The organism is Acinetobacter tandoii DSM 14970 = CIP 107469, from assembly GCF_000400735.1.
GTDB classification, from domain to species: Bacteria; Pseudomonadota; Gammaproteobacteria; order Pseudomonadales; family Moraxellaceae; genus Acinetobacter; species Acinetobacter tandoii.
On sequence record NZ_KE007366.1, the window covers coordinates 461,373 to 519,043 of the forward strand.

Sequence of the window (57,671 nt, forward strand, 5' to 3'; positions counted from 1 at the left end):
CTGTTATCATGGTGCCACAGGTCAAGAGGCTGAAATTGCTGGAGCACTGGCCGCTGCATTGGCTGACTCTAACGACCCGGCTGTGCCATTCAACGGGGGAAATTTGGGTGGGGTTGAGCCAGTTGAAGACCGCTATAAACTCACTTTTGAACGCCAGGAACGTGCTCTTAAAGCAGGTGTCTGTGTGATTGCTACTGGTGCTGATGGTAAACCTGAAATTGTTCGTGCCGTATCAACCTATCGGAAAAATCCGGACACCGGTTTAGCTGATGATTTAATGCTGGACATCAACGGTGCTTTAACCATTGATTACGTGCGTAAAGTCATGCGTACAGCGGCTTCTAAAGAACGTCGTCGTAAAAATACCGCAGCCCAGCGTCGTAACTTGCGTTCAATCTTCCTGGCTGAGGCATTAAAACTAGACCATGCTGAAATTCTGCAGAATGTGAAAGAAACAGCTGATGAACTTATAGTTACTGAAGATGCAACGGATCGCTATCGTGTGAATGCTTCGATTCCAGCGGACTGGGTGCGTGGTATGCATGTGGTTGCTGCAACATTAAATGTTTATTGATCACTACGTTTATCGACCTAAAAAACCACCTTCACGGGTGGTTTTTTTATGGAAATATTTCCGCATCAAATACATATCAAAGTCTGCAAAAGTAGGTCATCTTTAATAAGAGGCTTTAAAAATGGCTGAAGAAGCTGTTGGATCAATCGTCCTGATTGTGGATGGCAAAGAATATGACTGCGCCTCATGTGAAACACAAAAACAAACAGGCCGTCGTCCAGTACCCACAATGAACCGTGAACGTCGTAATAAGTATCGTACTAGCGGCGTTAAATCATATACTTTAAATGCTGCAGTGATTATCCCGGATGGTAAAGACACCGTGGATTGGGACAACATTGTAGATGCACGTATCTCTATTGAATCCCCTTCTGGTGGATTCCGTGAAACTTACATCGACTGTTCTACAAGTGAAGTCAGCGAGTCTTACAGTGTTGAAGGTGAAACCCGTCGTAACCTGTCTATGTTTGCTCTCGATATGCTTAAGGAGAGCATGTAATGGATCAGCTCAAAATTGAAGGCACCTTGCCTGTCGCATTAAAAAAGTTGGTGGGTCAAACTACAATTGAAAGTAAGCAAATTGTCATGAAACAGCTTACGGCAATTGAATACTATGATGCTCAAGCGAAGCTATTGCCAGGGCAATATATTGGCATTGGTGATCTGGTTGCCATGACTAAAATGGTCGATAAGGACGGCCAAGAGCATGAGATTACTTATGACATGCTTGGGCATTCGTCTAAGTCCAACCTGGACTATTTGAATAGAAAAAAAGAAGAGCTTGAAGCAAAGGAGCAAGCCGAGAGCTAAAACTTAGGGCACGGTTAATTCGTGCCCTTTTCGTTATAGGCATACCTTATGTAGAGGCCAAAAATATGCCTCTACATTTGGCCATGGCACTACTTAGTGATGAGCGGCTAGACAATACTCATCAGAATAAACCTCGTGAATCTAACGCTGTTCCACAACAATCTAATGTGCCTAAATCATCTGGCAATACCACCTATGTTTCAACTGTTCGCAAGCATTCAAAACCAAAGGCATAAACTATGAGCGGAAAAAATACTACGGTCTCGTTAACGCTGCAGATTAAAGGCAATGCGGGTCAGGAAATGAAAAAAATTTCCGATCAGCAAATTCAAGCGACAACTAAAATTAATCAGCAATGGACACAGATCGGTTCCGCTAATGCCAAGTTTGTACAAACAGCGAAAGCTGGAACTCAAGCCACTGTCAATACGGCACGCGCAGGTGAAAATTTATTACGCACCAACCGGATGCTTGAAGGGGTGCTTCGCCAGCAATCAATTCAGACCAAGTTGCAAAGCCAACAACTAAAACAACAACAAGCCAGTGCTCAGCAAATGGCGAACTGGATGAAACAGGTTGCGCAGTCGAGTCGGCAAACCAAGCAAGAAGCCCAGCAAACCGTTTCATTCTGGCAAAAAGGTGTAGCGCTTGGTGGTGCTGCTGTTGCTGGTGGTGCTGTTATTTCCAGTGCATTACAGAAGCCACGTGATTACGAAAAACAACTGACATACATAACAGCTACTGCAACAGGTGGACAAGGGCTCTCTACTGCTGAACGATTAAAAAGCAGAGAGACTCTTAATAGTTATATTAAAACGGCTGTTCGCAATGGAGGTGGAACACGTGAAGATGCCGCGGAGGCAGCAAATGCACTTATTGCTTCAGGGAAGTATGACTTGAATACTGTAGGACCAGCATTAGAGGCGGCAGTAAAAACAGCTTTCTCTGCTGATGCTGATGCTAAAGATGCTGCAACCCTTACTGTCCGCATGCAGGATTTTGGTTTAACTGACTTGCAAAAAGGACATGATATTGCTGTTCGTGGTGCGCAACTAGGTAGCTTCGAATATAAAGATCAGGCGAAATGGTTGGCACAGCAAATGGCTGCTGCAAAAGCAGCAGGTTATTCTGGTGAAAAAGGATTTGTAGAATTGGTTGCAATGAACCAAGTCGCAATGTCTACAGCAGCTACAACCGATGAAGGTGGTAATAACCTTGTTAACCTTTTGGGTAAATTAAGCAGTACTGATTTTTCAACTGCTGTTGCTAAAGCAGTAGATAATACGGATGGTTTACCCACCAAAGCAATTAAAAATAAAAAAGGTAAAGTGGTTGGTCAGGAATTTGATTGGACAACCTATTCAATGGCAGAACGTGAAAAAGGTGTTTATGGTGTCGATGCTTTTGTGAAGTTGTTAGAGCGTCAACTTCAAGGTAATTCTCAATATCAGGATTTACAAAAAAAAATAGCGAACACAACCGATAATGAACAACGTAAATCCATACTTGAAGATATGAGTAATATTGCTTCAGGCAGTCAATTAGGCGAGTTTCTAGCAGATCGGCAAGCACTTATGGCTGCTCTGGCCGTATATTACAAAAAAGATGATTTAAGTAAAATGAAGGAGATTTTACCTAATGCAGGTGGCACTGTTGCCAGTGAATATGACTTGATTAGTCAAGGTGGTTTCGCAAAAAAAATAGCTATGGATCAAGAAAAACTTTTTTCTCAATCAAAAGCTTATGATGCAGTATCTGGACCACTAGGCACTTTTCAAGAAAAAATCACAGATGTAGCTAGAGAAAATGAAACATTAGCTGCTTCTGCTTATGCAGCGTCAGTTGCATTGGCTGCCGTGGCAGCAGCAGGAGCTGTAGGTACTGTTTTAGGTGGTGGTAAAGGTGGTGCAGGTAAAGTCATTGGCGGTGCTGCATCGGCTGCAAGAGCTGGTGGTGGTTTACTTACAGCAGGTGCTATGAGTACTGCTGGACAGGTTGCTATTGCTGGTGGTGTTGGTTATGGCATAGGAACAGGTGTTCGTGGTGCATATATGACCACTGAAACGGGCCAAAAATTTGATGACAAGCTTGGGGAAACCATCACCAAAACACTTGCTCTTTTTGGCAACGATAATGCTAAAGCTGCATTAGATGCACAAGCAAAGTATGATCAAATGATTGCTGAGCAACAAACAAATAACCAGTACAGCAAAGAGTTAATTGGCAGCATCAAAACATTGATCAATGTTACCAGCCAGAATAAACCTGTCATTAATATGCCTGGTAGTCCACTCATGCAATCCATGTCTTCAAACTCTGCAAATGAAGAGAAACGGCATGGTGCACCACCCGCTTATTTGATGAGGAAATAAGGAAATCATTCCAGCTTTCAGATAATCGAGTTGCTTACAGAATGTATTTTTAACCTATTAAGAAGTAATCTAATGTCAAAGAATACTCGTTTAATCATTGAAATTGATGGTGATACACAGTTCTCGCGCTGCAATTTTGAAGGTGAAAAAATTGGTCTTACTCCATTAGACCCTGAAGTATTAAAAGCCGTAAAAGCGCAGTTACAAGATGCGCTTTTACAAGTTGAAGACTTACTTAACCACACGTAAGTTCTTTATTCAGATTTCTTAAAACATCATTCCAAGTTAATGATTTAAAAAATGGATGCCATGGTCGTGGTGCAATAAATTTCATCTGACGACCATGCAGCCACACTGGAACAACCGTACCAGCTAAACCAGCACTTCTTGCATAGACCTGTAAAGAATCTACAATTTCAAATTGTTCATTGTCGGTCTTATATTCAAAATTATCATCTAAAGGAATAATAATCATATTTTGCCCCTGCTCTCGCAGATGGGCAATTTTGTATTTACTCATTTTTGCTGCCTTTTTTTAGTGAAATTTATGCCAGTTGGCTTTTAATTTATTACCATTTTTTCTGTTTTAATCAAGGTATTTAAGGAAATTCTTCCACGCTTAAAAATATCAACTATCATTAAAAATAACCTCACAATAAGTGGGGTTTTTTATGGGTTGGGCTACAGATTTACATGATGCAAGTTTTCGCGGAGTACAGTTCGAATGTACGACGGTTAGCGATTCTTGGTCTAAAACTATTGCTACACATCAAGCCCCCTACTCTAATGCCGCATCTGTGGAAGATATGGGCAATGATCCTCGTCGGATTTCTATCCAGGCAGTCTATGCAGGTGAAGACTATTTAACCTGGCTAAATGCCCTTTTAGCCGCTCTACAGGAAAATGGTCCAGGTGAACTCATCCACCCAATTTTTGGTATTTGCTATGCTCAAGTCACAAATCATAATGTGAATCATGATGTTGATAATTATGATGCTTGTTCATTTTCAATTGATTTTGTCATTGCAAAAAGTCAAAAAACTAAACGCTTTATTCCATTAAAAACCCAAAGTTTTATTCAGCCGACTTACATCATTGCTAACCCTGCAGCTGCACTTAAGCAAGCGTTAGAAAAGTTAAAGCTGAATGATAAGAATGCCTTTTTTAATGTCGTTAATAAAATTCGAACTGGCTTACAAACAGTCCGTAATGTTATGGGCATTGCCAAAAATGCTATAGAAAATATCTTGTCTCCAGAAACTTGGGCGACTGGCTTAATTGATGACATTACTGGTCTTGTCACTTTTGATATGAGCATTTCAGCCGTTTCAAAATGGCGCGATGTGATTAAGCGTATTCAGCGATTTGATAAGCTATTTGATACTGATGATGCTCAAAATGAACCTGTTGAATTAAAGCAATTATGGCGTGCTACACAAGTTGCATCTGTCGTTGCGATTTCACAAAGTGTCGTTGCAACTGTACGCAATGAAATGGCACAAAATCAAGAAACGAGTTTTACCCCAGTTGAACTTGCAGTCATTCGTCAGCAGAACCGTCAAACCTTGCAACAGGTTATTAATATTGAAAGAGAACAGGTCTCTTTAGGTATTGATGCTGTTAGCCAGATTCAAGTTTATAAAGAAATTGCCGACCAGATTCATTTACAGATTCAAGAACTGATTGAAGTTCACCCCCCAATTACAACTGCAAGCATTCAAGTACCTTGTACCCTACATTGGTTGGCCCACTTTTTATATGAAGATATGGAGCGTGCCCATGAAATTCGTCGCTTAAATCCTGATTTGGTCAACCCTGCTGTATTGCAGCCTGGCATGGAGATTACTGTCTATGCTCGATAATCAGGATAAGGTGATTCGTTTGATCATTGGCGGTTTTGAAATCAATACCTGGGATGATGCATCTATTGATTCAGCTATAGATACTCCTGCAGAACAATGGAGTTTTAGCCTGTTCAGTGATGATGACTTAGAACTCCCCGCCTCAGTGAAATCAGGTGCCAAGGTACAAGCTTATTATGGTAATGAACTGATTCTGACCAGTACTGCTGATGCTGTGGATGAAGGCTGTGATCGTTCTGGCTATGCCCTTAAAATTTCTGGTCGTGATCTGGTAGGTCAGCTGATTGATTGTTCAGTACCCATCTTTAATGGTCGTCAAATGAATCTTGAAGAACTCATTAATAAATTTGTTCTTTCTGGTGACATGGGGCCTTTATTCAATAATTTTAAAATTCAAAACAATTCCTGGCTAAAAAATAAAATTTCTGTTGAGCCTGGCGAATCGCTTTGGGATGCAATTGTAAAAGCTGCTCAAGTGACAGGTCAGCATGTTTGGCTTGAACCTGATGCAACGCTGGTTATCGGTGATCCTTTCAAAAATGCGTATCAGGCTGAAACCAGTCTGCAATTAATCCGGTACAGCGATGCAAATAATGTACTTGATGCACGTTATACCGAAGATGTTTCCAATGTATTTACTGACATAAAAATTTTAAGCCAGGATGCGAAAGGTCAACATATTTTGGCAATTGGATCTGCTGAGACACAGCTTAACCATAAGCGTTTAAAAATCGTTTCTTTAAGTGATGTCGAAACTAAGGCTGAAGCTGATGCAGCGTTAGAAAAGATTAAAAAAGACAATAATCTTCAAGCCTATTCCATGCTTGCAACAGTGCCAGACTGGACACTTGATGGCAAAGTCTGGTCAACAGGTTGGTATATCAATTTTGAGACCAACCGTTTAAGTCGTGCAACAGCGAAATGGGCTGTCGTTGGACGCACCCTCACCCTGTCCAGGGACAATGGTAAAAAGACTTCTCTTAAATTGCACCGTCAAGGCGATTGGGCACAACCGCTGCTTTATAAAGATCCTCAAAAGTCCACATCAAAAAAATCCAAGAAGACCAAAACGGCCAAATCAGATAAGGAAGAAAAGAAATGATTGAAGCTGTTCAGCGTCAAATACAAAAAGGCTTGGGACAAATTAGACAAAGTTTCTTGGGCATTGTGGCACGTGGTGGATCAAAAATGCTGCAGTTTACTGGTTTTGCAGATGAAGTACTGGATGAAGTTGAACTGATTCAGCAGGTCGGATTTAGCTCATTTGTTCCAAAAGATGCACGTGTAGTCGTAATCCCTCTGCAGGGCAAGACCTCCAAGTCCGTTGTTATTGCTACTTCAGGCGGTGCAATTGTTGTTGATGTTAATGAAGGTGAAACCTGTATTTATGACCAATTCGGGCACTCTGTCTGGTTAAAGGAAGACGGTACGCATATTGAGGGTGATTTGTTCGTCAATGGCAAAGTTCAAGCGACGGATGATGTGATCGATAAGAAAAGTTCTATGCAGGATATGCGTGAAATTTATAACGGCCATACCAATGGCAATACACCTCAGCCAAGCCAGAAAATGTAGGTGATCACATGGCGAATATCAATTTAGAAACGAAAGATTATGTGTTGCTCAGTCTTGATGCTACGTTCAGCAATGATGATGTGCAGTGTGTCTGCCAACGTCTTGGCATTCACCGTGGTAAGTATTGGGCGAATCCATATTTAGGCAGCCGTTTATATACCTTAAAGCAATCTAAGGACCTCAGCCGAAATGTTTTATTGGCTAAACAATATGCAGAAGAAGCGCTTGAAGATTTAGTTCCCGATCGCTTTGACTCTATCGTTGTAAGTGCATCTCAGTCAGAAAGAAGCCGAGTTGATTTAGTTATTGATGTAACACGCTTAACTGGTGAAAGCCAAAAAATTCCTTATTTCGTACCAGTGGGAGGCTAAGCATGTATTCCATTCCTACTTTTTCAAAACTACATCAAATTATTGTTCAAGAGATCCGTAACCAGACTGGACTCACCATTACACCAGACTCCGATGCTTCCATCCGTGCAGATGGTACAGCTGCTGTTGTTGAAGGCCTATATCATCACCAAGCTTATATTCAACGTCAGCTTTTTGTACAAACTGCTGATGAGCCTTATCTCTACATTCATGCTGAAGAACTCAATGTTCCGCGTCTGGGTGGTACGCGTGCTGCCGGTACTGTTAAAGCAAAATCTAACGCTGAAATTACCATTGAAGCCGGGACAAAACTCACTGATGGAAAAGGCCATTTTTGGAGTGTCATTTCTACAACAGTGGTTCAGCCGAATATCACAACTGAAATCAGTGTAACTGCAGATCAAATCGGTGCTTCCTGGAACTTCACAGGTGCCTCATTGCTTTGGGTCAGTCCAATTGCCGGCCTAAATGGTACTGCTGAAGTGGTTTCTATTGCTGGTGGTTCAGATCAAGAAGAACTGGAGGCATGGCGTGCTCGTATGCTTGCAAGCAAACAACTTGGCCAGGCGCGTGACCGTGAATCTGACCTTGAACGGGCTATGAAAAGTGTTCCTGGCATCGGCAAAATTTATATTTATAAAAAGCGTCGGGGGCTGGGTTCCATGGATGTTGCCATTACTGCTGTTGGCAATCCACCCACATTACCAAATCAAGCACTAAAAGATGCAGCCCAACTTGTATTAGATGAAGAAGCAGGATTCTGGGCAGATTGCCGTGTTTATTCACCTACAGAGCAGTTATTAAATATTAGTGCTGTAGTAAAGGGTGATGGTGTGAATTACACCGATGTTGAAACCACGATCCGAAGTTATATTGCTGAGCTTGCACCAGTGGAAGAATACCAGGCCAATGTCCTTGTTTCGCGCATTATGGCTTTGGCGAATGTTGAAGATGTCACACTGTCACCAAATGCCAATATTCAGCCGATTGTGAACTGGATGCATACCTACTGGCTTCGCGCAGGCACTGTGACAGTGAGCGCAGCATTATGAACTTAGAACAAACAACTGACCTTTATGCATCAATATTACGTCAATTATTGCCTGTGGGCGGTTATGACCCATCTCCTAGTACTGAGGCACTATCTGTAGATGTTTATGCTCATGCAAAGCTGTTTGCTCAAGCTGATTTAGATGCAAAACGCATACTCAGTGTTTTGGAAGCAATTCCACAAGAGCTGATCAACGAATATGAACTAGAGTATGGCTTACCGCTGAAATGTACTGTGAATGCCAGCAGAACAGTTGAAGAACGTTTGCAGATTTTAAACTGGGTTCGTACAAGTCGAAATGTATTGAACCGGGCTTATTTAGAGCAGCTTTTGGCTATCTTTGGCGTTGTTCTAATAGATATTGTGAAGTTTAAGCCTTTGTTATGTACTGCGGCCTGCGACTCTCCAGTCAATACAGAGCAACTACGCTATAAGGTCTTTTTAAGACTTCAATATCCTATGAATGCGGATATGAGCTGTATTGTTGAAAACTATTTGCCAGGTTACTTGCGTATTGAGTGGATGATTGATATGCCTTGGGGCGACTGGATTCTTAATCCTGGTGTAACTGTAAATGCAAACGGTATTGCGCATTACACAGCATATAAAACCAATCAGCGTGAATATTATGATAGTTATGCTAATTTTGATTTAACAGCAGCAATTGTTCGATCATTGCATGATAGTGATATGCAGCAATGGCAAGCGGTAATTGATGCTTGTAATGAATTAACTAAGGTTGATACCTGGTTTTTTGATAATGTAAATGAGCGCGTAATATATATATTTGATTTAAACACTGTTTCAAAATACCTATATAGATCACCAGACAACGGGCAATACTATAACGCGACCATTGATGCAGTAAATGCTGTTGTATGTTCAAGATGGTATAATCAATGCTATATCGAAAAAGAAACAATTAGGAATCAATACCTTGATCTTGACTGGTGTGGGTATGATATTTCAAGTGGGATGAAACTATGCTCTCAAATACAAGTCGAGAGTATACCCAATACTAATTATGATCCAAATTTAGTAGAAAATAGATACATTTCATACGAAGCTATTGCTCAAAAAATCATCTCAAACGCTTCATCATCAAATGAAGCCATTTCTTTACTTGCTGAAACATATCTTGAAGCCGTTGCAAACAGTATTTTTTACGCAGATGAATCAAAACAGTTTGTAAAACCATCAGACCTTATTGGTCAATTTGAACCCAATAAAACGTTAAGAATTTAAGGAACTATCATGAAAAGAATTGATAGCATAAACGCACGTCCAGACGTAAACGGTACTGGCAAAAAAGGTTTTCATGACAACGCGGATTTAGCTGGCCAGGATGCGACTTATTTAAGTCCTGATTGGTTGAATGCGATTCAGGAAGAGCTAGCAAATTTGCTTGAGCGTAATGGCAAAGTCCTTGATCCAAATAATAATGCCCAACTTTATGACCTCCTTGCAACTGAAGAAGGTTTATTGGCACTCAGTGCTGCTGTTGAGGATCGCCTGCAGCAGCTGAAACAGCAACAGGAAACCTCAGATGATGCTCTGCAAACCCAGCTCTATGATGCAATTGAATCATTACAGCAACAGATTTCTAACTTATCCAATGGCCTCGCTTCTCTGTATCCGAAAGTCATTCTGGCTGGTGTCATTAAACCAGGTCAAACTTGGGAAATTAAAAAACCAGCCGGTAGCAATATTAGCTTTCTGGATACGCGCTATGCAGTCCAAATCACGCCAGAAGGTGGACATGAAGCCTGGAGCATCTCACGTCAAGATGCCAAAATTGACGTGAATGTCTGGAACCGTTCCGGCACAAACCGAATCGGCTATTCAGGCAATATCAACTGGTCAGTTGTGCAAACGGAAGGTCTGACATCATCTGCAGGTAATGGTGATTATGTATATACAGGAACGCCTGTAGTCTTCCCAATTCTAGCGGGTGAATCTAAATCCTTCTTATTGATTGGTGCAGGCGGTGGTGGTGGCTCATCCCGTTATGAAGATCTGGTGGCGAACTCTAACCCACCTGTATTAAAAGGCATCGATGGTGAAGCCACATATTTATCTATTGATGGCACTAACATTATCTTTACTGCTGGCGGTGGTAAAGCTGGTGCAGGCGGTGTAGACGGTGGTAATGGACAATATATTAACGGTGTTGCAGGTGATGGTGGTCAATGGTCCATTTCTGGTGAGTATACGTCTGCCACCCGAACCAATGGTCAGGGTGGTAATGCAACAAGTGCTAATCATACTGGCGCTGCAACCGATTCTAACGGTCGTGGTGCTGGCGGTAATGGTGCGGATGGTTATCTTATTGCAACTCAAGGCTTTGGTGGTGGTGCTGGTGAAGGTTCTCGAATTTCAATCATTTATACCAACAATACCGCCAATACTCAGTATGCACGTTTATATATTGGTCAAGCTGGTAAGGGTGAACAGTCGCTGCTAACTACGGATGAGGCTGGTAATATCGTTACACCGGCTAACTATATTGCAGGTACAAACGGTTCTAACGGCTTTGCCCGTGTATCCAGTGCAGTGTGAGGAAGTTTATGATTCAGCACCTAGAAGGTTATATTTTATTGGCTTCTATCTCCAAGCGTGTTATGCAATCAATCGATCAGATTCATAATGTGCTGAATAAACCGATTTTAGGCCAATCATTGAATATTGTAGGGACTTCTCATCCTTATAATGGCGTGCAGCTTTATGGTTGGAAATCACCTATTGCAGAACATAAGGATAGTACTGGCATGATCTTCTTTATGCCTTTATCCATAACAGCTGGAACAGACCAGGTAGTTTGCCAGGACAAGTCAGTTCAGCTTGAGATTGGCCATTTATATTTGTTAGATGATACAAAACCTCACCACACTATTGGCTGCGGTAATGTAGTGGCATTGTTCTTTGGTTCATTCCAGGCAAGGGAATTGAATGAGCAACTATATAAGGATGTATTAGATCGGTTCAGCAGTTTTGTGCATTAACCGAAGGGTATATTTATTTAGAATAATGGATTGAGAATTAGATCTTTCTTTAGTGCAGAATAACTACAAAATATTAAGTGCAAAATAAAAACCAAATTAGTGCAAAAAAAGCCGAAAACTTACACAGAAAGCATGCAGGTGTTATACCCGTATAACAAAGGTATAACATATTAGTTTGATAGACCGTGATTTTCAATGATTAGTCATGATGGTTAATGACAGAAAATGAGCAAGAAAAAAACCTTGAAATCGTTAAATTTCAAGGCTTTTTTGAGGTTTCATGATCAATTCTGATAACTCGTGATTGACCATGATTTTGTCATCTGGTGGGGTGGCGTCAATTGAACAAATTTGCTAAATAACTGTTTTATATAATTTAATATTTATACAAAAATCCCAGTGTACACCACAGTGTACAAATTATCTGTTGCTAGGCTATTTTACTGAGTTTAGTTGTCATGCTGGGTGACGAACTCAGGAGTTAAAAACACTCCCCTCGCGCGCGCGCGTTTTCTTGATTATTGTCTGATGGTATAGCGGTTTGCTGTGTTTTTTCGCTCCCATCATTTAATTGAAGCGAAATAGAGTATTTAAAGCTGCTCACTTTACTGGTGGCTCAGGTGGGATTGGATTTAGAATCTTATCCATTGTGAGTAGCTTTAAACTACTCGCAAAATCTTTAAGCATTTCCACTATCGTTTCGGTGATTGCCGAAAGGCACTTGGTCGGTTTTGAAATGTGAGCAAGTTATAAAAATCACAAAATACTTTTGATTTCAGATACGTGCATCCAGTCGCGTGTGCTTGGTCGCGGTTGGAGATTTTGAACGATGGGGGGAGATTCTATCTTCAAGACATTCATGGCCGTGAACCGCTGCCATAATCACGCTGTAATTCTATTGGGATTTTAAGCGTTGCGCGCGCGCGTACGTGAATACATTAAGGTGAAGCTATGGTCAAGATGACCACAACTGATTATTTTCAACGGTGAACGCAATTTTGCACCGTCCTACTATAGAAAACTTTAGTTTCAAAAATACAAAACCTAATAAAACCTAATATTCAAAGATGCCATGCTGTTATCAATTGTTATGGTCTGGACTTAGTAAAACTTAGTATTGCAGACGGCGTAAATCCTAAGTAATCCTAAGGTCATAACCTGACAAAACCTGACATTTAGAACGCCGTAGCTGTAAGCAATAGTAAGTACCTTTAACATCATTTTAACTTTTGAAAATCGGCTTATAACTAGATAAATCCTTTATATATAAGTCTTTGCAGTGATTTTTTAGCTTTAACATTATTTTAACTTTTAACTCAAACAGGATTTTTTTTGCTGGTGCGGTTTGGAGTGGTCTCCGCTTTGGGTCAATCCATAAGTTATGAACTCCCCCCACTGGTTAGCCGTCACTGATAGATTGAACCTCGCAAAACCTAACCTTTGAGCCTGATAAAACCTGAAATTAGAACCCAGCAAAACCCAAGGATTAAACCTGATAAAACCTGAAATTAAGACGACAACATCACGGCGCTGTTTGGCTCAACTTGCACCCCTATAAAAAGGCCGTTTTGCTTTACGTAGCTATACAGAATCAAAGTTATTAAATCGCTGTATGCCTTGCTGTGATTGGCATAGGTGGCATTTCTTACAAGTACCTTGTAAAACAAAATTTAGCATGACGTAGCATGACAAAACCGCCTTTCTTGTTGGACGTAGTTTGACGAACTGCATATCTACTTAAAACGGCGTATGCCTTGTATGGCTTGGTTTTGAGTGCATTTTTATAGGTGCTTTTATCAGTATCTTGTCAAACAAATATACAAGGCTTGTCATGCAAGATTTAAGGCCATTTACTGATACGTACTGATACGGATTTTGCTAGACGTACCTAGACAGAATAGGGATGAAATCACTCCATTTATGATTTTGAGAAACAAACCCTATGAAAGAGATATTTTATCTAATTAGACTGCACTGATCTAAGCCGATCTAAAGCTCGTTTCTGGTATAAAAGCAGCATTTGCGAAACAATCCTATGAAAGAAATACTTTTTGCAAAACTCACCCTATGAAAGAAGTGTTTTATCCAATAAAAAAGCTCCCCATTTTTAGGGAGCTTCGATTAAAGCAATTGCAGCTCATCGGCTCGAATCTCTGTTATTTCCTTTTCCGATCCGCTTTTATCCTTGTACTTCCTAGTTCGCAAGCTGCCCTCAATATAAACCTTTCCGCCTTTCTTGAGGTACTTACTAGCAATCTCGGCTAAACGGTTGCTGGTGCTGATTCTGTGCCATTCTGTAGCCTCTTTGCGCTCTCCAGTGGTCTTGTCTTTCCAAAACTCAGTAGTTGCAACGCTGAATGTCGTAACACTGCCACCGTTGGGAAATTGTTTTGTTTCAGGGTCACGGCCTAATACACCCATCACAGTTACTCTATTTAAATTTGCCATTGTTCAATTCTCAATTTATATATTTTTCTTAAAAAGTCTGACTAAGTGACTAAATAGCCCTGTAACTATTGATATATAAGGCTCTCTGTTTAGCAGTCACCTAAAACCGCTATGACTAAATGACTAAACGAAAAAATTAAATGATTAATTCCACTTAGTCACTTAGTCACTTAGTCAAACCATGACTGCTAAATGAAAGCCCTTTAGCTGTAAGGCTTTCAGGCTCATTTAGTCACTTAGTCACTATTTTACTAAACAAGGGTGAATTACAACGTACCTTGTACGCCCTATGGATTCGATCTTGATATGATTTGAATCAATCAACTGCTCTACAACCATTTCCAAAAGGTTTTTATTCTTTTGCATTGGTCTAGGGCATGAAGTTTGAACATTTGAGTACGCTATGCGGTCGGTCTTTTGGTCATTGCACTTTTTGGCAATCCATTTAATAAGGCGTTCCGCTTCCGTTTCGGTTTTAACCTCAATATCTGCATACATTGCCCATTCATTCAAAGAATGCTTAACGACCTCACAAGCTCCTTTAAGGGTTTTAGCATCAATCCACTGCAAGCCCTCAAAATAAGCGAATACAGTAGCTAAACGGCGCGCTAATTGACTGGCACGACTGGCGAACGCTTGTAGGTACTCGTAGCGTTTTCCCTTGCCCTGTAATTCTTCAAACATATTGTAGAACGCTGCATCTATCTCCCTTGCCTCGTCATTCATAGGCAGAACATAACGCCCATTATGTAACTCATGATCGGCTTTTACTTGAGGGCAGTCATCAAGTAGGTATTCACATCGCGTCCAGTAGGCTATAAGCCTATGGTCAGTGCTTGCATTCTTATTTCGATAGATTGCATCTTGTAGGCGTGTGCCTGCTAGGTTTTCGGGAATGGTTAGAATGAATCTAGGCAAAAAACCTTGTCCCCTTAACACTGGGTCTTTTAATGCTTCTGCTAGAACTTCGTGCTGTCCCTGCAAATTAAACGTCAATCGAACGTCATAAGCTCGTCCACTGCCGTTCAAATTAGACTTGGATCGGGTACGCTCCACAAAACCATCATCAAATAACTTTGCATAGCCTCCTAGTGCTTGGTTACGTGTATCGGCTTTCATGCTATGGCCACCAAAAAATTGACCTGCTTCATCACTGGCAATGGATGCATTATTTAAAACACCATCAATGAAAAGCCCTGCAATAGATTCAAGGGTTATATCGCTGTATAGGGTGCTAGGGTCGTTAGGTGGTGGATTCTCTGCACAATATGCCTCACGGTCTTTTTTAGGTAATCCAGCCTGTCCGCTTTTCCATTGCTCCAGCTCTTGCCTGTATGCCTCGTACTGTTTCCGCTCATGCTTAATAATTGCCTGATCTGCTAGATTTCTACTGGTACTCTTACGGCTTCCGCTTTGTCCCTCAGTCAGTAAAAATAAACTGCATGGCTCGCCGTGTGCATTAAACGGATGAGGTGCATTTACTTTAGCCTGGGCAATATGTGATATTGCACCAATAACACATTGGGCAGTCATGGCAATTGGTGACTGTACGTGTTCAGATATGGCTATCACTGCCTCTTGTGCCAGTGGTGGCAACGCATGTATCGGATAAGGATTTAAAACGGTTTCTGATTGAGATAACGGCAATAAATCACCCCATTCAGTAGGCTTATTTAATAGCTCAATAGCCTCATCCAGGAATGCCAGTACTTCACTTACACTTTCATCCTGGCTTAATTCAATCTGGAACTCGCTTACACCGATTTTTAAATACTGGCATAGCAGTCTAACTGCCGTACTCTGCTCCAGCTTTTTAAATGGCTCAAGGTGCATTTGTTCAATTCTGACAGGTAGGTAAAGCTGTTTATAACCTGCCTGTGACAGCTGGTTAATCACAAACTCAATTTGTTTAAAATCATACGGCTTGAGTTCTGTTTTATGGTTGCTACATAGGGTAGGCAGTAGTACCAATACAACGGCGTAGCCAGTCTGGGCAATCTTAAAGAATGCCTCTAGGCTGTATGTGATAATGACAGGCTGGGCATGGTCAAAATCGCCATACCTTGCAAAGCCTCTAGCCAGTCCATCAGGTATGACGGCCACACGCTGCCCATCTTGCATGACAGCACATTGAACAAGCTCCATTTGCCCATCATAGATAGGCATAATTAAAGGCTGTGCATAGGTAACGCCGTTTATATCCACATTGCCATCATCAACATAAATCGGCTGCTCAGGACTGCCAAAACGCTGTATTAATGGATGTGATGAATAAGCATCATTAAACGATACAAGCTGCTCACATTCAGCTAAAATAGCTTCGGGTGTTATTAGTTCTTTGGGGTGGTCATAATCAAGCATTGTGGCTACCCCCTTTCATTTTTTCCCATTCCGCTTGATACGCTTCAGTTTCATCAGAATAATGATGTAAACGGTTGTCAGCGATGTACTGGTACATATCCACGACGTGCTCTAAATCATAAAAACCAAGCACATTGTTATTACCTAATTCGGTTTTAATTTCTTTTAGGCGTTTTCTAATATCTTTGATTGCTACACTCATCCATTGCATATCAGATTCAGCGAGTGAGTAAACATCTGCCATTTCACCAGCATCATAAGTTTTAGGCATATTTTGAGGATTATTTTTAGTAAGCATGATTACGCCTCCTCACTTTCGAAAGCTAAAGGCAGGATCCGCTCGATCATTTCCAATTTTGTTTGAATTTCAATAATAAGATTAGCGACGATTTCCGCTTTAATCATTAATTTATTGCCACCCTCAAAACATTGAAAAGTAGCAATTGAAATATCTTTTGCACTTGCTACCAATTCATAAGCAACGTCTTGAGCATTCAAATGATTTGCTTCGGCATCGGGTACGAAAAAAGCACTGGTACTACCTAAAGATGGGTTGTAGGTTTTTTTGATTTGAGTAGGCATGATTAAACTCCCCATACTTTTTTAAGCATTGAGGAAATGCGCTTAACCAATCCCTGCTTTTGTGCAAAGTCTGCTGACTGGATACGCTGGCGTGTAATTTGATGGATATTTTTAGGCATGAGAATGCGCTCCTAGAGAATTAATAGAAGCTCTGCCAATTACGACCAAGTAATTATGGTGGCAAAGCTGAAAGGGGTTGGTCGACTGGCTCTCTAGGTCACCAGCACACTCGAAAGTGTCCCCCTCCAACTTCGCCATAAAGATATGCGAACGCATAGAGGTATTACACATACAAAAAAAGCCCATTAAGCGGACTGTATGCGCTAGAGAATAATAGCCGACCAAAGCTAACTTTGAGATTTTGCTCAAAGCTTGATTAATATAACCATACTTTGGCATGTTGGCAATATTGAATAACTTGTTTTTCATGCTTCCGCCCCTTTCAAGTAAGCATCAATGAGCTGTTGTAAGCTCTCCCCATGCAGCACCATAACGCCAGTAGCTTGAGGGTTTCGCATAAGTTGCTTCATGCCGTCATCAATGGCCTGAACTCCACTGCCTACGGTGATTAGTTCAATAAAACTACAAGCCTCATTGTTTACGATTAAATCTGCCTCAATATCTGCCTCGGTGTTAGTGCGATATGAAGCTAGTACAATATCTTTCATGCTTTCACCTCACTGCACACGGTTGATATGGATATTTGAATTAATCAAAACGCCGTCATTTGATAATCCGACTTGCTGGCGGTTATCCATCATCTGCAATAAACGCTGTTCTGCTTCTTCAAAGCTAATACCGAAATGCTTTGCAATATCCTCTAACTGGTACATAGGTTCGCCATCATCCGTATAACCGCTTGGTGGTGGCAGTAGGTTTAATTCCTTCGCCTTTTGGTGCATCTCTGCTTTGATATGCTCAGGCGTGTAGTGCATTGTCAGCATAAGTGCCTGCTCAGTGATGGGGTGGTGTTCTCCGTACTGGGCAAGCATTGCTTTGTAATGGTCAAACGCTTTGAAAAATTCAGGGTCTACATGCTTAATCATTGTGTATACCCTCAAAAGTAAGCTGTAAATTTGCTTTGCATGTTGTAATTCTTAGGTTTAAATCTCGCATTGAATAGCGGTGGTTTGCCAAGCCAGTGCCATGAAATGAACCTTTAGCCTTTTGGGTCTTTGCCTGCATACATAGGCGGTTTAATTCTTCATAGGCTGTCTGTCTTGCTGAATAGCTCCCAGTCTTTCGAATGCTTGGCAGTACCTCAGCAAATACCCAGTTTTGGAAATTCAACGCTTCGGGTTTAGTCGATCTGAATACAATGCGGTACAAGTTTTCTTCACTGATAAAAGTTAGCTTTTGAGTACCGCCATTTGTAAGGGTATACATTTCATGTACCCCCTTTGGATTTAGCTTAAAACGGCTTGCAGTCGCGTTTTTAATATCTAAGGCTTGACCAACATCAGGCAGACAAAACAAAGGCTGTCCGTTTACATCAAGGGCAACACGAACGCCGTGTTCATTGAAATTAAAAATAGATGGGTTCATGTTCATGCTGCCACCTCTTTCATAAGCTCATATCGTGCATGTCGGCCAATGCCTGACTTATTGCGCTCGTTATGGGTCACAATGTCATAGCCTGCATTGCGTAAACGCTGAATAATTGCGCTCAGGCGGTAGCAGTTGAAAAGGTCGATAGCCTCGGCCTGTGAAATGGTTTTACCTTGCTTGAGGTGTGCTAGGACTTGCTTTAATTGGGTGTTATTCATTGATTAAGCCTCCATCGTTGCAAGGCTTAAACGCTGCTTGTTGTGCCACTCTACAAGCTCGGTATAGTCGAAATAGACTGGTGCTTGTTTGGTGTCGCCAGTCTTAATAGGTCGGGGAAATGTGGTATCTGTACGCACGATATGGCGCAATGATTCACGGCTTATGTCCAGTAGTTCACAAGCTGTTTTAAATTGGACGCGGATTGGTTTGATAGTCATTTATGCACCTACATGGCTAAATATTGTTAGGGCATAAAAGCAAAAATATGGATAGGTGGGGTAACTGGGGTAATGAAAGAAAATACCCTAGCTTGGGTAGGCAGGGTATATATAAATCAATTATTTAGGTGATATTTATTTTTTATAATTTTTATCTCTTAGATTGCCCCAGCTTACAAAAGGAGTTGTGATTTCCCGTATTTTTGAAGCTGATCCAGCTTTTTTACTTACCTCATAGCCTGTATTGTTCTTTAGCCATTTAATGGCTTTATTGGTATGACTATCACTCTTTGGATTAGTAATATAAATATGCTCCCATAACTTAATTGATAGAGCTAAATCAGGTGCATATCTTTCTGTAGCGGATTCGTCAAAAATTTGGCTTAAAAGACAATCTTGCTGTACGGCTTGTGATGCTTCCCATTTAGCTATTTCGGCTTTTAGGTGGTCTATTTCTTCATTTAATTTTTCTACTTTGGTTTTTTCAATAGCCAAGTCCAGCTCAAGACTTGCATTTATCTTTTCAAATTCTGCATGTGCTTGTGTTGGTTCCGTATATAGTGGTTCAGTTATTTGGTCATTAAATTCAGCAATAATTATATTTTCACTTGCTAAATATTCCCTAAAATCATCAGCATTCACCTTATAATTAAATACATTTAACTTATTTGCTTCTATTGCTGAACTAATAAAGCTATAAGCCCTTGAGTAATCAGGCGCAATTTCATCAATATCATTATGAGGATATTTTTGTACTTCTAATGGATCGTAATCCGAAATTATGCAGGCACATTCATCAATACTGAATAGGGGTTGTTTGTATAGGAAAAATTTATATTTATCAGGTCTTGATTCTTGTACAGATTGGAGGGTAACGACTTGGGTTTGAGGCTTCTCAATAATCCCTAAATCCATAATAGGTTTAAAATTAAAAATTTCATGTTTAGCCCAGTAGTAACAAATCATATCCAGCTTAATCCGCTGTATTGACTCCTCACCCTCTAACCACGCCATATTCAACCCATCAATGAGCTTTCTAATAGGTAAATAATTATTGTGTACTTCATTAATACGACAATATGCATCTTGCTTATATAGTGTTAGCTCTGTATCAAAATCATAATGTCCTAAAAACTGCCCCACTTCATCCCATGAGTGGCAGCCCTCTTTACTAAGCATTTCAACAATATCCCATACTCGGAAATAATCATTTTGAATTAAAGCTTTTTCTTTAGATAATAACCCCATCTATGCCTCCCACAGCATCCCCCAAAAGCTGCTAAGCCAATCGGATTGGGTGTCCGACTTTCGGGAGCTAACCTAGACTTAGCAATCTGAATATAAACGATATTAAGCTATATTTGTGCATTTATTGGCTAGTAGCGCGACATATATTGTCATTTAGCCTTTTTAAATTGAATAATGCTCTGATCCGCAATTTCTTCTAAATGGTTCGCATACCATTGCATCATGCTTGCCCTGTCATCTAAATATTGAGCCTTGTTATATACGCCCGCCACACCGTCCTTTACGTGTGCCAGTGCTGCCTCAATATGTCGTTCATCAAAGCCACGATTGTTTAATAAGGTGCTGGCAATGTGCCTAAAGCCATGCGGTGTCTGTCTGCCCTCATACCCCATACGGCGCAAGGCCATAATAAAAACAGTGTCCGACTTTGGCTTACTCTTGTCCGATCTGCTCGGAAATAAATACTCTGAATTGGTTTGGTAGGTCTGCAACTCTTTTAATATTGCTAATGCTTGAGTAGATAAAGGAACGACATGCTCACGGCGTTTCTTCATACGCTCGGCTGGGATATTCCACACCCCTTGATCTAGGTCGAACTCTTGCCACTTGGCTTCTCTTAGCTCGGTAGGTCGGCAGAACAACATAGCTAAAAGCTGCAATCCCATCCGAACGTCCATGGTCGGATAATTATTGATTGCCCTAAGTAGTGCTGGGAACTCCTGTTCACTCACATGGGACATATTTTGTTTTACGCCTTGCTGTAGGAACTTTTGCAGCCCCTCTAATGGGTTGTAATCAATACGGCCTGTCACCTTTGCAAAATCGTATATATCACGACACATGGCACGAACTCGGTTTACTTGTTCATAGATTCCTTGCTTTTGTTGAATACCTTTTAAATGATTCATCCATTCAATCGGTTTTATGGTGGTGTACAAGCGTTTGCCAAAAATGGGAAATATATGTTTTTCTAATGCGCCTTTATTTCGGGTCATGGTGTCTTGCACCCAAGTATTCGCTTTTGTGTCCAGCCATTCACGTGCTAAAACTTCAAAAGTAGCACTGTGCTGTTCTATTTCCTGTCGCTTGCGTTCTTGTTTGGTAATGATTGGATTATCGCCGTGCGAAATGTCTTGAACTATCTCAGATGCTTTTTTTCTTGCGCCTTTGCCTGATAATTCAGGATAAGTACCGATACCCAGCCATGACCATTTACCATCAGCTTTTTTATATCTGAATAACCATGCTTTTTTACCATCGGGCTTTACACGGAAATATAAGCCGTCACCGTCCAGCTCCCGATATTCTTTTGATTCAGGTTCTAGATTGGCTAAGGTGGTATCAGATAAAGGACGGCGTTTTATATCTGTTCTTTTCATGGCTTGTACACCAGCGGATTCAATAAATCTTACAATGTACAAGGCAGTGTACACGGTGCATGTACACTATGGCTAGTTATATTTAGTTATGTTCAGGCAAGAAAAAAGGCTTAATCCCTTTAGAATCAAGCCTTTTCGCTACTATTTAAAACATATTTTGCTATGTTTTGTTAGGTATTTGGTGGAGGTGGCGGGAGTTGAACCCGCGTCCGCCAGCACTACGCTCGAGAATACTACATGCTTAGATATCGTCTACTGTTTTAACTCTTTGTGACCCGACGAACAGGGTACAAATCGCGATCCTTTTAATTTAGTACGAAACCCCAAGGCTTGATTTCATACGGACTTGTGTGCGTGCGCTTCAGTCGGACTCTCTAACCACAAGTATTCGGAGAGGCGGACAAGCTGCCCTTAGGCAGCTAGAGCGTATGATTCGTCGTTTGCGACTATTAAAATGCAAATTTTATTTACGAGAGAAAATGCGCTCTCGGCATGCATCTATGAGTTTCATCACCAGCGTCGAAGCCAGAAACACCCCCAAAGTACACCACAATCATAACATAAATATCGAAAATTACGAGGTAATTTCACAGTATTTACAGGAGTGACTGCGTTCTATTACATTATTGCGGTAATCTTTCATATTTCAAGAGTTAAAAAATAAAAACATGAGCTATTTACTTGCACTTGATCAAGGAACAACCTCGAGTAGGGCCATTATTTTTAATGAACAAGGAAAAATCTACGCAACAGCTCAACGTGAAACCCAAATTCGTACCCCTCATTCAGGTTGGGTCGAACAAGATGCCCAAGAAATCTGGAGTACCCAAATTGCCGTCGTGCAACAAGCCATTGCCTCTGCACATCTCTTAGCAAAAGATATTAAAGCCATTGGGGTAACCAACCAACGTGAAACAACGGTAGTGTGGGACAAACGCAGTGGTATTCCACTTGCACCTGCCATTGTTTGGCAAGACCGCCGTGCAACTGAATGGTGTGAGCAACTTACTAAACGCAACTTATTAGCCACTATTCACAAAAAAACAGGCTTAAGGATTGATCCGTATTTTAGTGCAGGCAAACTGGTTTGGTTACTTGAAAATGTCCAAGGTTTAAGAACGCTGGCAAATCAAGGACATGTTGCTTTTGGCACCATTGATAGTTGGCTAGTTTGGAATCTGACACGTGGCGCTGAACATGTCATTGAAGCCAGTAATGCCTCTCGCACCATGCTCATGAATTTAGCAAGCCAACAATGGGATGAAGAATTATTAGAATTATTCAACATCCCTGTTTCTGTGCTTCCAACCATCATTTCTTCAGATCAGTACATTGCCAATACCGCCTCAGGATTATTGGGTGCAGAAATTCCAATTGCAGGAATTCTGGGCGATCAACAATCTGCTCTATTCGGACAATCTTGTTTTGAGGCAGGCACTGCAAAGAATACCTATGGTACAGGCTGCTTCATGCTGTTTAATACGGGTAACCAAATTCAATATAGCCAAAATCAATTGCTCACCACACTGGCTTGGCAATGTCACCAACAAAATACCTTTGCACTGGAAGGTAGTGTATTTATGGCAGGCGCAATTGTGCAATGGCTCAGAGATGGGCTCGGGATTATTCAGCACAGTTCAGAAGTTGAAAAACTTGCCTGCCAAGTACAAGATTCTGACGGCGTGGTTTTGGTTCCTGCATTCACAGGCTTAGGTGCACCGCATTGGGACAGTAATGCGCGTGCATTACTCTGTGGCATGTCACGAGGAACCTCAAAGGCACATATTGCCCGAGCTGCATTAGAGTCGATTGCCTTTCAGGTTTCAGATGTTCTGAGTGCAATGCAAGCTGATATTAGCCAACCACTCAAAGAGTTAAGGGTTGATGGTGGTGCCAGTCAAAATGACATGTTGATGCAATTCCAAGCCGACATGCTGAATGTACCAGTACTGCGCCCCAAAATGCTGGAATCTACGGCATGGGGTGCGGCTGCAATGGCAGGATTGAAGATGGGGATTTTTTCTAATGTTTCTGAGGTTGCTGCATCTTGGCAATTAGATCGAATGTTCGAGCCTAAAATGTCGGAAGATCAACGTCAGCAACATCTACACCAATGGCGTACGGCTTTAAAACGCGCTAAATCTGAAATTTAGAGATATGAGCACCGCGAATATTCTATTGCGGTGCTCAAGCGAATCCTTAATGGCTTGGTCCTGTGACTTTAGTTTTCGGTTTGGGTGCAAGCCAAATCAATAAACTTGCCACAATAAACACCAAGGTTAAGATAAAGAAAACATGATCGACCGACATGGTCATGGCTTCTTTATCGACCAAGTTGGAAATCACGCCCAAAGCCGTTTCATTAGTCATACCATTTTGCACTAAAGTATTTTGGACTTCACTGGTGTGCAAACTCGATACCATTTCAGTCCGCGCCACTTTGGCATGATCATCCCAAATGGTCACGGCAATGGAAGCACCTATTGCCCCTGCCATAGTTCTTAAGAAATTCATCAAGCCTGCTGCTGAAGCCATTTCAGAGGTCATCACGGAACCAAGCGCAATATTTGACAAAGGGATGAAAAAGAATGGTACAGCAAAACCCTGCAAGATCTGTGGCATTGCCAAAGTCATAAAGTCAGCATCGGTCACCCAAAAGGCACGCATCAAGGTTACAATCCCCATCAGTAGCAGGCCAAAACTGGCCAAAGCACGAGGGTCGTGCTTGTTTGCCAGTTTTGCCACAATTGGTGACATGGTCAAACTACCAAAGCCCATGGTAGCAGTCAGATAACCCGCCCATGTCGCAGTGTAGCCCAAGTTAACCTGCACCCACTGCGGAATTAAAACAATACTGGCAAAAAAGCCACCAAATGCAAAAGCCAGAGATAACACCGAGATGCTAAAGCCGCGATAACGGAAAATTGCAATATTCACAATGGGGTGCTCTTCGGTCAGCTCCCAAATGATAAATGCAATTAAACCAATGACCGTGATGACCGCAAGGAAGCAAATAAAGGTACTGTTAAACCAGTCATTTTCATGCCCCAAATCGAGCATGAGCTGTAAAGCTCCAATCCAGAGCACCAATAAACCTAAACCTATGGCGTCAATTGGTAAGCGGAATTTATCTGTTTCTGCAGGTTTTAATAAACGTATTGCCGCTAAGGCACAAATAATCCCTACTGGAATATTGATAAAGAAAATCCAGTGCCATGACCAATTATCACTAATCGAACCACCCAGAATTGGACCTAAAATTGGACCAACAACCGTGGTCATGGCCCACATGCCCATCGCCTGAGATTGTTTTTCAGGTGGGAAAATACGCATCAGCAAGGTCTGACTGAGTGGCATAATTGGACCACCAAATAGACCCTGACCAATACGGCAAAACACCAGCATTTCTAAACTGGTAGAAAGTCCGCACAATACCGAAAAAGTGGTGAAGCCAATTAGGCTAATCACAAATAATCGTACTGTTCCGAAACGCCCAGCCAACCAGCCAGTCAAAGGCACACAGATTGCTTCTGCAACTGCATAAGAGGTAATTACCCAAGTACCCTGCGAGCTTGAAACGGCCAAACTCCCAGTAATATGCGGAACTGAGACATTGGCGATGGTCATGTCGAGCACCACCATAAAGTTCGCCAATGCCAGTACAAAGGCAGCGAGCATTAAGCGGCTACCTTGTAAATCACCAAAAGGACGATACTGGTTCATGAGCAATTACTTCGAACGTAAATCGATTTTGGCTTCCATTGAAAGTCCAACACGTAGTGGATGTTTCGCCAACTCTTGAGGATCAAGGGTAATTCGAACAGGTAATCGCTGTACCACTTTAATCCAGTTACCCGTCGCATTTTGCGCAGGAATGAGGGCAAAAGCAGCACCCGTTCCTCCAGAGAATCCCTGAACCGTACCGTGAAACTCAACAGCATCCCCATACAGGTCGGAAACTAAACTGACTTTTTGCCCTGCACGAACTTTTTCTAACTGGCTTTCTTTGAAGTTTGCATCAACATAGAGTTGTGACACTGGTACGACCATCATCATCACAGTGCCAGGGGCAACACGTTGACCTACTTGAATATTTCGGCGTGTCACTACCCCATCAAGCGGTGCTTTAATCTGGGTACGCTCTAAATCCAGAAGCGCTTGTTTTAATTTAGTTTCAGCAATCAACACATCAGGAGTTGAGTTCTCATTACTGTCCTGAATCAAAGCATCATTAGCCGCCAAAGTACTTTGTGCCGCTTTTTGATTTGATTTTGCTTGGGCCAATGTCGCTTGTGAAACTGCTAAACCTGCTTTGGCATTTTCCACTGCAATTTGTGCTGTACTTAATTCTTCTTTTGAAATAGCACCTGAAGCACTGAGTTGTTGACGACGCAATAATTCTTTTTCCGCCTTGCCTAAATCCACTTGTGCCTTTTGCACCTGCGCCTCAGCGCTGTGAATACCATCATCACTCACAAAGACTTGTGAATTCAATGCACTACTATTGGCACGCGTTTGCTTGTATTGACGCTTGGCTTTGGTGAGTTCTGCCTGTGCTGCGGCAACTGCAATTTTGGCATCGCGATTATCAATTTGAACCAGCACATCACCTTGTTTAACAGTTTGCGTATCTTTAACCAAAACTTGTTGTACTTGACCATTCACCATTGAGGTAATTGAAGCCGTTTCTGCACCAACATAGGCATTGTCTGTACTGACAAAATGGTTTAAAAATAATGCCCAAACTGCATAAACCACGGCAATAATCGCCAGTATTGCTCCAAATATCGCAAAGGACTTTTTACGTTTAGCTTGCATATTTGCGGCATTCGATTGTGGTGGAGTAGTTGAAGCTTCTGTCATCATTTCTTCCTTCAGCCAGACAGACTTGGTCACCACAAAATCCACAACTCAAACAGTTTTTTACTTATTTTTAAAAACTGAAGATTCGTGTCGATGAGAAAGTCATTTCTTTAATATAAATTTGGCTAGGAATTTTAAATAAAAAACTCATCATTTGAGAAATGATTTTTTAGACTGATCGGTTTATTAATTGATTCAAGCTGCCCTTATCTTGGCAGCTTAAAACTTATTTTGAGAGAAAATTTCAAATAAAATAATTTACTTTTCAACTACTTTAGAAAGCATAAGATGCAATAGCAGTCGCAATTGGTTTATCTTCATCATTTACCAAAGTCATACGCATGGTGCAACCTTTACGTCCTAAGCGTAAGGTTTCTGCACGGGCAACAAAGAATTTGCCACGTCCAGGAGCTAAATAATCGACTCGCATGTCCACCGTTGCCAGTCGCGTCACTTTCTTAATAGTGTCAGGCAATTGCTCAGGCTCAGTGCGTTTATACAGCTCGCCCATTGCCACGATTCCACCTACACTGTCTAGAATTGTTGCGGCAACGCCACCATGTAGAATTTGAAAAGCAACATTTCCAATCATGTAGGGCTGCATTTCAATATAGCCTTCAATCTGCTGATCAACCACACGCATCGTCATGCCATTATGGGAGAAAAATGGCGAACTATTAAAGGCATGACATAATTGTTGCAATACCACATCAATATCGACTTTCGAACCCAAGTGGATTCCTCCCGTCCATTTCTTTTCCATATCGCTCATAAATTACTCAAACACCTAAAATTTTGAAAAAACGACCGCATTTTGCCCCTAAAGCTGTGTGATGGGTCTACAATACTGCCTAGTTTAATACTGATCAGTGAGATTGTTATGACTTATACGTTCAATCGTCCAGCATTTCCTGCCACCCGTATGCGTCGTATTCGAAAGAATGACCAATTACGTGCCATGGTTCGGGAAACTCAACTCACGACTGATCACTTGATTTATCCTGTATTTGTACTGCCAGGTCAAAACCAAACCCAAGATATTCCAAGTATGCCGAAGATTCAGCGCCTTTCTGCTGATCTATTATTAAAAAAAGCGGAAACGTTATTAGAACTTGGTGTGTCTAAATTGGCACTGTTCCCTGTTACACCACAAGAAGATAAAAGTTTAACTGCTGAAGCAGCATGGCGCGACGATGGTTTAGTGCAAAATACCGTTCGCTTACTTAAAAAAGAACTGCCAGAAATGGTGCTCATTACCGATGGTGCGCTGGATCCTTATACCACCCACGGTCAAGATGGCATTATTGATGACACAGGTTATGTTCTGAATGATGAAACCGTTGAATGCCTGATTAAACAAGCCTTGAGTCATGCAGAAGCAGGTGCAGATGTGGTTGCACCGAGTGACATGATGGATGGTCGGATTGGCGCAATTCGCCATGCCTTAGAGACCAATGGACATATCTATACCAATATTATGGCGTATTCGGCGAAATATGCATCGAGCTTCTATGGTCCATTCCGTGATGCGGTTGGGTCTGCAAGTAACCTAAAAGGTGGCAATAAATACAATTACCAAATGGATGTTGGTAACCGTGCTGAAGCCTTACATGAAATTGCACTGGATATTCAGGAAGGTGCAGACATGGTGATTGTTAAACCAGGAATGCCGTACTTAGACATCGTGCGTGAAGTCAAAGATACTTTTGGTGTTCCAACTTTTGTTTATCAAGTCAGTGGAGAATACGCGATGTTAGCGGGTGCCATTCAAAATGGCTGGTTATCTGATCAAGTCATTATTGAATCCTTGATGAGCTGTCGTCGGGCGGGTGCAGATGGGATTTGGACCTACTTCGCGGAAGAAGCAGCGCTTAAACTTAAAGCCATGAACTAATTGATCTCAAATTTTTATGAATATCGTCATTATTGGTGCTGGCATTAGTGGTCTACTATCAGCTTTAGAATTGGCCGAACAAGGTTGTCAGGTCAATATTTATAACCAAACCTATGCAGGGCAAGCCTCATGGGCGGGTGGCGGTATTCTTTCTCCAATGTACCCTTGGCGCTATCCACGTGCAGTCAATCTCTTGGCGCAACATGGTAAAGCGCTATACCAAACATGGAATGAAAAATTACAGCCCGTAACAGGCATAGATTTTGAAATTCATGAAACAGGGATGTTAATTTTGGACGAAACCGATTTTGAAGTCGGTTTAAATTATAAAACTCAATTCCAAGACCCCATGCAGCACTGCGAATACTTGCAGCGGGAACAACTAGATCAGGTCAATCCGCATCTTTCCGAACAGTTTCAACATGCGATTTACTTTCCAGAAATTGCCAATGTCCGTAATCCTCGACTATTACAATCCCTGCGAAATTATTTAGAACAGCATCCGAAGGTTCAATTTTTCGATCAAATGCCTATTCAGAAATTTCATATTCAGCAGGACAAAATTGAATATGTAGAAACTGAAACAGGACAGAAAGTTTATGCCGATCAATTTGTAGTAACAACAGGTGCTTGGTCTGGTTTATGGTCAGCGCAACTGGGGTTGGAACTACCCGTTCGCCCAGTACAAGGGCAAATGGCACTCATTAAAACCCCTGCCCACTGGTTACCAACCATGTGTATGAATCGTGTGATGTATCTCATTCCGCGTATGGATGGGCATATTATCTGTGGTTCAAGCATGCAAGAGTGTGGGTTTAATGCTGAAACTTCGGATCAGATTCAACAGAATATTTTAGAAGCTGCTTATGAAATGGTGCCTGAGTTAGCCCAATTCCCTGTAGTGCAAAATTGGGCTGGCTTACGTCCTAGTTCACCCGAAGGTATTCCTTATATTGGCCAACTACCTCATCTGCATAATGTCTGGATCAATCTGGGACATTTTAGAAACGGTTTATGTATGGGACCTGCATCAGCACAACTGCTACGTCAGCTTATCTTGAAGCAACCTACATCTGTAGATTCGACTATTTACAGTCCAGAACAATTGCTGAAACTAGAAGTAATGACCAGTTAAAACACTGCTCCACATCAAAGCAAATCATTTAATGCTTCTTTTAGAGTCGGAAACTTGAACTCAAACCCTACTTGCTGAAGGGCTTTAGATTGCACGAATTGACCATTTAAAATTAATTGTGATTGCTCCCCCAATAGGCTTTTAAAAACCCAAGCTGGCATACTTAACAACGGATGTCGTTTTAAACTAAGTGCTGCAATATTCACAAATTGACTCTGTGTGACTTTTTCTGGTGCAACCACATTAAAGACTTTCTGTTCAGTCTCATGGGTCAGAATAAACTCCATCGCACGTAGTACATCCTGAATGTGTACCCAGACCACAGGCTGCCGCCCATGCCCTATACGTCCGACCAAATTCCATTTAATTGGAAACAACATCTGCGGCAATATGCCGCCACCACGCCCAAAAACCACACCAAGCCGCATAATTTTAGTGTGCTGCGTCGTATCTGCACGAGCTGCCTGTTCCCACTGTTGGCAAAGTTGCGACATAAAAATGTCTTGAGCAGGTGATTCTTCTGTACAAACTTGCTGCCATTGCTCCGAAGCATCAATACCGTAGTATCCCACCGCAGAACCCGACAAAATACATTTCGGGAAAATTTGTCTGCGTTGTAAAAATTGATAGAGGGCTTGAGTTGTTTTGACCCGACTTTGAATCAGTTTTTGTTTGCGCTGCGCAGTCCATCGACCCTGCGCAATACTTTCACCCGCCAGATTAATCACATAATCAATAGAGTGCAGTTGTAGTTCATCAAAATGCTGAATCCAGCTTAAATCAGGATGGGTTCGGGGTTGTGGTTTCCGAGAGACACCAATCACCTGATAATCTCGCTCCAGTAAATAAGGCAACAAATGGGAACCAATAAACCCTGAAGCTCCCGTAATCAACACCACAGGCTTGTACATAAAACAATCTCTTGGCTAGATGTTTTATCTATAAATGAGATAGACAATAAATACAAGTTTATATGCATTAACCCAACATTTTGTTTGCCATACGTTGTGCTTGGGCACCATAAAACCAATAAGTGAGCAAATATAGTGGAATGGCAATTAACAAAAACATAATCAACACCACCGCCATAAATTGCGGTTGTTGCAAATACAACAAAAGATCTTGCCAAATGGTTGGATTACTGCGTGAGAAGAAATAAATCCCACCGAGTAAGCCCAGTAAATTATAGCCCCAGAAAATCAGGCTAAACCCCAAAGTAAAACGCTTTCGTTCTGTCTGCGTTGGGGCACGCTTTTGCTCTTTCAAAAATTTGAATAATACCCAAATCATTGCCACCAGATAAGGTACCGCTGTCAGTACCCCTCCCATCCCTCTTGGCATCAATGCTGCCAAAACACCGCAAATACATGTGAACAGAAAACACAGTACAAAAAACCAAATAAAATAACGGTGCAGTGGTATCATGAATACAGCTCAACAGGGGCAAAAAGCCATTATAAAAAAAATTTCAATCTTTTTTCATTTTCTTGTCAACCAATTCAAACTTGTTCACGTTATTAAGAGTACAAGGTTCGAAACCGTCAATTTGTACTGGCATCCACAATATTTTCGGCGACCTTCTACCTAAAGCAATAAGCTTGGCGTGAATGCCAAACTTTTAAAACAGCAGCTTAAAAGTTTGGTGTATCCACCGTTTTTTGACCGACGATTTCATCATCACTCGAATCGTCGGTCTTTATTTTTTAGAACAATAAAAATAGGAACTCAGATCATGCAGCCATTGGTCTACTTTGAAATTCAATCATCAAACCCTGCTCGTGATCTTCAATTTTACCAAGCGGTCTTTGGTTGGACATTTACCAAGGTTGAAGGTCTTCCCATCGAATATTATCAAATTGATACAGCGAATATACATGGCGGTTTATTAAAGCGCCCTGCGGAAATTCCTCCGACACATTGCGGCACCAATGCCTTTACCTGTTCCATTCAAGTGGAAGATTTTGATACAACTGCGGCAAAAATTTTAGCGCAGGGAGGACAAGAAGCCATGCCCAAATTCGCTATTCCAAATAAATGTTGGCAAGGCTATTTCATCGATCCAGATCACAACACTTTTGGCTTGGTACAACTCGACCCAAATGCAGCGTAAGGAATAATTTTCGCGACTAAAATTGTCATCACCTACAGCATATCTGGGCATGTAAAATATGCTAAGTTATACACGGCATTTTCACGCTTTGAGATCATATGACTGTTCGCTTTTTTCATACTTCTGACTGGCACTTGGGACAATTTTTTTATAACCACTCTCGTCAGTATGAACATGAACAGTTTTTAACGTGGCTGATTGATCAAATTAAATTAAAACAGCCACATGCCCTACTCATTGCAGGGGATATTTTCGATGTGATTAACCCCGCATCCAGTGCGCAAAAGCAACTTTATCAATTCTTGGCGGATGCACATGCGGTGGCTCCGCACATGCAAACGCTCATGATTGCAGGGAACCATGACTCAGGTTATCGCATTGAACAGGTCGAGCCATTGCTGTCTAAATACAATGCCAAAGCCGTCGGAGTCATTCATAAAAATACCGAAGGACAGCTCGATTTAAATCGCTTACTTATTCCTATTTATAATGAACAGCAGCACATTGTGGCTTGGTGCCTAAGCCTACCATTTTTACGTCCTGCTGAAATTACAGGAATCAACGAACAAACCAACGATAGTAAAGCGGCTATCGCCCATTTACATCAACAGCTCATTGCGGCAGCTAAACAGCGTAAAACGAAAGATCAGGCCCTAATCCTGATGTCGCATGCTCATATGCAAGGTGCAGAAACCTCAGACTCAGAACGCCCGATTATTATTGGCAATGAAGAAGCACTTTCAACGGCGCTGTTTGATGAGGTCATTGATTATGTGGCATTAGGTCATTTGCATAAACCGCAAAAGGTTGGACAAGACCATATTCGTTATAGTGGTTCTCCCATTCCACTGTCCTTCAGTGAAGTGAATTACAAACACCAACTCTTAGAAATTACCATAGATCCACAACTCGCTTCTCCAGAACGCGTACAACTTGAAGTGTTGCCTATTCCACGCAGTATCGCCCTACACCGCATTCGTGGCGAAATGCATGATGTATTGCAACAACTTAGCACTTTAGCGACAGGTGAAATTGAGAATATTGATCAACGTGAATATGTCGATATTGAATATCATAGCCTGACACCGCCTCCTCCTAATTTACGCCAGCAATTTGAACAGGCATTACCTGAAAATCGCTATCGTTTAGTCAGAATTTCACGCCAATATTTATCTTCAGAGCAAGATGGATCACATACACAAGCGATACAGCTTGAACCACCAACCCCAGCACAACTTTTCCAAAATGTATGGCAGAAGCAGGGCTATTCCGCCGATGATGAAGTTCTGAATGACTTTATGAGTTTGGTACATGAAGCAGAAAAAATTTTAGAAGATGAACAAAATAGTTAAAGGGTTGCCATGAAAATTTTATCCATTCGAATTAAAAATCTGGCATCTCTTGCAGGTGAACATTTAATTGATTTTGCTGCTGAACCCCTTGCCAACGCAGGCCTCATCGCGATTGTAGGAAAAACAGGTGCAGGGAAATCGACCATTTTAGATGCGATGTGTTTGGCACTGTTCAATAAAATGCCACGTTTAAAAGACAGTGATGGTAAATTGCTGGATAGCGATGGCTCAGAATTACTCACCAATTCGCCACTCACGGTTTTACGTCGCGGTACAGGGCATGGTTTTGCCGAATTATGTTTTATTGCCCAAGATCAAAAATGTTATTTGGCACGTTGGGAAGTCAAACGTGCGCGTGAAAGTGCCTCAGGCAAACTTCAAAATGTACAACGTTACTTAAAATGTTTAACTGACGATGTCGTGATTGCTGATAAAAGTAAAGCCGTCGAAACTCATATTCAACAGCTTACCCAACTCAGTTTTGAACAGTTTACCCGTGCAGTATTATTAGCACAGTCAGAAGTGACTGCTTTTTTAAAAGCCCGTGACAATGAACGTGGCGAATTATTAGAATATCTGACCAATTCCAGTATTTTCGGTAAAATTGGACAACTGGCTTATGAAAAAACCAAATCAATTGCAACACAACGCAAGGAACTGGAAAATATCTTAGGGCATATTGAAATTCGCTCAGAAGAAGAAATTACAGCGCTACGCAATGAATATGAAACTACTCAACAGCATTATCAAAGACTCGAACAGGAAAAATCACAATACCTTCAACAACAGCAATGGTTTGCACAACGCTATAAATTAGAACAAGATATTCTTCTGAAACAGCAACAGCATGAAATCCAGCAACAAGCCCATGCTAACTTAGCGCAAGATCGCCAACAACTGAATCAACTCGAAACTTTTTCTGCCATACGTCCCATCGTATTTCAACAACAACAAATTCTAAACACACTACAACAGCTTGAACCGCAAATTCAGCAACAACAACATGATTTTATCAGTTTAAGCCGCCAGTTTGAGCAAGAACAAAATCATTTTCAACATGCTGAAACCACCTTACATCAGTTACAAGATTTCGAGTTGCAACATCAGCAAGAACTGAGCGATGTCCGTAAATATGTACAAGAACGCGACTATATTGCGGATGAATACAAAAAGACGAAAACTCGTCTGCAACAACTAAGTATGCAGCAGCACCCCCTACTCGAACAGCAACAACAGTTTGAACAACAACTACAGCAATTGATCACTCAGCAGCAATTCTGTGCTACTCAATTACAAAATAGCGATCAATTTGCCATTTTAGATCAAGGTTTACAGGCTCATCTTCAGCAAATCAATCAATTTATTGATTACTACCAAAAAGTTGAATCAAGCTTAGGGAATATCCCGCAAGCACAGCAACAACTTGATCAAGACAAAATTCTACTAAAAAAATTAGTCGCAGAATTTGGGACGACGGCTCAAATTGAAACGCAACGAGAACAACAACAGAAGAACAAAGAGCAACAACTTACTCGACTTAATCAACTGGATTCAGCTCAGCAAAAATTGGCGTATTTCTTTACTTTAACTGATGAAATCCTGAGTCTAAAGAGCAAACTAAGCAACATTCAACAACAGCAGCAACAACACGAGCAAAACACTAAACAAGCAGAAACCGAGTTTCAGGCGGCAAAAGAGGAACGAGAAAAATTACAAAGTTTCTTGCAACAACAACGCTTATTACATGCTGAAAATGTTGAACATTTGCGTGCAGCATTACAACAAGGTGAAGCCTGCCTCGTCTGTGGCAGTACCGAACACCCTTATCGTGATGATGAAAATCAAGTTTCCAAAGCATTGTATGAACTGCAACAACAACAGGAACAACAAGCGATTCAACAGGAACAACAATGTCTACAGCTTTGGCAGACTACTCAACAACAACTGACTCAAATTAGTGCTGAGCAAGTCCAACTACAGCATTCACTACAACAACTGAATGAAAAATCAGAACGACAAAAAAATGAATTACAACAACATCTCACACTATCCGAGCTAGTTCTAGATTTAACTCATCCTCAACAGGAAATCTTGACTACACTACAACAAACCGTTGCCGAAAATACCCAACTCAAACAACAAACTGAATTTCATTTACAACAGCTCAATCAAGCCTATAAAGAGCAGTTGCAACTTACACAACGCATTCAACACCATACACATCAACTCGCATCGGTGCAGCAGTGGCAACAACAAATCCAGCAGATTATTGATTGTCTAGCACCGCACGAACAAGCTGCATGGGTAGAACAACCGCTACTGACTGCACAACACACAATGCAATGTTTACAGCAACGCGTACAGCAAATTGCACAACGTGATAGTTTAAATAAACAGAAAGAACACGCTGAACAACAACTGAACATTCTCAAAGCGAATCTTAATCATTTGAATGTACAGCTCATCGAGTTCGAGCAACAACTCAAAGCGGTTGAAGCCAAAGGCAAACACAATGCTGAAGCAGCTCAGCAACTTATTGTTAGCATGATTGGCTCAACCGAGCTCAAGGCGAATGAATGGCTTCAACAGCATGATCAACAACGTCACCACTTACAACAACAATACCAACAGCTCAAACTTAGTTTTGAACAGGCACGTCAAAATTTTGAACAACATAAAAATGCCTTGGAACAATTAAAAGCACAACAACAACAACAACAACATGCACTCGAGCAAACTCAAACAGAAATTTCAACATGGTTAACGCAGCACAGTGAATTTACTGAGCCATTATTAAAAACGCTACTTGCGATTTCCTCAACTCAGGAACAACAACTGCGTTTATCTTTACAACAGGCAGACCGTCTATTGAATGAAGCTGCCTATGCTTTGCAAACGCTGCAAGCGCAGTTACAGCAACATCAGCAGCAGCAACCTGAAATTGACCACGATCAATTGCTCCAATTACTTGAACAAAATGCTGTGCAATTACAACAACTGTTGGAGCAACGTGATCAACTCAAATTAACACTGGAATTGCATCAGCAAAATTTAGCCAAGCAACAGCAATTTGCCACCCAAATACAACAAATCCAGCAACAGGAACATCGTTGGGCTAAAATTTCAGGTCTCATGGGTGATGCCACAGGGAAAAAGTTCCGCGACTTGGCACAACAATATCATCTTGATATTTTAATTGAATACGCCAACCAACAATTAGCCCTTCTATCACAACGTTATACCTTAAAGCGCTTGGATAACTCGCTCAGTCTCGCCATTATTGATCATGATATGGATGGTGAAACCCGTTCGGTTTCTTCTCTGTCAGGAGGAGAATCTTTCCTGACCGCATTGGCTTTATCGTTAGCTATTGCCAATATGGCAGCAGGCTCAATGAAAATTGAGTCGCTATTTATTGATGAAGGTTTTGGCACTTTAGATGCTTCATCTTTGCATATGGTCATGAATGCTTTTGATCAATTACAAAATCAAGGACGCAAAGTCGTGTTGATCTCGCATATTCAAGAAATGCATGAGCGCATTCCAGTTCAAATTCAAGTACAACCCATGGGTTCTGGCTCGAGTCGTATCCAGATTGTGTCTTAAGTGTTTATACGTAATATTCAGTCAATTTAACCATTATTCTTAATCCATCAGACAATAAAAAAGGCTTCGTTTTAGAAGCCTTTTTTAAGTTCAGCAAGTGCTTAAGTTACATTACTTTTTACGTAATGCATCCTGACATTCTTGCTCATCACAGTAGCCATACAGATTTAATGAATGTCCTGTTAAGGTAAACCCATGTTTTTCTGCCACTGTATGTTGTTCATGTTCAATAACTTCGTTAGTAAATTCAACAACTTTATTGCAGTTTTGGCAAACCAAGTGATCATGATGATCGTCTTGCATAATTTCAAAAACAGAATGATTATTTTCAAAATGATGACGCTGAATAATACCAGCAGCTTCGAATTGCGTTAACACGCGGTAAACAGTTGCTAAACCGACATCTTCACCCTGTTCGAGTAAAGTCTTATAGATATCTTCCGCGCTTAAATGATGTTGCTTTGAATTTTCTAATAATTCTAATATTTTAATTCGTGGAAGTGTAACTTTAAGTCCAGCTTTGCGTAAGTCTTGGTTTGAAATAGGCATGTAAAAAGGTCTCTCTCAACAAATTTAAAGTTGGAATATGCAACAAAGTTAAGATGCAGTATGATCTATCCGTGGATCAAATGCATCAAAATTAATTTGGGATAGTGTAGCAAAATGCAAAAAATCATGTTGACGTTATTCGTCACTTCACTGCTCGCGGGCTGTTCGACCTTGGGCGTTTATAAAGTAGATATTCCTCAAGGAACACCATTAACACAAGCCCAAGCTTCAAAAATTCAAGTTGGCATGAGTTACCAACAGGTGCGTTTTTTACTCGGTAGCCCAACCATTACAGATCCATTAAATCCATTACGATGGGACTACGTCTACAATTATATCCCAGGAACTTATGCTAAAAAAGCCAAGATCCCCGCAGCGCATGGTCAGCATTTGAAAATTTACTTCGATCAAAACGGTATTGTGAACAAGATTGAAGGTCTAGAAACGATTCCAGAATCACAACCTGGTTTACCTGGATCGAAAGAAGCGATTTTAACTGCGCCTCCACTATAGACGCTTTAAAATAAAAAGAAACCCCTCATTGAGGGGTTTTTCATATCATTTCAATTGTTTAAAGCGATTGCCTTTGGCATATCGTCCTACAGGGTTATTGGCTGCACGGTTACGTCGAATGTCCTTTGGATTAATGGTCAACGCCCGATAAATTTCAACCCGATCACCCGCTTGCAGCAATTGTGCAGAGTTTTCAAGACGTATGCCAAAGATCCCCAACTGCAACATTTCGGGTAATTCAACCTGCTCTCGAATTCCACTTTGCTCAATTGCATCTAATGCAGTCATACCTGATTGAAAGGGAACTTCCAGATGAAACTGTTGTTCCGAGGTCGCATAGGCCACCCAAACTTTGGCTTGCTCCGTCATCAGATCAATTGTCCTAATACCGACACAATTGCAAGAATGATCGCCAGTGGCAGCACAATACGCACCGCAATACGCCAAAGATTATAAAACAGCTCATTACTAAAATTCATCGCTTTACGCAAATGGCTGATTTTCATAATCCAGCCCGCAAAAATCGCATAGATTAAGCAAATGACTAGACCCCAAAGCACCAAAACAATATGGAATACGGGTGTAATTTCTGGAATAGCCCACACGAACACAGCAGCGACGAGAATTGCCCATTGCACTGCCACCATCACTTGACGTTGTACCAATTGCTCACGTGCAAGCTGTAGCAGCAGTGCCGCCCCTACAACAGTTGCAACCAACAACGCAATCACAGGTAATTGTGCCGCTACAGCAAAATAGGCAAATGCCAACACAGCCACCAACTGGGCAATCCAAATCGGCAATACCGTTTTGCTGGCAACATCATCTTGATTCACTTGAACTAAGCTGGTTTGCCAATACAGCCCCAAACCTAAACCGCTCGCAACCAATGCCAACACGGTTGCACTGCCCCACTCGCTAAACTCAAGTGCAGTCATGTGCCAAGTAGGTAAAGCTGTTCCACTCACTTGTGCAAAAACCAACGCGGCAATGACACCTACAGTGGTGATTAATGCCAAAATCATGCGTGGAGCTAAAGATAAAATAACAGCTGCAATAGCTGATCCCACAAAAAGATATTGTGGGGCAATGCCTTGAGCTACCCATTGTGCGCTGTATTGACTGACATTAAATAACATCGCACCGGCTAGAAATGGAATAAACACCACAGCCATCCAACCGACTAAACGCCATCTTGGAGATGCATCCGCATCACGGGTTAAATTAGATAGTGCATTTAATGCTGTAGTTTTCGAACGCTTGGCCAAAGCAATTTCTAAATAGCAAATTGGCAAAGCCAAAACCAACATAGTGCCAAACCAAAGCAACCAGAAATCGAGTTGACGCTCTGTTTGTATTCCCACTATTGGTGCCACAGTGGCAATAATGATGAATGACAAACAAAAAGCCATCAGCGGCGATAACCATCGTGACATAGCATTGTCCTGCATGATGCATTCCTAATAAAAATCTATCGCTATTTTGCCTTTGTCATGCATGAAAATCAAAAAGAAAAGCAAACCACCGTATTCGATGGCTTGCTGCGCTAATGCTTTTATTTCTTTTTTTAACTTTTTAATTCTTTTGCACAGCATGTCCTTGCCGAATCTTAGACATTACTGTACTTAAGAGAAGAACCGAGCAAACCAATTTTTACCCTTTTTCTTTTCTTTTTCTTTAATAATTCCCATCATGTTTTCTTTGACAGCACCAACATAATCGGCATCATCGTGTTGGATATGGTTAATCAACCATTTCGCTAAGACTTCATGTAATTCAGCCTCAATAGACTGTCCCATTTCAAAACGATCACGATACGACTCAATTTTTTTAATAAATAAGTCATGCACGCGTTTATGCGGCACACGGTATTTGTAACCCGCTTCTTCTTGTAAAGATTCTTCAAAAGTAAAATGTGATTGGGTGTAATCAATAATATTATCGAGAATCTGTTTAATGCGATCACGGTCGGTGTGAAGAGCAATATCATTAATTTCATTAATATAATCAAGGATTCGTTTATGCTGATCATCAATCACATCGATACCAGTATTATATTCTGGAACCCATTTCATCTTGATACGCCCCCATTTAACATTCATCATTCGTTACTTGAAAAGGATAGTAACGGTATTAAATTTAAATAAAAAACAAGTAAATCACTCTGGATTCAAGTTTTTAGCGAAAATCAAAGTCTAATATATTGATAAATATAAATTAATTAGTTTATACCCGATCAAAAGAATAAGATATTTTTTAACCGCAAAGTTTATTTTTTCTTTAATTATGAAAACCTTAATTTTAATAATTTAGTAGCATCATTCCGCAATTCGCGCACCGGTCTCAATATTGATCAGCGCGAGTGATGCGTTTTAAAGTCGGATTGGCTTTCTCTCGAACTAAACGCTCGACCTGAGTAAATGCACGCTGAATCGGTTGTCCATATTGAAATAAAATCATTTCGCCTGGTTGAAATGCCTGCCAAACTTCATTTTGTGTTAATGGTTCAGTCGTAATAACAGCTACGCGATCTTCTGGAGTCGTCACTTGACTAAAATCGACTTCGACATCAAGATCAATCAACTGTGCAGGTTTAAACGGATATTCACGTACCAACCAATGTAATTTAGTAATGGCGTAGCTAAATAACGCCTGACCATTGGATAAGCAAAAGTTAAAAGTTCCGTGTTCTGCAATTTTTGGAGCAATTTCTAAGAGTAGCTCAAACACTTGAGTTAAAGATGGCTCGACATAACCAAATTTTGCGACCAATTGATCCAATAAAAAACAAAAAGCACGTTCACTGTCCGTATTGCCAATCGGAGTAAAATGTCCCGTTAATGGCGGATCAAAATCAAGCAAGTCACCATTATGAGCAAAAATCCACTGACGCCCCCATAACTCACGCATAAAAGGATGCGAGTTTTCTAAGTTAATTTTGCCTTGTGTCGCTTTACGAATATGTGCAATTACATTGCGTGATTTAATCGGATAATTCCGTATCAGTTCCGCAATTGGAGATTCAACCGCAGACTGATTATCCACAAATAAACGGCAAGCTTTGTCTTCAAAAAAAGCAATACCGAAGCCATCACAATGATCTGAAGTAATGCCCGCACGCTGTGAAAAACCACGGAAAGAGAACGTAATATCCGTTGGGGTCGCACAATTCATTCCGAGCAACTGGCACATAAGCAACTATAAACACTTTAATAGATTATGGGTTTATTGTGCATGACGACAGCAAGGCTTGTAAATCTTAATCTGTGCTAGGTTCATTAATTTTAATGCTTAACGCTGGATATTCTTTTTCATAACAAAACTCTTCGCCATTTTATTCGCCTCAAGTAAAACGAAATAATCCAGACAATTAAATTCACGATCATAAAATGCTTGCTGGGATAATTTGGCATTCATTTTTAAATACACATCAAACAATTTAGGAATTTTTTCATCTTGTGCAAAACTGTATTCAGGATGTGTCGGCTCATATGCCACTTGCGGTTGAATTGCACAAGTTTGCGTTGGGCTGAGTTGTTTTAAATATTGATGCGTATAATACGCACGTGCCTGATTGCCTTGTAAACGGATACTGACACAACCAATCAAATATTTTGCCCGCATCTCCCAAAGAACTTTAGGAACAAGATTGAGCCATAAAATGGATAAGGCACGACCAGAACGATAACGATGATGCACACACGTTCGTCCAATTTCTACAATATTGGATAAATGTCCCAGCTCATCAATAATTTTAAATTCTTGCGCACTATAGCTCTGTGCCAAATCTTGTCCTTGCAAGAGTTTTAAGCGTGTATAGGCAACAATTTCATTGCTGTATTTATCACGCAGTACTGCATGTTCACAGCCAAAATCATACAAATCCTGATCGATGTCTTGATCGAATGTAATCCCGAATTGTTGAGAAAATTGTGCTGCTCGGAATTTCTGGACTTCGTGTAATTGCTTTAAATCTTCTACCCATTCAAAGCGGTATTGATGAGTCTGTTTTGTCGCTTTTTTTTGTAATGGCAAAGTAAAGTTTTGACGATATAGATTCAACTTTTCAAACATTGTTATGCGCTCTTCTGGCTTTTTTCATACACTAGGCAATGCAGATGACAATACAATGACTAAAAAATGACGACTGTTAAATAATCTCCACAATAAAAAACCAGCCCTTAAGGACTGGCTTTAAACATAAGATAAATTGAATGAATTAGTGTTTGGCACGATTGGTAATTAATGTACCCACACCATGATCGGTAAAGATTTCCAATAAAGTTGCATGTGGAACACGACCATCTACAATATGTGCGCTCACCACACCACCTTTAACTGCATCTAAAGCGCAACCCACTTTTGGAATCATGCCACCATAAATCACGCCTGTTTCAATCAGACGGTCGACTTCCTGCGTGGTTAAGCCCGTAAGTAAGTTTTTATTTTCATCCAATACGCCCGTAATATTGGTCAGCAAAATCAGCTTTTCTGCACCGAGTGCTTCAGCCACTTTGCCAGCAACCAAATCTGCATTGATGTTATAAGTATTCCCTTGATCATCGACACCCAACGGCGCAATTACAGGAATAAAATCACTTTGGGTAAACATTTCCAGTACATCAGTTTTAACACCAATGACTTCACCCACTAAACCTAAATCAATTTCTTTGACTGAACCATCTTCTTGGTTTTTCTGCATCAACAATTTTCGTGCACGAATTAAATTGCCATCTTTACCTGTTAAACCAATGGCACGACCGCCATGTTGGTTAATTAGATTAACGATGGATTTATTCACACTGCCACCCAGCACCATTTCCACCACTTCCATGGTTGCAGGGTCAGTCACACGCATACCATCAATACGGTCAGACTCACGCCCCAATTGTTTTAGGAAAGAATCAACTTGGGGGCCGCCACCATGCACCACAATTGGGTTTAAACCGACGGTTTTTAATAAAACAATATCACGTGCAAAAGAGCTTTCCAGCTCAGGATCGGTCATTGCATTGCCGCCATATTTTACGACCAGCGTTTTACCCGAAAAACGTTGAATATACGGCAAAGCTTCTGTCAAAATTTGTGCTTTGTCGATGCCAGTCTGCTGATGTGGCATTCGCCTCTCTCCTCAATGAGCATTTAAAATGTCGTGTGCGATTTTAGGATATCGATCACTTAACATGGAAACAAAAGATTGCCGAATATCGTTTAAACGAGCAGGATTATCGGCGTCAAAACGAACAGTAAAATATTCGCCAGTATTGGATGCTCGAATAATGCCAAAACCATCTTCAAAATCAAGCCGTACACCATCAATTTTACTTAATTGAGCAGCGATATGATGGCTCTGGACTTCAATATCAGCCAATAAGGACTTAGGATCAGCACTATAAGTACTGATATAAGTATCTTCAGTACCACAACGTTCAGGGTATTTGACCAGTGCTTGCGAAAGGGTGAAATCTGGACGTTGACTTAAAAATTCGAGTACGCGTAAGGCGGCATATAAGCCATCATCATAACCAAAACCGCGCCCATCATTAAACACGTAATGTCCAGCATATTCCCCACCAAACACAGCTTTTCCGTGTGATTGCATGAGATATGTCTTTAAGAAACTACTGCCAGTGCGAATCATTTTGGCTTGCCCACCCAATTCACACACCGTATTGCGTACCATCGTTGAGCATTTTACATCAAACACCACTTCATGCTGAGGATGAGTGGCTAAGCACATTTCAGCGAATAAAGACAATAATCGATCTGCGCTAATGATGCTGCCGTGTTCATCGACCAATACCAGTCGATCACCATCTCCATCGAGCGCAATACCCATATCTGCTTGTTGCTGCCGAACAGTTTCAGTCAAAGCAATTAAATGACTGGCTTGCGATGGGTCTGGGGCATGATCAGGAAATTCGCCATTCGATTCACAACGCAGTGCCGTCACCTGACAACCTAACTTTTGTAAAACTAAAACGGCACAGCGACCTGCCGAACCATGTAAACCATCAATCACGATATGGAAAGGTCGTTTCAGTTGAATATCTTCTAAAATGCCTTGCTGATACTGCAAACAGTAGTTCACATCAAAATCATGCTGAACATGGGTTAAAGCTACTCTACGCTGTGGTGAAAACTGTAAGCTCGCGACATAACCCACTTGTTGGATCATCTCGGGACACGGCGGTTCACCTCGCATAATCCACTTGATGCCATTGTCAGTTTTCGGATTATGGCTCGCGGTAACCATAATACCATTGCCTGCAAATTGGCGCGCACTGTAATACAACATTGGGCTAGAACAACAACCCACGTTCACGACATGAAAACCTTGTTTTTCGAATATTGTTTGTATAATTTGGGCGTAAGCAGGGCTACTCAAACGAGCATCATAACCAATCACCACAGTAGTTTGAGCGGCTTGTTGATACTGGCACGCCAGACCATAGGCAATTGCTTCGACCAATTCAGGTGTTAATAACGTTATTTTTCCACGAATATCATAGGCACGAAAGACCTGCCATGGAAATATAGGTTGTTGAATATTCATATATTTGTAACTTCTGAATCCAACGAATACTTTAAAAGTCCGTCTTATTCATACAACGTAAATGTTTTAAAATATTTCTAGTTTATATCTGAATAGAATTGAACTGTTAATACTATTTAAGTGTTGTTGACAGCGTTTAAAGTTGTATTGAATGAAATCTTTTATATTTCAGAATGAAAGAGCCCACAGGCCCTTTCATATTAACATCAGTTTTTACCTGTATGTCCAAAACCGCCTGCACCGCGCTCAGTCGCTACAAATTCGTCTACTTGTTCAAATTCAGCTTGCACCACAGGAACAAGTACATACTGTGCCAAACGTTCACCTGGTTCTAAAGTAAATGCAGCTTGACCACGGTTCCATACCGAAACCATCAATTCGCCTTGGTAGTCGGAATCAATTAAGCCCACAAGGTTACCTAAAACGATACCGTGTTTATGCCCTAAGCCTGAACGCGGCAGAATTAAACCTGCAAAGCCTGTATCTTCGATATAAATAGCTAAACCTGTTTTAACCAAAACTGTTTGACCTGGTTCAATCACAGTGGGTTCAGTCACACATGCGCGCAAATCCAGACCTGCTGAACCTTGCGTCGCATAAGTTGGCATAGGCCATTCTTGTCCTAAACGTGCATCTAGAACTTTAACTTGAACCTTCATATTGTTTCCTGCTGTTTCAAAAATAAATATCGAGATTAACGCTTAATTAAAGCGCGTAAATTTTCAAGGTAGTGTTGTGCTTGCTGCTTGGGGTCAACATTGCCCGCGAGCTTTTTCTTGCGCCCCAACCACTCCAATTCATCTTGTGGCAATTCATCTAAAAAGCGGCTTGGGGTCATTTGACGCATTTGCCCACCCGCCTTACGTTGCTCTGCCAAGGTAATGGTCAACCCCTGACGCGCTCGGGTAATGCCCACATACATCAAACGACGCTCCTCCTCGACCGTTTCAGCAACAATCGAGTTTTTATGTGGCAGTAGTTCTTCTTCCAAACCAATTAAATATACGAATGGAAATTCCAGACCTTTAGATGCATGCAGAGTCAACAAATTGACTTTATCAGTGTCTTCTTCTTCCTGTTGTTGCTCCAACATATCCAGCAACACCATTTTGCGAATTACACTTTCAATGTTGCGTTCATCCACATCTTCAGCACGGTTAATCAAACTTTGAATACTGGTGTATAGCACTTCAATATTGTCGAGTTTGGTTTTTTCCTGTGCAGGTGTAGCAGCAGATTCTTTGATGTAGTCGATATAACCCGCTTCGTGCATCATTTGGCGAATAATCGGTACAGGTTCATCATCTTCTAGCAATTCACGAGTAAAGTTACTAATGAACTCAGCAAATTCAGCCAGTTGTGTGGTTGCCTTTTTCGGAATCGCCATAGTCAAACGTTGATCGCCTGCGGCCGCCAATAAAGACAAATGATTTTCTTGGGCAAATAAACCGAGCTTTTCTAAAGTTACAGGTCCAATCGCACGTTTTGGTGTATTAATAATACGTAAGAATGCACTGTCATCTTCTGGGTTAATGATTAGTCGCAGATAACTCATGATGTCTTTGATTTCTGCACGCGCAAAGAAAGACTGACCACCAGATAACTTATACGGAATCTGCATTTGACGCAGTTGCGTCTCTAAAATACGTGCTTGGAAATTACCCCGATACAAAATGGCATAATCTTTCCAATTTTTGCCATTCATCAGTTTATGGGTAATCAGGTCTTTGACCACGCGTTCTGCTTCATCATCATCATTACGGCAGGTAATCACGCGAATGACTTCACCATGACCTTTGTCTGACCAAAGTTTTTTATCAAAAATATGCGGGTTATTCCCAATCACCGTATTCGCTGCTTTTAAAATACGGCTGGTTGAACGATAGTTCTGTTCCAGTTTAATGACTTTTAAATTGCGAAAATCTTCATTTAGCAATGCCATATTTTCTGGCTTTGCTCCACGCCATGCATAGATCGATTGGTCATCATCACCCACAGCGGTAAACTGCCCCATTACACCGACCAAAAGTTTCACTAAAATATATTGTGCGGTGTTGGTATCTTGATATTCATCGACCAACAAATAGCGAATACGATTTTGCCAACGATCTCGTACTTCTTGATTCTCTTGTAACAAACGCGTCGGCATGACAATCAGATCATCAAAATCTACCGCATTATAAGCACGCAAATTACGCTCATAAAGTTGGTACAAATGCGCCATTTGAATGTCTTCAGGTGTTTCACAAGTGGTGTGCGCCTGTTCAGGAGGAATCAAATCGTTTTTCCAATCTGAAATCATCTTCATGGCTTTGGCGATTAATTCTTTGCTTTCCGCACCCGACATATTATCGCGGTGCATTAAGTCCATGAGAATACGCTTACAGTCATCAGCATCTAAAATAGAAAAATTAGCTTTTAATGGCGTATTTTTAAGTTCTAAACGTAATAAATTCAGACCAAAGGTATGGAAAGTGGAAACTGACAGACCTTTCGCTTCTTCACGTGACAATAACTTGGTCACGCGCTCTTTCATTTCACGCGCTGCTTTATTGGTAAAGGTCATTGCAGTAATACGATATGCAGGAATACCGCAATGCTTAACCAAATAAGCTATTTTACGCGTAATCACCGAAGTCTTACCCGAACCAGCCCCTGCAAGTACTAACAAGGGTCCTTGAGTATATTTCATGGCTTCAAGTTGCTTGTCATTTAACTGACTTGCCAGTGACATAGTCTTTCCTCTTTTTGATCCGAGCTAGATTATAGACATCAAATACCCAGATGCCTAACCTAAAATGACGATTCTCTGTTCATAAAAAAAGCCACCTAAAGGTGGCTTTCCTGAAACTCAATGATTTCTAAGCAAACAAAACTTCAATTATTTTGTTTCATACACTGTAATTTCTACACGACGGTTTTGTTCACGGCCCGCAGCAGTATCATTGCTCGCGATTGGTGAAGAAGAACCATAACCACGCGCAGTCATACGTGAGCTTGCAATCCCTTGAGAAGATAAGTAGTTCAATACAGAGTTTGCACGGTTTTGAGATAATGGGTTGTTAATCGCATCAGTACCTGTGTTGTCAGTATGACCATGAATAACAAGTGCAAGTTTGTTCGCTGTACCATCTTCACGTAATACACGCGCAACATCATTCAATGCTGTTTGGAAACGTGGTTGAATGGTAGAAGAGTTTGTTGCGAAAGTAACGCTTGGCATTACAAGATTAATCGAACCATCTTTGTTACGATCTACATCAACGCCAGTACCCGCAAGTTCTTCACGAAGACGTTTTTCTTTTTTGTCTAATAAAAGACCAGCACCGCCGCCCACTACAGCACCAATCGCTGCTGCTTGACCCATTTTATCTTTGTCTGCATTTGAATAAGCAAGACCTGCACCCAATAATGCACCTAGACCTGCACCGATTGCCGCTTTGTCATATTCCATTCCTGTGCCAGTAGATTGACAACCTGAAAGAACCAACGCCCCTGCTACTGCTGATGAAATTAATAGTGCACGCATGACATGCCTCCATTTGTGTGTTTTGTTTATGCCTGAAATAGTCGCTGAAAAAGAAGACTTAGACCATTGATTTTTTGTTAATAATATCGCGCGTGGTTACATTTTGTAATAATTAATTTCAATTTCGAATGTGCATTCATCACAATCCCTACATGTTTGATCAATCATGAAGGATAATTTACCAAACAGAACGCTTGTTTTATTTTCAGAATTTGCAACTATATTCAACAACGATAATGGATGATTTTACTTAGGATTATTTTTTATATGTCATCTCAAGCAAACAAACAACCCATATTAAAAAAAATCACACGTGGACTCACTGTTGGCTCTGTCATGACAGGCAGCACTTTTTTTCATGGACCACCAGTACTCGCTCTCGGTTTAACCAAATTATTTAAACAATCGCAAAAAGTCGATAAAACCAATATTCAGATTACCAATAGTTGGTTAGGTGTGAATAACTGGCTCATTGATCACGTTCTACCCCATCTAAAATGGGATATTACGGTCGATGAAAATCTCGACTTGAGTATGCAAGGTCGTTATTTAATGACTTGCAATCACCAAAGTTGGGTCGACACGACAGTAAATCAATATTTTGGACTGACACGAATGCCCCTGACACGCTTCTTTACCAAATGGGAGCTGATTTTTATTCCCTTTGTTGGACAAGCCTTCAAAATTTTGGGCTTCCCGATGATGAAACGACATACCAAACAAGAAATTGAGAAAAATCCTGAGCTTAAAACCCGAGACATGGAAGAAGCACGCAAAGCCTGTGAACAATTGTTAAGCCAACCTTTTACACTACTAAACTATTTAGAAGGTACTCGATTTACCCCTGAGAAACACAAGAAACAAAACTCGCCTTACCAAAATCTTCTTAAACCGAAAGCTGGCGGACTTGCATTGGCCTTGAATATTTTAGGTGATCAAATTGATGCGCTAGTGGATATGACCATTGTTTATCCTGATGGTGCACCAGGTTATGGCGAATTCTGGCTAGGTGAAGTGGGTCGTATTGCAGTGAATTTACGCAAAATCGAAATTCCTGGCTGGGTTCTAGGCGGAAACTATGAAGATGATGATGAATATCGTGCGCGCTTCCAAGCATGGGTCGATCATCTCTGGACTGAAAAAGATCAGTTAATTAGTCAAATGAAAGCGAAATATTCAACAACTGCCGAAGTGAGTGCGGTGTAATTCTATGAAGCAGAACAGGTCAATACCAAAATCAAAATATCATCGTGTCGATCCACAGAGCTTGTCGTTCAAACTCTATCTAATCTATGACACCTTTATGGTATTCCTGATCATTTTTAACTTGTTCTGCTTAGCTGCCAATTTTTTCTTGATGAGCAATATTGGTGGTTGGTTTCTAAACTCAATTCAGTTAGATGAAGCGCTTAACTTTTATCGTACTCATCTCCATCCGTGGGTGATTACCACCGAAGCTTGGTTTATTTTGTTCTTAATTACTGAGCTTTTTGTACGTTGGGTGATTGCAGTCATTTATCGTCATCATCGCCGCTGGTTTTTTTTCCCTTTTATTCATTGGTATGAAATTCTAGCCATTATTCCACAGCTACGTTTTCTACGTTTATTCCGTGCAGGAATTATTGTTTTTCGTCTGCATGAATTGGGTTATAACGTCATTCCAGAATCAATTCAGAAAAGAGCCAAGTTTTACTACCGTGTGATCATGGAGGAACTATCTGATCGTGTAGTCATTACCGTATTAGATGGCGTGAAGCATGAACTGAATACCAGCTCAACTCATAGAAAAATTATTCATGATTTAGTCGATCATCATCGTACCCTATTTGCGCAAGCTTTAGCTGAACTGTTACAAGAGTCACTGGCGGCGGAACTACAACAGCGTCAGACCTTGATTGCTCAAAATATTGGTGCAATTGTAAATCAAGCCATTGAAGATACGCCTGAACTTACCCAACTGTTACGTTTAATTCCTATTGTTGGTGGACGAATTGAACATCAAATCCAGAGCATTGGGCAGCGTTTAGGAGAAAATATTACCTATGGTATTTTAGAACCCTTAGTCTCTGGAAGCCCTGAACAGCCTAATCATACCTATAAGCTGATTGCTGAAAAAGTCAGCGAATTAAATATTGATAATGAGGCATTGGAACAACTGGTTGAATCTGCTGTATATGAAAGCTTGGATGCCATTCGTAAGCAAGTGAAAGTAAAACAATGGTTAGAAGACCTTGAAGAGCTCGATCAAGCTAAAGAATAAGCATTAAGATAAAAAAGTTACAAACTTGGCTAGAGAATTCAAAGAATTTGTTCTAGGATTTGCTCTATTTACAACATCGCTTCGGCATAAAACCAATAGCTTCGAAGTCTTAAGGATAAAATATGGCTGATATTCGGATCACCGGTAGAATGGTTAACTTTAGTAGATTAACCTTCGACACAAATGACCATAATGCCATTCGTCAACAACTGACCCAATTACTTCAAGACAGCACAACTCATGGTGCGCTTGTTATTTTAGACAGTACTGTTGAACAAGAACTGATTGCCCTGATTCAACTACTGCTTGACTTAGATTTACAACCTATGGCGGTAATTGAAGGTTTATTGGGCGATGAAGCACGTGCCATTCAATTTCCAGTACTCCCTGCCGACAGTAAATCGTTACAACGTATTAAAGCCACTCAAGAACAAGTGGTTGAAACTGTTGTCCAAGCACCCGAAGCAACAACAGAAAATACGCAAAAAGTAGCGCCATTTCCGCGTAATATTGGACATATTACCTCGTATCACGATGAAATCTTACGTACAGGTCAATGTTTAGTGCAAGATCATGGCGATATTATCGTCAATGCAGGGATAAATAGTGGTTCAGAAGTAATTGCTTCAGGAAATATACATATTTATGGCAGTGCTCGTGGTAGAGTTATCGCAGGTGCTGGTGGAAACAGTGCTGCTCGCATTTTTTGTCACTCACTTGAAGCTGAATTGGTTTCAATTGCAGGGACATATTGTGTCGCCGATGATATTCCACCCCATGTCTTAAAGAAGTCTGTACATATTTATTTAAATGAAAACCAAGAGCTGGAATTTAAAGCTCTGGAATTTTAATGTATAAATAAACACCAAAACCCCGCTAATTAAAGGGGGGATTTACCATAACAGGAGTGGATTCGGTGGCGAAAATTGTTGTCGTAACATCAGGCAAAGGTGGCGTAGGAAAAACTACGACCAGTGCATCTTTTGCAACAGGTTTAGCCCTTCGTGGTCACAAAACTGTTGTTATTGATTTTGACGTAGGTCTACGTAATCTTGACCTCATTATGGGCTGCGAACGTCGTGTTGTGTATGATTTTGTGAATGTTTTAAATAACGAAGCACGATTACAACAAGCACTTATTCGTGATAAAGATATTGAGAACTTATACATTTTACCTGCATCACAAACGCGCGATAAAGATGCGTTAACCGATGAAGGTGTTGCACGTGTAATGGACGAATTATCTCAAGAATTCGATTACATTATTTGTGATTCTCCTGCGGGGATTGAGCGTGGTGCTATTCTAGCCATGTATCATGCAGATGAAGCGATTATTGTGACCAACCCTGAAATTTCTTCAGTACGTGACTCTGACCGCATTATTGGCATGCTAGACAGTAAAACTAAAAAAGTAGAACAGAATGAAGGACGTATACGCAAACACTTGTGTATTACTCGTTTTAATCCTGAACGTGCAGACAAGCAAGAAATGCTCACTATTGATGACATTTCAAAAGACATTTTACGTGTACCTACACTGGGTGTCGTGCCTGAATGTAAAAGCGTTTTACAAGCCTCTAACGAAGGTAAACCGGTTATTTTGTTCCAAGATGCAGAAGCTGGACAAGCTTATGAAGACTTGGTTGCACGTTTCCTTGGTGAAGAACGTCCTTACCGTCACATCACAGTCAAACCTAAAGGCTGGTTAGCACGATTATTTGGAGCGTAAATATGGCAGGATTCTGGAGTAAATTATTCAGTAGTGATGACAAACCATCTAGCGCACAAATGGCGAAAGACCGTTTGAAAGTCATTGTTGCATCTGAACAAGGCTTAGGTAAACGCTTAAGCCAAGATAAAATTGACCAAATGAAAAAAGAAATCATGCAAGTGGTCAACCGCTATGTGCGTGGAGTGGATGAAGAACATATCCAAATGTCTGTTCGTTCTGAAGCCAATATTGAAATGCTAGAGATGAATATCAATTTGCCTGAAGAGCGATAATCTGAAATCTGATTAGTCAAGCAAATTGATTCAAGGCAAAATAGCATCAGCTATTTTGCCTTTTTAGTTTGAAAAGAATATACCAAGGAGTTTGCGATGGCATTATCTCAGCCAGCAACGTTTAATGAAGAATGGTCGGATGAGCGCGTTTTTGCCTATTTAAATCAGCTTCCTCCTACAGGAGTTAATGCCGACTTTCATGTTCTTTACCACGCATTCAAACATATGCGCCCAACCGACTACGAGCGCTTGTTGACCCAATTCGTTGCCGATGGTCGCAATGTCAATGCAACCAATCCTCAAGGTCAACGTATTCATGATGTGATTGCTGAATACCCACGCCAACGAGATGGATTCTTAGAAGTCTTGGCAAAATTTGCTTAAGTCTTAAAGCCTACCTCGTGTAGGCTTTTTTATGCTCTGCTTATAAATGAACTAGAATAATAGCCCCATTAGCAATGGAAAGGTCAACGCAAATAAAAGTGTTTGTAAACTTATAATTGCTGCCATGAGTTGACTGTCACCATTAAAGAATCGCGTTAAAATATAAGATGCCGATGCCGTAGGTAAAGCAAAGAAAACCACCAAAATCGCTATATGCAATGGTGCTAAGCTGAAACTTTGTGCCACAAAATAAGCCAGTATAGGTACTCCAAGTAACCGCGATACACTATTCAACATAACACGCCCGAAATCTGGCTTGAGCTGACTAAATTGTAATGCAGCCCCGACAGAAATCAGACCTAATGGCAGACTACTACTTGCCAACAATTTCAATAATTGCGATATACCTTCTGGCATCAACAAACCAGAACAATTAAATATGATACCGAATAGACATGCGGTAATGAGCGGATTCTTTACTATCGACATCAGCGTAAAACGCAACTGACCCTGCGCACTTTGGGTAAATGAGCAAACCGAAATAATATTGACCAATGGAATTGCCACAGCAATGATCATAGAGAACAATTGCATACCTGTTGTGCCAAACATTAAGCTCATCAAGGAAAGCCCAATATAGGTATTGAATCGAATCTGGCTTTGAATATAAACCCCGAAACGAAGAACTGGAATGTGGAAATAAAACTTCAGTCCCCATAACAACAGACTGATTAGAATAATGAGTATGCCCAGTGCAATATAAAGCATGACAACCGAACCTAAATCTAGCTTTACACTCGAAAGATTGCTAAACAATAAAGCTGGGAAAAGAATGTAATAATTTAATTTTTCAGAGTTTGCCCAAAATGCCTCCTGCAAAAAACCTGTCTGCTTAAACACATATCCCATCCCTATCAGAAAAACCAACGGAAACAGTGCCATGATTATGTTCATTCATTTCTTCCAATTGCTGCACATCAGTTAGCTTTGACTCATTTTGGAAACAGAATATAATCCTTATTCTCCCTCATAATAAAATGAGTATTTCCTCATACCCTCAAATGACTTTTAGCCAACTTGAAATCTTTTTACTGGTTGCTAAACATCAAAGTTTTAGCAATGCAGCAAAACAACTCGGAATTTCACAATCCGCAGTGTCACATGCCATTAAAAGTCTGGAACATTTTTGGCGTGTACAGCTATTTAGTCGTGAACAAAATAATGTGGTACTGACTGAGATAGGACAACAGCTTCGCATCCATGCACAAGAAATTTTAAATACAGCACAAGTCATGCAACAGCAAGTTGCCGCAACACATGGACTGCAACAAGGTACTTTAAGAATCGGTTCATTTGGAGCATCTGCATCGATTCATCTTCTGCCTGAACTACTGCAAGCTTTTAGGACTGAATACCCTCAAATTGAAGTTTTTGTGGAAGAAGGTACAGACGATGAAGTCACACAATGGATTTTAAACCAACAGGTTGATGTCGGATTTGCGGTTTTACCCAATCATAAATTGGATACTTTTCCATTGATTAAAGATATTTTTATCGCGCTTATTCCTAACTCCTACCCCATTGCACAAATGAGTCAAGTGGATATTACCCAACTGAAGCACTACCCTTTTATTTTAACCAAGGCGGGCAGCCAAACGCATATTGAAAAACTCCTCAAACAATATGACATACAGCCCAAGATTCAATATCAGCTCTCACAATTATTGACCATTCTGAATATGGTCAATCAGCATGAAGGCATTTCAATTGTGGCGGATATGGCCATGACGCCAGAGCTGCTTGCACTGCATCCGAATGTGGTGAAACGTCCTTTGCTGCCGAATACACAACGTGAAATTGGGCTCGCCGTACGCAATCAAAAACTGATCAGTCCTGCCACACGTGCCTTTATTGAGCTGGCTCAGACCATGTTCTACTATTGAATTCAAGCGCATAAAAAAGCCTGCTCTTAGGCAGGCTTTTTAACAGATGAGCACTAGGCGAGAATATCCCGCTTACCATTCGCCCCCATCGCACTTACAATGCCACTTTCTTCCATTTGGTCGATAATACGTGCTGCACGGTTATAACCTAGACTGAATTTACGCTGTAGTGATGATGTCGAAGCTTTTCGTGTTTCTAAAACAAAAGCCACACATTGATCATACAAGGCATCTCGATCTGAACCGCCATCGCCCTCTTCAAAACCGCGTGAAGTTGGCTCTTCATCATACGGAGTCAAAATTTCATCAACGTAATCAGGGTCACCGCGTTCACGCCATGCATCACAAATACGGTTGACTTCATCATCAGAAATAAAAGCACCATGCACACGTTCAGGTTCAATTTTACCTGGACCTAAAAACAGCATATCGCCATGACCCAACATGTCTTCCGCGCCACCTGCATCGAGAATGGTGCGAGAGTCAATTTTACTATTAACACGTAATGCAACACGAGTCGGAATATTGGCTTTAATCAAACCTGTGATTACATCAACCGAAGGACGTTGTGTTGCTAACAGCAAGTGAATGCCCGCAGCACGCGATTTCTGTGCCAAACGGGTAATCATTTCCTCGGCTTTTTTGCCCACCTGCATAATCATATCGGCAAATTCATCCGCCACAATCACAATCGAGGGTAAAGGCGTTAAACGCGGTGCGCGCTCACCCACAACAGAGTCACTGGCCTTCCATGTTGGATCAATCAGGTCTTCCCCGTTCGCCAACGCTTCTTCCACCTTACGGTTATAGTCCGCAAGTTTACGAATTTTAAGGAATGACATGAGCTTGTAACGACGTTCCATTTCATTTACACACCAATTCAATGCATTAACTGCATCTTTCATGTCTGTCACGACAGGAGTAAGTAAGTGTGGAATGTCATTATAGTTAGCCAATTCCAACTGCTTCGGGTCAATCAAAATAAGACGTAATTGGTCAGGGGTATATTTCAATAGCATCGACAAAATCATCGAGTTCACAGCGACAGACTTACCTGAACCTGTGGTGCCTGCAACCAGCATATGTGGTGCTTTACCCAAATCGGTAATCACTGGATTGCCTGAAATATCCTTCCCCATTGCCATGGACAATAAGCCCGCTGGGTCACGATAGGCTGGCGTTTCGAGTAGTTCAATTAGACGGACCATTTCACGTGCACTATTCGGCACTTCAATTCCAATATATGGCTTACCTGGAATTACTTCGACCACACGTACCGAAGCCATCGACATGGATCGCGCCAAGTCCTTCGAAATATTGGTGACTTTGGATGCTTTGACCCCTGGGGCTAAATCCAATTCAAAGCGCGTCACGACTGGTCCTGGTTGTGCCTCGACCACTTTGGCTTTGACATTGAACTCTTGCAGTTTAATTTCAAGTAATTCCGAAAGACGTGCCAATTGTTCAGCCGTGAAATTGACTTTTTTATTCGGATCAACACGATCTAGCAAATCCAATTCTGGTAGCTTAGATAAATCACGACGTTTTTGGGCAACCTGCATAGCACGAGACATTGGGCGTCCCGCAGCATCCGTCAATGGTGCATCAAAGTCAAAATCATCTTCTTCTTGAGGTTTGCCAGCAGTTTCTTGCCATGCTTCGATGAACGCCTCTTTAGACAATTCAGCCTTAGTCTGCTCAATAAAACGCTCTGGTACTTCTATAGCAGTCTGTTGTATCGGTGTTTTAACAAAGGCTGATGATTGAGCGTAGGAAGATGCTACACGTGGCTCATCTACTGTGGCTGTCTGTTGTTCTTCTGCATCAAAATCGTCCAGAAAACGATCTAATTCATCGTTCAACATATGTGCCTTTGTTGCCCCAGCAGCAACACCTACCGCAGTAGAGATACTCGAAATTGGAGCTTCTGCAACGGCAATATCAGGAATTGCGGTAGCTTGAATAGTTTGAACTTCGCTACGTTGGAATGGACTATGTACATCCGAAGCTGCCTTACCACTAGGTACAGCAGCAAGTAGCTCATCAAAAATCTCATCATCGTCCCAATCAAGATTACTTTTGACTGGTTTCGGAGAAGATTCTATCTGAACATCAACGGGATATTGACGCTCTACTACCGAATTGAAATCATGCTTAGGAACCACAGTTTCATCTTCAGCAGCTTTTAATAATGCTTCAATGTCTTGTTTATGTAGTTGATCATTATTGGTATTTAAGGCACGCCAAACTTCACCTGTCGCAATGGTGCGCTGGCTATCTTGTTCAAGTTGATGTGCTTTGGCGATAGTTTTTTCAAACTCTTCATCGTCGTCTAAATCGAACTCAGTTGGTTGATTCAATTGAGACTCTTTCTGCACCATATCATCAAACAAACGCTCTGCTGCCACACCTGCAATAAATGGTTGTTCTACAGAGGCTTGAGATGGATTGCTATGATCCGATTCTGTTTGATCAACAGCCTTACTTGGAGCAACTGCAATCACCTGTTTTTTGACTTGAGGTGTGGTACGATCAAAATCAGATTCGCTCTCGGGCACATTTTTATAAAATAAATCTTGTAAATACGCAGGTGTAGCTCGCAAGGTATCCCACGTTTTGTTCCACTTTACGCCAAAGGCCAAAGTAAACAACACTACCCAAAACACCACTAAAAACAGTGCAGCACCATAAATGGTCAGCAGTTGACTCAGACTTTGCCCCAACTCATAGCCAATAATCCCACCAGAAGCATTGGCTAAAGTATCTGCAGGTACTTCCCAAAATAAAAATAAGAGTGTTGCCGTTGCCAACAAAATGAAAAACTGAGCAGCATAACGAAATGGTCGGTTCAAAAAGCTACGTGGCCACCAAACCTGAATCGCTTCAATAAATAAGAAAAGTGGGATGAGTAAGCTTGCCCAACCTAAAAATCCAAACAATAAATCTGAAATCCATGCTCCAGCGACACCGCTTGCATTGGAAACCTGTTGGGTGTCACTCGAAATATGCATCCAACCTGGATCAAAAGGTGTATAAGTGACTGTTGCAAGGAACAGATAAATCCCAAATGAGACTAAAAATAACGTCATCATTAAGCGCTGTGCATAAGCACCTGACACCGCAGCCATACTCTGTCCTGTAAGCATTTTTTCATTCATGTTTTTTTGGAAAACAACCTGAATTTGTTTCTTAATAAAACCTGATATTATGCACCTGTTCACGTAAAAAAGATGCAAGATTATGAGGGCTTGTTGTTAACTTTATTCTATATAGCTCAAATCGATTTGTATGATCAATATTACCCACATTGAACACACACAACTGTTATACACTTTCACGTATAATTTCATAAA

58 protein-coding genes, 1 other RNA gene and 1 pseudogene (1 of these 60 only partly in view) are annotated in these 57,671 nt (G+C 41.0%); 28 read left to right on the plus strand and 32 right to left on the minus strand.

From position 1 onward, the window contains the following. The 6 genes from I593_RS08810 to I593_RS20640 form a co-directional block, all read left to right on the plus strand. Positions 1-574 carry the 3' portion of a phage tail sheath C-terminal domain-containing protein gene (locus I593_RS08810; protein WP_026441125.1) on the plus strand. Its footprint begins 236 nt before the window's first position, so the window shows 574 of its 810 coding nt (coding positions 237-810); the start codon falls outside the window, past its left edge; it ends in the stop codon at positions 572-574. Positions 575-695: 121 nt separating this feature from the next. Then, complete coding sequence (locus I593_RS08815; protein WP_016167218.1) at positions 696-1,073, plus strand: hypothetical protein; 378 nt, start codon at positions 696-698, stop codon at positions 1,071-1,073. Further along, positions 1,073-1,384, plus strand: a complete 312-nt coding sequence (locus I593_RS08820; protein WP_016167219.1) for a hypothetical protein — start codon at positions 1,073-1,075, stop codon at positions 1,382-1,384. The genes I593_RS08815 and I593_RS08820 overlap by 1 nt, the downstream gene beginning before the upstream one ends. Positions 1,385-1,449: 65 nt before the next feature. Then, a complete protein-coding gene (locus I593_RS20635; RefSeq protein ID WP_016167220.1) occupies positions 1,450-1,620 on the plus strand; it encodes a hypothetical protein in 171 nt (56 codons plus the stop codon). 3 nt (positions 1,621-1,623) lie between these two features. Continuing rightward, positions 1,624-3,756, plus strand: coding sequence for a phage tail tape measure protein (locus I593_RS08825; protein ID WP_016167221.1), 2,133 nt, complete (start codon positions 1,624-1,626; stop codon positions 3,754-3,756). 72 nt (positions 3,757-3,828) lie between these two features. Next, entirely contained in the window at positions 3,829-4,005 is a 177-nt protein-coding gene (locus tag I593_RS20640) for a hypothetical protein (protein ID WP_016167222.1), read from the plus strand. Here I593_RS20640 and I593_RS08830 read toward each other — a convergent pair. Further along, positions 3,992-4,276, minus strand: a complete 285-nt coding sequence (locus tag I593_RS08830; RefSeq protein WP_016167223.1) for a hypothetical protein — start codon at positions 4,274-4,276, stop codon at positions 3,992-3,994. The two genes, I593_RS20640 and I593_RS08830, sit on opposite strands and share 14 nt — an antisense overlap. Positions 4,277-4,427: 151 nt before the next feature. Between I593_RS08830 and I593_RS08835 the strand changes: the two genes are divergently transcribed. The 8 genes and pseudogenes from I593_RS08835 to I593_RS08870 all read left to right on the plus strand — a co-directional run bounded on the left by I593_RS08835 (position 4,428) and on the right by I593_RS08870 (position 11,617). Further along, a complete protein-coding gene (locus tag I593_RS08835; protein ID WP_016167224.1) occupies positions 4,428-5,618 on the plus strand; it encodes a DNA circularization protein in 1,191 nt (396 codons plus the stop codon). Continuing rightward, the gene (locus I593_RS08840) at positions 5,608-6,720 is read left to right on the plus strand and encodes a phage baseplate assembly protein (protein ID WP_016167225.1); all 1,113 of its coding nucleotides are present in this window, start codon (positions 5,608-5,610) and stop codon (positions 6,718-6,720) included. The genes I593_RS08835 and I593_RS08840 overlap by 11 nt, the downstream gene beginning before the upstream one ends. Continuing rightward, complete coding sequence (locus I593_RS08845) at positions 6,717-7,193, plus strand: phage baseplate assembly protein domain-containing protein (protein ID WP_016167226.1); 477 nt, start codon at positions 6,717-6,719, stop codon at positions 7,191-7,193. The genes I593_RS08840 and I593_RS08845 overlap by 4 nt, the downstream gene beginning before the upstream one ends. Before the next feature lie 8 nt (positions 7,194-7,201). After that, positions 7,202-7,564 carry a phage GP46 family protein gene (locus tag I593_RS08850; protein ID WP_016167227.1) on the plus strand — a complete coding sequence of 121 codons (363 nt, stop codon included), beginning with the start codon at positions 7,202-7,204 and terminating at the stop codon, positions 7,562-7,564. 2 nt (positions 7,565-7,566) lie between these two features. Continuing rightward, entirely contained in the window at positions 7,567-8,616 is a 1,050-nt protein-coding gene (locus I593_RS08855; RefSeq protein ID WP_016167228.1) for a baseplate J/gp47 family protein, read from the plus strand. Next, a pseudogene (locus I593_RS08860) lies at positions 8,613-9,134 on the plus strand (hypothetical protein); the annotation flags it as partial. The gene I593_RS08855 and the pseudogene I593_RS08860, both read left to right, overlap by 4 nt. A gap of 735 nt (positions 9,135-9,869) precedes the next feature. Further along, positions 9,870-11,174: a hypothetical protein gene (locus I593_RS08865; protein WP_016167230.1), complete on the plus strand. Its 1,305-nt coding sequence runs from the start codon at positions 9,870-9,872 to the stop codon at positions 11,172-11,174. Positions 11,175-11,182: 8 nt separating this feature from the next. Continuing rightward, positions 11,183-11,617, plus strand: coding sequence for a hypothetical protein (locus tag I593_RS08870; protein WP_016167231.1), 435 nt, complete (start codon positions 11,183-11,185; stop codon positions 11,615-11,617). Between the two features lie 2,121 nt (positions 11,618-13,738). Here I593_RS08870 and ssb read toward each other — a convergent pair. The 13 genes from ssb to ssrA form a co-directional block, all read right to left on the minus strand. Continuing rightward, entirely contained in the window at positions 13,739-14,065 is a 327-nt protein-coding gene (gene ssb, locus I593_RS08875; RefSeq protein ID WP_016167232.1) for a single-stranded DNA-binding protein, read from the minus strand. Between the two features lie 243 nt (positions 14,066-14,308). Beyond that, positions 14,309-16,426, minus strand: coding sequence for a DUF3987 domain-containing protein (locus tag I593_RS08880; RefSeq protein WP_016167233.1), 2,118 nt, complete (start codon positions 16,424-16,426; stop codon positions 14,309-14,311). Further along, entirely contained in the window at positions 16,419-16,724 is a 306-nt protein-coding gene (locus I593_RS08885) for a hypothetical protein (protein ID WP_004815257.1), read from the minus strand. The genes I593_RS08880 and I593_RS08885 overlap by 8 nt, the downstream gene beginning before the upstream one ends. Positions 16,725-16,726: 2 nt before the next feature. After that, positions 16,727-17,008, minus strand: a complete 282-nt coding sequence (locus I593_RS08890; RefSeq protein WP_016167234.1) for a hypothetical protein — start codon at positions 17,006-17,008, stop codon at positions 16,727-16,729. A gap of 111 nt (positions 17,009-17,119) precedes the next feature. Continuing rightward, positions 17,120-17,437 carry a hypothetical protein gene (locus I593_RS08895; protein ID WP_016167236.1) on the minus strand — a complete coding sequence of 106 codons (318 nt, stop codon included), beginning with the start codon at positions 17,435-17,437 and terminating at the stop codon, positions 17,120-17,122. Continuing rightward, positions 17,434-17,676 (minus strand): hypothetical protein, encoded by a 243-nt coding sequence (locus I593_RS08900; protein ID WP_016167237.1) that lies wholly within the window; start codon positions 17,674-17,676, stop codon positions 17,434-17,436. Before I593_RS08900 ends, I593_RS08895 begins: the two co-directional genes overlap by 4 nt. Positions 17,677-17,685: 9 nt before the next feature. Continuing rightward, positions 17,686-18,054, minus strand: coding sequence for a hypothetical protein (locus tag I593_RS08905; protein ID WP_016167238.1), 369 nt, complete (start codon positions 18,052-18,054; stop codon positions 17,686-17,688). After that, positions 18,047-18,553, minus strand: a complete 507-nt coding sequence (locus I593_RS08910) for a BRO-N domain-containing protein (RefSeq protein ID WP_026441243.1) — start codon at positions 18,551-18,553, stop codon at positions 18,047-18,049. The genes I593_RS08905 and I593_RS08910 overlap by 8 nt, the downstream gene beginning before the upstream one ends. Before the next feature lie 2 nt (positions 18,554-18,555). After that, positions 18,556-18,774, minus strand: coding sequence for a helix-turn-helix domain-containing protein (locus I593_RS08915; protein ID WP_002124817.1), 219 nt, complete (start codon positions 18,772-18,774; stop codon positions 18,556-18,558). Between the two features lie 3 nt (positions 18,775-18,777). Then, on the minus strand, positions 18,778-18,993 hold the full coding sequence (locus I593_RS08920; RefSeq protein ID WP_016167240.1) for a hypothetical protein: 216 nt from the start codon (positions 18,991-18,993) through the stop codon (positions 18,778-18,780). 135 nt (positions 18,994-19,128) lie between these two features. Next, positions 19,129-20,241 (minus strand): hypothetical protein, encoded by a 1,113-nt coding sequence (locus I593_RS08925; RefSeq protein ID WP_016167241.1) that lies wholly within the window; start codon positions 20,239-20,241, stop codon positions 19,129-19,131. A gap of 149 nt (positions 20,242-20,390) precedes the next feature. Next, complete coding sequence (locus tag I593_RS08930) at positions 20,391-21,620, minus strand: tyrosine-type recombinase/integrase (protein ID WP_035302669.1); 1,230 nt, start codon at positions 21,618-21,620, stop codon at positions 20,391-20,393. Positions 21,621-21,799: 179 nt separating this feature from the next. After that, positions 21,800-22,159: a transfer-messenger RNA gene (gene ssrA / locus I593_RS20045) on the minus strand. Positions 22,160-22,288: 129 nt separating this feature from the next. Between ssrA and glpK the strand changes: the two genes are divergently transcribed. Further along, the gene (glpK, locus tag I593_RS08935; protein ID WP_016167243.1) at positions 22,289-23,773 is read left to right on the plus strand and encodes a glycerol kinase GlpK; all 1,485 of its coding nucleotides are present in this window, start codon (positions 22,289-22,291) and stop codon (positions 23,771-23,773) included. 46 nt (positions 23,774-23,819) lie between these two features. On the opposite strand, the gene I593_RS08940 is transcribed toward glpK, so the two are convergent. The 3 genes from I593_RS08940 to I593_RS08950 form a co-directional block, all read right to left on the minus strand. Next, complete coding sequence (locus I593_RS08940; protein WP_016167244.1) at positions 23,820-25,343, minus strand: DHA2 family efflux MFS transporter permease subunit; 1,524 nt, start codon at positions 25,341-25,343, stop codon at positions 23,820-23,822. A 6-nt stretch (positions 25,344-25,349) separates the two neighbouring features. Next, positions 25,350-26,483, minus strand: coding sequence for an HlyD family secretion protein (locus I593_RS08945; protein ID WP_016167245.1), 1,134 nt, complete (start codon positions 26,481-26,483; stop codon positions 25,350-25,352). Between the two features lie 274 nt (positions 26,484-26,757). Next, positions 26,758-27,255 carry a thioesterase family protein gene (locus I593_RS08950; protein WP_016167246.1) on the minus strand — a complete coding sequence of 166 codons (498 nt, stop codon included), beginning with the start codon at positions 27,253-27,255 and terminating at the stop codon, positions 26,758-26,760. 108 nt (positions 27,256-27,363) lie between these two features. On the opposite strand from I593_RS08950, the gene hemB reads away from it, so the two are divergent. After that, positions 27,364-28,377 (plus strand): porphobilinogen synthase, encoded by a 1,014-nt coding sequence (gene hemB / locus I593_RS08955; RefSeq protein ID WP_016167247.1) that lies wholly within the window; start codon positions 27,364-27,366, stop codon positions 28,375-28,377. A gap of 16 nt (positions 28,378-28,393) precedes the next feature. Then, the gene (locus tag I593_RS08960) at positions 28,394-29,512 is read left to right on the plus strand and encodes an NAD(P)/FAD-dependent oxidoreductase (protein ID WP_016167248.1); all 1,119 of its coding nucleotides are present in this window, start codon (positions 28,394-28,396) and stop codon (positions 29,510-29,512) included. 14 nt (positions 29,513-29,526) lie between these two features. On the opposite strand, the gene I593_RS08965 is transcribed toward I593_RS08960, so the two are convergent. Together I593_RS08965 and I593_RS08970 are read right to left on the minus strand one after the other, a co-directional pair. Then, complete coding sequence (locus I593_RS08965) at positions 29,527-30,423, minus strand: TIGR01777 family oxidoreductase (RefSeq protein ID WP_016167249.1); 897 nt, start codon at positions 30,421-30,423, stop codon at positions 29,527-29,529. 67 nt (positions 30,424-30,490) lie between these two features. Continuing rightward, positions 30,491-30,937 carry an ABZJ_00895 family protein gene (locus I593_RS08970; protein ID WP_016167250.1) on the minus strand — a complete coding sequence of 149 codons (447 nt, stop codon included), beginning with the start codon at positions 30,935-30,937 and terminating at the stop codon, positions 30,491-30,493. Between the two features lie 307 nt (positions 30,938-31,244). Here I593_RS08970 and I593_RS08975 point away from each other — a divergent pair, with 307 nt between their 5' ends. The 3 genes from I593_RS08975 (at position 31,245) to I593_RS08985 (ending at position 36,580) form a co-directional block, all read left to right on the plus strand. Next, positions 31,245-31,622, plus strand: a complete 378-nt coding sequence (locus I593_RS08975; RefSeq protein ID WP_016167251.1) for a VOC family protein — start codon at positions 31,245-31,247, stop codon at positions 31,620-31,622. A 98-nt stretch (positions 31,623-31,720) separates the two neighbouring features. Then, on the plus strand, positions 31,721-32,974 hold the full coding sequence (locus tag I593_RS08980) for an exonuclease SbcCD subunit D (protein WP_016167252.1): 1,254 nt from the start codon (positions 31,721-31,723) through the stop codon (positions 32,972-32,974). Positions 32,975-32,983: 9 nt separating this feature from the next. Next, positions 32,984-36,580 carry an AAA family ATPase gene (locus tag I593_RS08985; protein WP_016167253.1) on the plus strand — a complete coding sequence of 1,199 codons (3,597 nt, stop codon included), beginning with the start codon at positions 32,984-32,986 and terminating at the stop codon, positions 36,578-36,580. 111 nt (positions 36,581-36,691) lie between these two features. On the opposite strand, the gene fur is transcribed toward I593_RS08985, so the two are convergent. Next, a complete protein-coding gene (gene fur, locus I593_RS08990) occupies positions 36,692-37,129 on the minus strand; it encodes a ferric iron uptake transcriptional regulator (protein ID WP_016167254.1) in 438 nt (145 codons plus the stop codon). 114 nt (positions 37,130-37,243) lie between these two features. On the opposite strand from fur, the gene I593_RS08995 reads away from it, so the two are divergent. Beyond that, complete coding sequence (locus I593_RS08995) at positions 37,244-37,642, plus strand: outer membrane protein assembly factor BamE (RefSeq protein ID WP_016167255.1); 399 nt, start codon at positions 37,244-37,246, stop codon at positions 37,640-37,642. Positions 37,643-37,687: 45 nt separating this feature from the next. On the opposite strand, the gene I593_RS09000 is transcribed toward I593_RS08995, so the two are convergent. The 10 genes from I593_RS09000 to I593_RS09045 form a co-directional block, all read right to left on the minus strand. Further along, positions 37,688-38,011, minus strand: a complete 324-nt coding sequence (locus I593_RS09000) for an RnfH family protein (RefSeq protein WP_016167256.1) — start codon at positions 38,009-38,011, stop codon at positions 37,688-37,690. Then, on the minus strand, positions 38,011-39,093 hold the full coding sequence (locus I593_RS09005; RefSeq protein ID WP_016167257.1) for a hypothetical protein: 1,083 nt from the start codon (positions 39,091-39,093) through the stop codon (positions 38,011-38,013). The genes I593_RS09000 and I593_RS09005 overlap by 1 nt, the downstream gene beginning before the upstream one ends. 174 nt (positions 39,094-39,267) lie before the next feature. Next, the gene (locus tag I593_RS09010; protein WP_026441193.1) at positions 39,268-39,723 is read right to left on the minus strand and encodes a bacteriohemerythrin; all 456 of its coding nucleotides are present in this window, start codon (positions 39,721-39,723) and stop codon (positions 39,268-39,270) included. Between the two features lie 262 nt (positions 39,724-39,985). Continuing rightward, positions 39,986-40,834 carry a class II glutamine amidotransferase gene (locus I593_RS09015; RefSeq protein WP_016167259.1) on the minus strand — a complete coding sequence of 283 codons (849 nt, stop codon included), beginning with the start codon at positions 40,832-40,834 and terminating at the stop codon, positions 39,986-39,988. 99 nt (positions 40,835-40,933) lie between these two features. Beyond that, a complete protein-coding gene (locus I593_RS09020; protein ID WP_016167260.1) occupies positions 40,934-41,716 on the minus strand; it encodes a GNAT family N-acetyltransferase in 783 nt (260 codons plus the stop codon). 145 nt (positions 41,717-41,861) lie between these two features. Beyond that, positions 41,862-42,761, minus strand: coding sequence for an acetylglutamate kinase (gene argB, locus I593_RS09025; protein ID WP_016167261.1), 900 nt, complete (start codon positions 42,759-42,761; stop codon positions 41,862-41,864). Positions 42,762-42,773: 12 nt separating this feature from the next. Continuing rightward, the gene (locus I593_RS09030; RefSeq protein WP_016167262.1) at positions 42,774-44,198 is read right to left on the minus strand and encodes a phosphomannomutase/phosphoglucomutase; all 1,425 of its coding nucleotides are present in this window, start codon (positions 44,196-44,198) and stop codon (positions 42,774-42,776) included. Between the two features lie 206 nt (positions 44,199-44,404). Further along, positions 44,405-44,857 carry a dUTP diphosphatase gene (gene dut, locus I593_RS09035; RefSeq protein WP_016167263.1) on the minus strand — a complete coding sequence of 151 codons (453 nt, stop codon included), beginning with the start codon at positions 44,855-44,857 and terminating at the stop codon, positions 44,405-44,407. Between the two features lie 35 nt (positions 44,858-44,892). Continuing rightward, entirely contained in the window at positions 44,893-46,932 is a 2,040-nt protein-coding gene (locus I593_RS09040) for a UvrD-helicase domain-containing protein (protein ID WP_016167264.1), read from the minus strand. A 147-nt stretch (positions 46,933-47,079) separates the two neighbouring features. Next, entirely contained in the window at positions 47,080-47,727 is a 648-nt protein-coding gene (locus I593_RS09045) for a YiaD family glycine zipper/OmpA-like lipoprotein (RefSeq protein WP_016167265.1), read from the minus strand. Positions 47,728-47,994: 267 nt separating this feature from the next. Between I593_RS09045 and I593_RS09050 the strand changes: the two genes are divergently transcribed. The 6 genes from I593_RS09050 (at position 47,995) to I593_RS09075 (ending at position 52,375) form a co-directional block, all read left to right on the plus strand. Continuing rightward, entirely contained in the window at positions 47,995-48,933 is a 939-nt protein-coding gene (locus I593_RS09050) for an acyltransferase (protein WP_016167266.1), read from the plus strand. A 4-nt stretch (positions 48,934-48,937) separates the two neighbouring features. Further along, positions 48,938-49,987 (plus strand): hypothetical protein, encoded by a 1,050-nt coding sequence (locus I593_RS09055; RefSeq protein WP_016167267.1) that lies wholly within the window; start codon positions 48,938-48,940, stop codon positions 49,985-49,987. A gap of 122 nt (positions 49,988-50,109) precedes the next feature. Next, on the plus strand, positions 50,110-50,838 hold the full coding sequence (gene minC / locus I593_RS09060) for a septum site-determining protein MinC (RefSeq protein WP_016167268.1): 729 nt from the start codon (positions 50,110-50,112) through the stop codon (positions 50,836-50,838). 65 nt (positions 50,839-50,903) lie between these two features. Beyond that, complete coding sequence (minD, locus tag I593_RS09065) at positions 50,904-51,716, plus strand: septum site-determining protein MinD (protein WP_016167269.1); 813 nt, start codon at positions 50,904-50,906, stop codon at positions 51,714-51,716. Between the two features lie 2 nt (positions 51,717-51,718). Beyond that, positions 51,719-51,991, plus strand: coding sequence for a cell division topological specificity factor MinE (minE, locus tag I593_RS09070; RefSeq protein WP_016167270.1), 273 nt, complete (start codon positions 51,719-51,721; stop codon positions 51,989-51,991). A 96-nt stretch (positions 51,992-52,087) separates the two neighbouring features. Then, a complete protein-coding gene (locus I593_RS09075) occupies positions 52,088-52,375 on the plus strand; it encodes a PA4642 family protein (RefSeq protein WP_016167271.1) in 288 nt (95 codons plus the stop codon). A 51-nt stretch (positions 52,376-52,426) separates the two neighbouring features. Here I593_RS09075 and I593_RS09080 read toward each other — a convergent pair whose 3' ends face one another. After that, positions 52,427-53,329: an AEC family transporter gene (locus tag I593_RS09080; RefSeq protein WP_016167272.1), complete on the minus strand. Its 903-nt coding sequence runs from the start codon at positions 53,327-53,329 to the stop codon at positions 52,427-52,429. A 107-nt stretch (positions 53,330-53,436) separates the two neighbouring features. On the opposite strand from I593_RS09080, the gene I593_RS09085 reads away from it, so the two are divergent. Further along, positions 53,437-54,318 carry a LysR family transcriptional regulator gene (locus I593_RS09085; RefSeq protein ID WP_026441194.1) on the plus strand — a complete coding sequence of 294 codons (882 nt, stop codon included), beginning with the start codon at positions 53,437-53,439 and terminating at the stop codon, positions 54,316-54,318. 53 nt (positions 54,319-54,371) lie between these two features. Here I593_RS09085 and I593_RS09090 read toward each other — a convergent pair whose 3' ends face one another. Continuing rightward, positions 54,372-57,446 (minus strand): DNA translocase FtsK, encoded by a 3,075-nt coding sequence (locus I593_RS09090; protein ID WP_016167274.1) that lies wholly within the window; start codon positions 57,444-57,446, stop codon positions 54,372-54,374. Positions 57,447-57,671 lie beyond the last annotated feature (225 nt).

Coding starts and splice junctions, on each gene's coding strand:
- I593_RS08905 (WP_016167238.1), bottom strand. CDS start 18,054: ATGATTAAGCATGTAGACCCTGAATTTTTCAAAGCGTTTGACCATTAC.
- I593_RS08930 (WP_035302669.1), bottom strand. CDS start 21,620: ATGAAAAGAACAGATATAAAACGCCGTCCTTTATCTGATACCACCTTA.
- I593_RS08815 (WP_016167218.1), top strand. CDS start 696: ATGGCTGAAGAAGCTGTTGGATCAATCGTCCTGATTGTGGATGGCAAA.
- I593_RS08890 (WP_016167234.1), bottom strand. CDS start 17,008: ATGCCTACTCAAATCAAAAAAACCTACAACCCATCTTTAGGTAGTACC.
- I593_RS08965 (WP_016167249.1), bottom strand. CDS start 30,423: ATGTACAAGCCTGTGGTGTTGATTACGGGAGCTTCAGGGTTTATTGGT.
- I593_RS08920 (WP_016167240.1), bottom strand. CDS start 18,993: ATGACTATCAAACCAATCCGCGTCCAATTTAAAACAGCTTGTGAACTA.
- I593_RS09020 (WP_016167260.1), bottom strand. CDS start 41,716: ATGTTTGAAAAGTTGAATCTATATCGTCAAAACTTTACTTTGCCATTA.
- I593_RS08865 (WP_016167230.1), top strand. CDS start 9,870: ATGAAAAGAATTGATAGCATAAACGCACGTCCAGACGTAAACGGTACT.
- I593_RS08975 (WP_016167251.1), top strand. CDS start 31,245: ATGCAGCCATTGGTCTACTTTGAAATTCAATCATCAAACCCTGCTCGT.
- I593_RS08995 (WP_016167255.1), top strand. CDS start 37,244: ATGCAAAAAATCATGTTGACGTTATTCGTCACTTCACTGCTCGCGGGC.
- ssb (WP_016167232.1), bottom strand. CDS start 14,065: ATGGCAAATTTAAATAGAGTAACTGTGATGGGTGTATTAGGCCGTGAC.
- I593_RS08950 (WP_016167246.1), bottom strand. CDS start 27,255: ATGAGCGATATGGAAAAGAAATGGACGGGAGGAATCCACTTGGGTTCG.
- I593_RS08840 (WP_016167225.1), top strand. CDS start 5,608: ATGCTCGATAATCAGGATAAGGTGATTCGTTTGATCATTGGCGGTTTT.
- I593_RS09050 (WP_016167266.1), top strand. CDS start 47,995: ATGTCATCTCAAGCAAACAAACAACCCATATTAAAAAAAATCACACGT.
- I593_RS08900 (WP_016167237.1), bottom strand. CDS start 17,676: ATGAAAGATATTGTACTAGCTTCATATCGCACTAACACCGAGGCAGAT.
- I593_RS09040 (WP_016167264.1), bottom strand. CDS start 46,932: ATGTCACTGGCAAGTCAGTTAAATGACAAGCAACTTGAAGCCATGAAA.
- I593_RS09015 (WP_016167259.1), bottom strand. CDS start 40,834: ATGTGCCAGTTGCTCGGAATGAATTGTGCGACCCCAACGGATATTACG.
- I593_RS20635 (WP_016167220.1), top strand. CDS start 1,450: ATGCCTCTACATTTGGCCATGGCACTACTTAGTGATGAGCGGCTAGAC.
- I593_RS09045 (WP_016167265.1), bottom strand. CDS start 47,727: ATGCGTGCACTATTAATTTCATCAGCAGTAGCAGGGGCGTTGGTTCTT.
- I593_RS08985 (WP_016167253.1), top strand. CDS start 32,984: ATGAAAATTTTATCCATTCGAATTAAAAATCTGGCATCTCTTGCAGGT.
- fur (WP_016167254.1), bottom strand. CDS start 37,129: ATGCCTATTTCAAACCAAGACTTACGCAAAGCTGGACTTAAAGTTACA.
- I593_RS08945 (WP_016167245.1), bottom strand. CDS start 26,483: ATGACAGAAGCTTCAACTACTCCACCACAATCGAATGCCGCAAATATG.
- dut (WP_016167263.1), bottom strand. CDS start 44,857: ATGAAGGTTCAAGTTAAAGTTCTAGATGCACGTTTAGGACAAGAATGG.
- I593_RS09000 (WP_016167256.1), bottom strand. CDS start 38,011: ATGACGGAGCAAGCCAAAGTTTGGGTGGCCTATGCGACCTCGGAACAA.
- I593_RS08855 (WP_016167228.1), top strand. CDS start 7,567: ATGTATTCCATTCCTACTTTTTCAAAACTACATCAAATTATTGTTCAA.
- hemB (WP_016167247.1), top strand. CDS start 27,364: ATGACTTATACGTTCAATCGTCCAGCATTTCCTGCCACCCGTATGCGT.
- I593_RS09075 (WP_016167271.1), top strand. CDS start 52,088: ATGGCATTATCTCAGCCAGCAACGTTTAATGAAGAATGGTCGGATGAG.
- I593_RS08830 (WP_016167223.1), bottom strand. CDS start 4,276: ATGAGTAAATACAAAATTGCCCATCTGCGAGAGCAGGGGCAAAATATG.
- I593_RS08980 (WP_016167252.1), top strand. CDS start 31,721: ATGACTGTTCGCTTTTTTCATACTTCTGACTGGCACTTGGGACAATTT.
- I593_RS08915 (WP_002124817.1), bottom strand. CDS start 18,774: ATGAATAACACCCAATTAAAGCAAGTCCTAGCACACCTCAAGCAAGGT.
- I593_RS09090 (WP_016167274.1), bottom strand. CDS start 57,446: ATGGCTGCGGTGTCAGGTGCTTATGCACAGCGCTTAATGATGACGTTA.
- I593_RS09005 (WP_016167257.1), bottom strand. CDS start 39,093: ATGCAGGACAATGCTATGTCACGATGGTTATCGCCGCTGATGGCTTTT.
- glpK (WP_016167243.1), top strand. CDS start 22,289: ATGAGCTATTTACTTGCACTTGATCAAGGAACAACCTCGAGTAGGGCC.
- I593_RS09030 (WP_016167262.1), bottom strand. CDS start 44,198: ATGAATATTCAACAACCTATATTTCCATGGCAGGTCTTTCGTGCCTAT.
- I593_RS08845 (WP_016167226.1), top strand. CDS start 6,717: ATGATTGAAGCTGTTCAGCGTCAAATACAAAAAGGCTTGGGACAAATT.
- I593_RS09055 (WP_016167267.1), top strand. CDS start 48,938: ATGAAGCAGAACAGGTCAATACCAAAATCAAAATATCATCGTGTCGAT.
- minE (WP_016167270.1), top strand. CDS start 51,719: ATGGCAGGATTCTGGAGTAAATTATTCAGTAGTGATGACAAACCATCT.
- I593_RS20640 (WP_016167222.1), top strand. CDS start 3,829: ATGTCAAAGAATACTCGTTTAATCATTGAAATTGATGGTGATACACAG.
- I593_RS08910 (WP_026441243.1), bottom strand. CDS start 18,553: ATGAACCCATCTATTTTTAATTTCAATGAACACGGCGTTCGTGTTGCC.
- I593_RS08940 (WP_016167244.1), bottom strand. CDS start 25,343: ATGAACCAGTATCGTCCTTTTGGTGATTTACAAGGTAGCCGCTTAATG.
- I593_RS08970 (WP_016167250.1), bottom strand. CDS start 30,937: ATGATACCACTGCACCGTTATTTTATTTGGTTTTTTGTACTGTGTTTT.
- I593_RS08835 (WP_016167224.1), top strand. CDS start 4,428: ATGGGTTGGGCTACAGATTTACATGATGCAAGTTTTCGCGGAGTACAG.
- I593_RS08820 (WP_016167219.1), top strand. CDS start 1,073: ATGGATCAGCTCAAAATTGAAGGCACCTTGCCTGTCGCATTAAAAAAG.
- I593_RS09080 (WP_016167272.1), bottom strand. CDS start 53,329: ATGAACATAATCATGGCACTGTTTCCGTTGGTTTTTCTGATAGGGATG.
- I593_RS08925 (WP_016167241.1), bottom strand. CDS start 20,241: ATGGGGTTATTATCTAAAGAAAAAGCTTTAATTCAAAATGATTATTTC.
- I593_RS08960 (WP_016167248.1), top strand. CDS start 28,394: ATGAATATCGTCATTATTGGTGCTGGCATTAGTGGTCTACTATCAGCT.
- I593_RS08885 (WP_004815257.1), bottom strand. CDS start 16,724: ATGCTTACTAAAAATAATCCTCAAAATATGCCTAAAACTTATGATGCT.
- I593_RS09085 (WP_026441194.1), top strand. CDS start 53,437: ATGACTTTTAGCCAACTTGAAATCTTTTTACTGGTTGCTAAACATCAA.
- I593_RS08870 (WP_016167231.1), top strand. CDS start 11,183: ATGATTCAGCACCTAGAAGGTTATATTTTATTGGCTTCTATCTCCAAG.
- minC (WP_016167268.1), top strand. CDS start 50,110: ATGGCTGATATTCGGATCACCGGTAGAATGGTTAACTTTAGTAGATTA.
- I593_RS08825 (WP_016167221.1), top strand. CDS start 1,624: ATGAGCGGAAAAAATACTACGGTCTCGTTAACGCTGCAGATTAAAGGC.
- I593_RS08895 (WP_016167236.1), bottom strand. CDS start 17,437: ATGAAAAACAAGTTATTCAATATTGCCAACATGCCAAAGTATGGTTAT.
- argB (WP_016167261.1), bottom strand. CDS start 42,761: ATGCCACATCAGCAGACTGGCATCGACAAAGCACAAATTTTGACAGAA.
- I593_RS08850 (WP_016167227.1), top strand. CDS start 7,202: ATGGCGAATATCAATTTAGAAACGAAAGATTATGTGTTGCTCAGTCTT.
- I593_RS08880 (WP_016167233.1), bottom strand. CDS start 16,426: ATGCTTGATTATGACCACCCCAAAGAACTAATAACACCCGAAGCTATT.